A 56,722-nucleotide genomic window follows, 5' to 3' on the forward strand; every position below is an offset into this window, starting at 1 on the left:
CCGCGATGCATATCTCCACCCGACTGCTTTTCCGAGGCGCGCGGTACCCGCCGCGCAACCCGATCATCGTGACAGTGACCTCCCCCGCGCCCGCACGCCGAAACGTGCCGTGAAACACCGAGACGCGGGATGCCGGAAGCCTCTGACACCATGGCTTGTGTGAGCTATTCGTTTGACGCCCCAGTTTCGCAGACGCTTTTCGACCGTGCGGCCCTCGTGACGCCCGGCGGCGTGAACTCTCCCGTGCGCGCGTTCCGCGCCGTGGGCGGTACGCCCCGGTTCATGGTGTCCGGGCGGGGCCCGTACCTGACCGACGCCGACGGCCGCGAATACGTCGACCTCGTGTGCTCCTGGGGGCCCATGATCCTCGGGCACGCCCGCCCCGAGGTCATCGCCGCCGTCCAGGAGGCCGTCGCCCGCGGTACGTCGTTCGGTACGCCGGGTGAGGGCGAGGTCGCGCTCGCCGAGGAGATCGTGGCCCGGGTCGCGCCGGTGGCGCAGGTCCGGCTGGTCTCCAGCGGTACCGAGGCGACCATGTCCGCCATCCGGCTGGCCCGCGGGTTCACCGGCCGCGCCAAGATCGTCAAGTTCGCCGGGTGCTACCACGGCCATGTCGACGCGCTGCTCGCCGCGGCCGGGTCCGGGCTCGCGACCTTCGCGCTGCCCGACACGCCCGGCGTGACCGGCGCGCAGGCCGCCGACACGGTGGTGCTGCCCTACAACGACCTCGAAGCCGTACGGGCCGCGTTCGCCGCGCACCCCGGGGAGATCGCCTGTGTGATCACCGAGGCGTCCCCGGGCAACATGGGTGTCGTCCCGCCGGGCCCGGGGTTCAACGCCGGGCTCAAGGAGCTGTGCCGGGACAACGGCGCGTTGTTCATCTCGGACGAGGTGATGACCGGGTTCCGCACCTCGAAGGCGGGCTGGTTCGGGATCGACGGGGTCGAGCCCGATCTGATGACGTTCGGCAAGGTCATGGGCGGTGGCTTCCCCGCCGCCGCGTTCGGCGGCCGGGCCGATGTGATGGCCGCCCTGGCGCCCGTCGGACCGGTCTACCAGGCGGGCACGCTGTCCGGTAACCCGGTGGCGACGGCCGCCGGGCTCGCCCAGCTGCGGCTCCTCGACGACGCGGCGTACGTCACCGTCGACACCGTCGCCGAGCGGATCAGGACCCTGGTCGCCGACGCGCTCACCAAGGAGGGTGTGGCCCACCGGGTGCAGAGCGCGTCGAACATGTTCTCCGTGTTCTTCACCGAGGACGAGGTCCGTGATTACGCGGACGCCAAGCGCCAGGAGTCGTTCCGCTTCACCGCGTTCTTCCACTCGATGCTCGCGCAGGGCGTGTACCTGCCGCCCTCCGCGTTCGAGTCCTGGTTCGTGTCGACCGCGCACGACGACCGCGCGGTCGAGCGGATCGCCGCCGCGCTGCCGGCCGCCGCCCGTGCCGCGGCCGAGGCCACCGAACCGCACGACGCGGGAGCCCGGGCATGAGCGGGCAGGCCTACGGGACGGCCGCCACCGGCGGCCCGGCGGCGGACGCCGAGCTGACCGTGGTGCATCTGATGCGGCACGGCGAGGTCCACAACCCGGACGGCATCCTGTACGGACGGCTGTCCGGGTACCACCTCTCCGAGCTGGGCCGCCGGATGGCCGACAAGGTCGCCGACTACCTCGCGGACCGGGACATCACCCGGGTGGTGGCCTCGCCGCTGGAGCGCGCGCAGGAGACGGCGATGCCGATCGCCAAGTCCCACGGGCTCGACCTCGGCAGCGACGGGCGTCTCATCGAGGCGGGGAACGTCTTCCAGGGGAAGACGTTCGGTGTCGGTGACGGGGCGCTGCGCAGACCGGAGAACTGGCGGCATCTGCTCAATCCGTTCCGGCCCTCCTGGGGCGAGCCGTACATCGACCAGGTCGTGCGGATGACGGCCGCGCTCGACGCGGCGAAGGACGCCGCGCGCGGGCACGAGGCGGTGCTGGTGAGCCACCAGCTGCCGATCTGGATCGTGCGCAGCTATGTGGAGCGGCGCAAGCTCTGGCACGACCCGCGGCGGCGGGAGTGCACGCTGGCCTCGCTGACGAGTTTCACGTACGCGGGGGACCGGATCGTGTCCGTCGGGTACTCCGAGCCGGCGCGGGATCTCGTACCCCCGCATCTGCTGGCGGGCGCCAAGCCGGTCAAGGGCAAGAGCAAGGCGTTCGGGGCGTAGGGCTGTGCAGCCTCGCCCGTGGTGGTCCCTGGGCTGAGCTGTCCGGTCCCCGTGCTGTCCCGGGCTCCGGGTTTCTTGTCCCTGGGCGTACCTGGTCCCGTGCGGGTCGTCCGTGGGTGCGCAGTTCCTCGCGCCCCTGGGTTTGCTGTGCTGGGCGTACCTGTTCCTGTGCGGGTCGTCCGTGGGTGCGCAGTTCCTCGCGCCCCTGGGTTTGCTGTGCTGGGCGTACCTGTTCCTGTGCCGTCGTTCGTGGGGTGCGCAGTTCCTCGCGCCCCTGGGTTTGCTGTGCTGGGCGTGCTTGTCCCTGTGCCGTCGTTCGTGGGGTGCGCAGTTCCTCGCACCCCTGAGGTCTTCTCCGCTGGGCGTACCTGTTCCCGTGCGGGTCGTCCGTGGGGTGCGCAGTTCCTCGCGCCCCTGGGTACCTGGTGCTGGGCGCGCTTGTTCCTGTGCCGTCGCTCGTGGGTTTGCGCAGTTCCCCGCGCCCCTTGGGGCGCGTCCCCTTTGCTGTGCTGGTTCGGTGCCGGTTGCTCGTGGTTGCTTGTGCGGGCCCCGGGCGTCTTCGGCGCGCCGCCTTGCCTTGTTGGCTGGCTGGGTGGGGGTGATCAAAAAGGGGTAAAAAGTCGTTCTGGTTCGGTCGTTCTCGGAACCTGTTTGTTCGTTGTGTGCTCTCAAAGTGTGTGCGTCCGGAAATCGGGCGGACCTTCGGGGGATGCGGGACGACGAGCAGCAGGGGTATTCATGCGGGACTTCAGCCGACGGGGAATGATCGGGGCCGGTGCGGGGGCGGTGGCCGCGTTCGGGGTCGGGGCGTGCGGATCGGGTGGCGGGGGTACCGGCGACCGGGGGCGTGGGAGCGCTTCCAAGGAGCCTTCGAAGGGCGGCGGGTCCAGTGCGCCGGGGGCCCGGCCCATCGGGGACGGGTCCACGTCGTTCACGGGGAAGCAGCCGCACCAGCCGCCCGCGCCCGTCCCGCTGGAGCCCGGACAGACCCCGCCGCAATTCGTGATCTTCTCCTGGGACGGGGCCGGGGAGATCGGCAACGGACTGTTCCCGCGCTTTCTCGATCTCGGCCGGGAGTACGGCGCGCATATGACCTTCTTCCTCTCGGGGATCTATCTCCTGCCGGAGTCGAAGAAGCGGCTGTACCGTCCGCCGAACAACCCCGTGGGCGCGTCGGACATCGGATATCTGAAGGACGCCAACATCCGGCGGACGATCAAGAACGTGGACCGGGCCTGGCGGGACGGCCATGAGATCGGGACGCATTTCAACGGTCACTTCTGCGGCGGTTCCGGGTCCGTCGGCAACTGGACCGGGGCGCAGTGGCGCAGCGAGATCGAACAGGCGAGGTCGTTCGTCAAGAACTGGCGCACGAACACCGGCTGGACGGATCTGCCGTCGCTGCCGTTCGACTACGACAAGGAACTCGTCGGCGCCCGAACCCCGTGTCTGCTCGGCCAGGAGCGGCTGCTGCCGGTCGCCCGGGAGCTGGGCTGGCGGTACGACTCGTCCTCGCCGGGCGGTACCCAGCGCTGGCCGGAGAAGAAGGGCGGGGTCTGGGATCTGCCGCTCCAGGCGATACCTTTCCCCGGCCGTTCGTTCGAGGTGCTGTCGATGGACTACAACATCCTCGTCAACCAGTCCGGCAACGCCACCAAGGGCCCGGTCCGGCACCACGACCGCTGGCGCGACCAGGCGACCGGGGCGTTCCTCTCGGGGTTCCGCCGCGCGTACGAGACCAATCGCGCGCCGCTGTTCATCGGCAACCACTTCGAGCAGTGGAACGGCGGCATATACATGGACGCCGTCGAGAACACCATCAAGGAGATAGCGGACAAGAAGGACGTACGACTCGTATCGTTCCGGCAGTTCGTGGACTGGCTGGACGTCCAGCGGCCCGAGGTCCTGGCCAAGCTCCGGGCCCTGGACGTGGGGCGGGAGCCCGCCGGTGGCTGGCGGACGTATCTGGGGGGCGGCGAGCGCGGCGGGACGAATGGGGCGGACCGGCAGACCGCCGGGACGGTTTCCGAGGGGTCCCGGTAGGGGGACCGGCTCACCGTGCCAGGGGCCTCGTACGCCGTGTGACATGGGTGTTCGACCCCTCCAGGGGGGTGCGGAAGATCCCTGAATGAGGCATGCGAAACTTTTCACATGAGTGCCGTTCGCCGTGCCCCGCAGAGCCCAGCCGCAGCACCCCGCACTCCCCGCCGGGAGGAAAGAAGCCGACGGCGAAACCGCGGCGCCCTTGCGGTCCCGGCCGTGGCGGGGGCCGCGCTGCTGCTGACGGCCTGCGGTTCCGGAGGCGCGAGCGGTGGCTCCAACAGCACCAACTTCGTGGCCGGTGACGCCGGTGTCTCCACGGTGAAGAAGGCCGACCGCCGGGACGGGCCGAAGCTGGACGGCGAGACCCTCGAAGGCGGACAGCTGGACGTCGCCGACTTCAAGGGCAAGGTCGTCGTGCTGAACGTCTGGGGCTCCTGGTGCCCGCCGTGCCGTGCCGAGGCACCCGGGTTCCAGAAGGTCTCCCAGGACCTGAAGGCGGACGCCGAGTTCGTCGGCATCAACACCCGCGACTCCAGCAAAGGCCCGGCCGTCGAGTTCGAGAAGAACTTCGGCGTCACCTACCCGAGCCTGTACGACCCCATGGGCAAGCTGATGCTGCGCTTCCCCAAGGGCACGCTGAACCCGCAGTCGATCCCCTCCACGCTGGTCCTCGACCGGGAGGGCCGGGTCGCCGCACGCGCCCTGACCCCCCTCAGCGAGGAGAACCTGCGCAAGATGATCGCTCCCGTACTCGCGGAGAAGTGATCGGTGTGACCACCCTCACCGGGGCCGCCTCCGTCGCGGACCCCCACGTACTGGCCGCCGCCCCGCAGTTCCTCGCCGCGATCGAGGGCCCGAACCGGACGATCATGAGCGGCGCCCTGCTGCTCGCGCTGCCGATCGCGCTGCTCGCCGGACTCGTCTCCTTCTTCTCCCCGTGCGTGCTGCCGCTCGTCCCGGGCTATCTCAGCTATGTCACCGGGGTCGGCGGTGTGGACCTCGCGGAGGCGCGGCGCGGCCGGATGGCGACCGGGGCCGCGCTGTTCGTGCTCGGCTTCACCGTGGTGTTCGTCTCCGGCGGCGCGCTGTTCGGATACTTCGGGGGACAGCTCCAGGAGCACCAGGAGGTGATCACCCGTGTCCTCGGCGGGCTGATGGTCGCGATGGGCCTGTTCTTCATGGGCCTGATGCCCTGGCTCACCCAGCGGGAGTTCCGCTTCCACAAGAAGCCCGCCGCCGGACTCGCGGGCGCACCACTGCTCGGCGCCCTCTTCGGCGTCGGCTGGGTGCCGTGCATGGGCCCGACCCTCTCCGCGGTGAACACCCTGGCCATCAGTGAGGGCACCGCGGGCCGCGGGGCCATACTGACGGTCGCGTACTGCCTCGGTCTCGGACTGCCGTTCATCTTCGCGGCGGTTGCCTTCCGTAAGGCGCTCGGCGTCTTCGCCTGGGTCAAGCAGCACTACGTCTGGGTGATGCGGATCGGCGGCGGCATGATGATCGTGACCGGGCTGCTGATGCTGACCGGGGTCTGGACCACGATCGTCCAGGACATGCAGGGCTGGTCCACCGGCTTCACCGTAGGGATCTGAGCAGATGAGCGACACCAAGGCCAAGGCCGACCGGGGCGACACCGGGGGGAACACCTCCGCGCGCCCCGCCGACGACCTCGGCGCCGCGGGGGCGCAGCTCTCCACCGCCCCCCGCGAGGAGGCCCCGAACCTTCCCGCCATGGGGGTGATCGGCTGGGCGCGCTGGTTCTGGCGCCAGCTGACCTCGATGCGGGTCGCGCTGCTGCTGCTCCTGCTGCTGTCGCTGGCGGCGATCCCCGGATCGCTGATCCCGCAGCGCGGCACCGACGACTTCCGGATCGAGGACCTCCGCGAGAACAGTCCGACGCTGGCGTCCTTCTACGACGCGGCCGGACTCTTCAACGTCTACAGCTCGGTGTGGTTCTCCGCGATCTACATCCTGCTGTTCGTCTCGCTGATCGGCTGCATCGTCCCGCGCACCTGGCAGTTCGTCGGCCAGCTCCGCAGCCGTCCGCCGGCCGCTCCCAAGCGGCTCACCCGGCTCCCCGCGTACACGACGTGGCGCACCGACGCGAAGCCGGAGGAGGTGCGCGCGGCGGCGCTCGCCCTGCTGAAGAAGGGGCGGTTCCGGGCGCACACCGTCGGGGACGCCGTCGCCGCCGAGAAGGGCTATCTCCGGGAGGCCGGCAACCTCGCCTTCCATATCGCGCTGATCGTGATGCTGGTCGCGTTCGGCGCCGGACAGCTGCTGCGCTACGAGGGCAACAAGCTGATCCTGCCGGGCGGCGGCTTCGCGAACACGCTCACGCAGTACGACGACTTCAAGTCCGGGAACCTCTTCACCGCCGACGACCTGAACGCCTTCAGCTTCCGGTTCGACAAGTTCGTGGGCACCTACGAGCGCACCGGGCCGACCCGGGGCACCCCGCGTACGTTCAAGGCGGACGTCGTCTACAGCGAGGGCGCCGACGGGCCGGAGAAGAAGAAGACCATCAAGGTCAACGAGCCGCTGAACATCGACGGCACCAAGGTCTACCTGGTCAGCCATGGCTACGCGCCCGTGATCACGGTCCGCGACCCCAAGGGCAAGGTGATCTTCAAGGAGCCGGTGCCGCTGCTGCCGCTCGACGCCAACGTCACCTCGTCCGGCGCGGTCAAGGTCATGGACGGCTACCGCAACACGAAGGGCGAGAAGGAACAGCTCGGCTTCAACGCGTTCTTCGTGCCGTCCTTCGCGGGCGAGGGCCAGGGCCAGATGCTGTCCAACTTCCCGGCGCTCGACTACCCGGTCCTCGCGCTGTCCGCGTACCACGGCTCGCTCGGGGTCGACGCGGGTGTGCCGCAGAACGTCTACCAGCTCGACAAGCGCAAGCTGAAGGAGTTCAAGGACAAGGACGGCGAACTCTTCAAGGAGATGCTGCGGCCGGGCGAGACCATGAAGCTGCCCGGCGGCGCCGGTTCGGTCACCTACGAGAAGGAGACCCAGGAGTGGGCCGGGTTCCAGATCACCCGTGAGCCCGGCAGCGGCTGGGCGCTCATCGGCGCGGGCGCCGCGATCGTCGGGCTCGCCGCCTCGCTGTTCATCCAGCGCCGCCGGGTCTGGGTGCGGGCGGTCACCGGCCGCGACGGGGTGACGGTCGTGGAGATGGCCGGCCTCGGCCGCAGCGAGTCCGCGAAGGTCCCCGAGGAACTGTCCGAACTCGCCGGAGCCCTGTACGACCAGGCCCCGACGACCGACGCCGACCGCGCCGACGCCGACGCCGACGCCGAGGCGACCGCCGCCGAACCGGACCCGGCCCCCACCAGCACGCCCCCGAACACGACCACGACCCCAGCCGTTCCTGCCGAAGGGGCAGAGAAGTGACTCTCGCCGCAGCGACCAACGAAAACCTCGCGAACATCAGCAACACGCTGATCTACTCCGCGATGGCCGTCTACACGCTGGCCTTCTTCGCCTACATCGCCGAGTGGACGTTCGGCAGCCGCAGCAAGGTGGGCCGTACCGCCGCCTCGCTCACCGCCGGGACGAAGTCCGCCGCGCCCGCCGTCACCGTGAAGTCCGCGGGCGGCACCACGGTGCTGGACCGGCCCCAGGTCGTCACCCGGGCCGCCACCGGGACCCGTGACGTCCCCGACGGGCCCGGCGCGGCCGGCGGGACCCTGAAGGGCGATCTGTACGGCCGGATCGCCATCTCGCTGAGCGTCCTCGCGTTCGCCGTGCAGGCGGCCGGGGTCCTCGCCCGCGGCCTGTCGGTGCAGCGGGTGCCGTGGGGCAACATGTACGAGTTCAACATCACGTTCTCCACGGTCGCGACGGGTGTGTACCTCGGCCTGCTCGCGCTGCGCAAGAACGTCCGCTGGATCGGTCTGCCGCTGACCACCATGGTCCTGCTCGACCTCGGTGTCGCGGTCACCGTGCTCTACACCGAGAGCGCGCAGCTCGTCCCCGCGCTCCACTCGTACTGGCTGGTCATCCATGTCTCCACCGCGATCTTCTGCGGCGCGGTGTTCTACGTGGGCGCGATGTCGACGACGCTCTACCTCTTCCGGGACTCGTACGAGAGCAAGGTCGCCCGGGGTGACACCCCCGGCCGGTTCGCCGCCTCGGTGATGGAGCGGCTGCCGTCCGCCGCGACCCTGGACAAGTTCACGTACCGGATCAACGCGGCCGTCTTCCCGCTGTGGACGTTCACGATCGTCGCGGGCGCCATCTGGGCCGGTGACGCGTGGGGCCGCTACTGGGGCTGGGACCCCAAGGAGACCTGGTCGTTCATCACCTGGGTCGCCTACGCGTGCTACCTGCACGCCCGTGCCACGGCCGGGTGGAAGGGCCGCAAGGCCGCGTATCTGGCGCTGCTGGCCTTCGCCTGCTGGCTGTTCAACTACTACGGCGTCAACATCTTCGTGACGGGCAAGCACTCGTACGCGGGCGTCTGACCGCCCGGCCCCGCGACGAAGGGGGCCGTCCACGTGATCCGGATCACGTGGACGGCCCCCTTCGTCATGGGAACCCGGACCAGGGCCCCGGACAGATGGGGGACGTGGACACCAATACGCGGCGGATCAGGGCCCGCGTGCGCGAAGGGGACGCCGAGACCTTCGGCGCGCTCTTCGACACGTACGCCCGGTCCGTCTACAACCATGGGTTCAGGCTGACGGGGGACTGGTCGTCGGCCGAGGACATCGTGTCGCTGACCTTTCTGGAGGCCTGGCGGCTGCGGGGCAAGGTCGACGAGGACGGCGGCTCGCTGCGGCCCTGGCTGCTGGGCATCGCCACCAACGTCACCCGCAACACCCGGCGGGCCGCCCGAAGACATACGGCGGCCGTCGCCAGGCTGCCCCGCCCCGAGGCCGTCCCCGACTTCGCCGACGAGCTCGCCGACCGGATCGGGGACGCGCGGCAGCTCGCGCTGGTGCGCACCGCGCTGGCGAAGCTGCGGCGCCCGGAGCGTGAGGTGCTGGCGCTGTGCGTGTGGTCGGGCCTCGACTACGTGTCCGCGGCGGCGGCTCTCGGGGTGCCGGTGGGCACCGTACGGTCCCGGCTGTCCCGGGCCCGCAAGAAGCTGGCGGCGGCGGTCGGACAGGCCCGCGAAGAGATTCCGGAACACCGGGAACCCGCGCACCGGTACGGACAGATGAGAGGTGGCCGCGCGATCGCGGCCGGGCCCACCCAGGAGGGGAAACGATGAGCACACTTCCCGAGAAGGACCTTCCGCCGGGCCGTCACCGACTCCTCAAGGAGCACCTGATGACCGAGTTCCGGCAGGAAACCCAGACGGACGCGCGCCCGGCGCGCCGGGTGTGGCCGCGGCCCGCCCTGGTCGCCGTCGCCGCCGCGGCTGTCGCCGCCGGGGTCCTCGTGGCCCTGCCGTCCGACGGCACCGGCTCCCGTGACACCGCCGCCGCACCCGGCGGCACCGGAGCCCCCGGCAAGGCGGCCGGGTACGGCTCGGACGACGCGGCACGGCTCCTGGAGGACATCGCGCTGGCGGCCTCGAAGCGGGACGCCCCGGCCCGTATCCGGGACGACCAGTTCGTCTACGTCAAGAGCAGGATCGGCTACATGTCGTTCGCCGAGAACACGAAGCCGGAGCTGGAGCGGATCCACGACCGGGAGGTCTGGGCGTCCGTCGACGGCACCCGCGAGGGCCTGCTGGACGAGGACAACCGGAACGGACGGATCAAGCTGGACGCGCCCCAGCCCGGTGACGCGAGCAACACCGACTACCGCAGTCTTCAGAAGCTGCCGACCGACCCCGCCAAGATGCACAAGTGGCTGTACGACAACGGCCAAGGGGACAAGACACCCGAGGACGAGCGGGCGTTCAACCTCTTCGGGGATCTGGTCGGGGAGTCGCTGGTACCCAAGAAGCAGGCCGTCGCGCTGTACCGGGCCGCCGCGAGGATCAAGGCGGTCGAGGTGGTCGACGGCGTGAAGGACGCGGCCGGACGGACCGGGGTCGCCCTGGTGCGGGAGAACGAGGACGGCTACCAGGAGCAGCTGGTCTTCGACCCGAGGACCAAGGAGTACCTCGGTGAGCGGGTGGTCGCCGTGCGCGACACCGGGGACGGGCTGAAGAAGGGCCAGCTGCTGGGCACCTCCGCGATCCTCGACCGCGAGATCGTGGACAAGGCGGGCCGCCGCCCCTGATCCGCCACTGACCGGGGCCCGGCGTCCGTCACCCGTACGTGACGAGCCGCACACCACGTACCGGCGGGCCGCACATCACGTACCGACCAGCCGCGCGCCACGTACCGGCGGGCCGCGCGTGTCACAGCTCACGCCGGGACGCGGGACGCCCGGGGCGGACGGGACCCGTGGGGCTGGTTACGGCTTACGGCTTACGGCTTACGGCCCTGCGGGTCCTCGTCCGGGTCGGTGCGGTCCTCCGGCTCGGGGTCCTGCTCCGACTTGCGCCGGGTCTCCTCGCCGAGGGACTTCAGGAACTCGGGGTTGTCGTCGGGGGCCACCCACTGGGCCCGGCCCCGGCCGCCACCCCGGCCACCGACGGCCGGGGCCTTCCTGACCTTGCCCGCGACGAGCCACGCGACCGGCCCGATCAGCACCTGCCCGAACAGCAGCACGATGATCACCCACACGACCTTGGGGAGGTGCTTGACCTCCTCCTCGGGGGTGTTCAGGCAGTCGATGAAGGCGTAGATCCACAGCGCCAGGATCAGCAGGAACGGCAGATACCTGAGCATGGTGCGTAATCCCCCAGCGGGTGGTGGCGGGCCGTGGCGCGGCCCCGGTGACGGGGCCAGGGTAACCGGTACCGGATACTGGACGGCATGGCTTACGACGATCTTCGCTCCCTGCTCCGGTCGCTCGAACGCGAAGGTGATCTCAAGAGAATCAAGGCCGAGGTCGATCCCTACCTGGAGGTCGGCGAGATCGTCGACCGGGTCCAGAAGGCGAAGGGCCCCGCGCTCCTCTTCGAGAACGTCAAGGGCTCCTCGATGCCCCTGGCCATGAATGTGTTCGGCACGGACCGCAGGCTGCTGAAGGCCCTGGGCCTGAAGTCGTACACGGAGATCACCGAGAAGATCGGCGGGCTGCTCAAGCCCGAGCTGCCGAACGGTTTCGTCGGGGTCCGTGAGGCGTTCGGCAAGCTCGGCGCGATGTCGCACGTCCCGCCGAAGAAGGTCAAGGACGGACCCGTGCACGAGGTCGTGCTGCGCGGCGACGACGTCGACCTCGACACCCTGCCCGCGTTGTTCACCTGGCCGAAGGACGGCGGTTCGTTCTTCAACCTGGGGCTGACCCACACCAAGGACCCCGAGACCGGGGTGCGCAACCTCGGCCTCTACCGGCTCCAGCGCCATGACAAGCGCACCATCGGGATGCACTGGCAGATCCACAAGGACAGCCGCAACCACTACCAGGTCGCCGCCCGGCGCGGCGAGCGGCTGCCGGTGGCGATCGCCTTCGGCTGCCCCCCGGCCGTGACGTACGCGTCCAGCGCGCCGCTGCCCGGTGACATCGACGAATACCTGCTCGCCGGTTTCCTCCAGGGCAAGCGCGTCGAGATGGTCGACTGCAAGACGGTGCCGCTCCAGGTGCCCGCGCAGGCGGAGGTCGTGCTGGAGGGCTGGCTGGAGCCCGGCCGGACGCTCCCGGAGGGCCCGTTCGGCGACCACACGGGCTTCTACACGCCGCAGGAGGACTTCCCGGCGCTCACCATCGACTGTGTGACGACGCGCAAGCGCCCGCTGCTCCAGTCGATCGTCGTGGGCCGCCCGCCGACCGAGGACGGTCCGCTGGGCCGTGCGACGGAACGCTTCTTCCTGCCGCTGCTGAAGATCGTCGTCCCCGACATCGTGGACTACCACCTGCCCGAGGCCGGGGTCTTCCACAACTGCGCGATCGTCGCGATCGACAAGAAGTACCCCAAGCACGCGCAGAAGGTCATGCACGCGATCTGGGGCGCCCACATGATGTCGCTGACCAAGCTGATCGTGATCGTGGACGCCGACTGCGACGTCCACGACCTGGAGCAGGTCGCCTGGCGGGCCCTCGGCAATGTCGACTACTCCCGGGACATCAGCCTGGTGGAGGGTCCCGTCGACCATCTCGACCACGCCTCGTACCAGAAGTTCTGGGGCGGCAAGCTGGGCCTGGACGCCACCCGCAAGCTCCCCGAGGAGGGGTACACGCGGGACGGCGGCTGGCCGGAGATGGTGAGCTCCGACCCGGCGACGGCGGCCACGGTCGACCGCCGCTGGAAGGAGTACGGACTGTGAGCCCCGTACGGGCGCGGCGCGGTACGGCGGGGGAACGCTGATGCCGGCCACCGAGAGCGTCGTCGGCGGGCCGGGTCCGGCCCGCCCGGCGAGCCGGACCCGGTCGTTCCTGCGGCTGGTGATGATCGAGCACTCGGTCTTCGCGCTGCCGTTCGCGTACATCGCCACGCTGACCGCGATGTTCCAGGACGGCGGCGGCGTCCGGTGGGGCACCCTGCTGCTCGTCACCGTCGCGATGGTGGGCCTGCGGACCTTCGCGATGGCGTGCAACCGGATCATCGACCGGGAGATCGACGCCCGTAACCCGCGCACCGCGAACCGCGAGATCGTGACCGGCGCGGTGAGCGTGCGTTCCGCGTGGACCGGCGCGGCCGTGGCCCTCGCCGTCTTCCTGGGCGCGGCGGCCCTGCTCAACCCGCTGTGCCTGATGCTCGCGCCCGCCGCGGTCGTCCCGATGGTGGTCTACCCGTACGGGAAGCGGTTCACGAACTTCCCGCACGCGATCCTGGCGTTCGCGCAGGCGATGGGCCCGGTCGGCGCGTGGCTCGCGGTCACCGGGACCTGGTCCGGGGACGCGGTGATCCTCGGTCTCGCGGTCGGGATCTGGATCGGCGGCTTCGACCTGATCTTCGCCTGCCAGGACGTCCAGGCGGACCGGGCGCACGGCGTGCTGTCCTTCCCGGCCCGCTACGGCATCCCGGCGGCCCTGTACGGGGCGCGGGTGTGCCACGCGGTGACGATGGCCCTGCTCGTCTGGTACGCGGTGGCCACCGACGCGGGGGTCCTCCTGTGGCTGGGCCTGCTGATCGTCGCCGTCGCGTTCGTGTACGAGCACCGGGTGGTCCGCCCGCACGACCTGTCCCGGCTGAACCGGGCGTTCTTCACGGTGAACGGCTTCATCGGCATCGCGTTGTTCGTCTGCGCGCTGGCGGACCTGGCGCTACGGGGCCTGTCGGTCTGACCTGGGACGGGCGTCGTCCGGGCGGCCGGGGGGTGTGTGGTGCCGGGGCGGTCCGGTGTCCGGCGGTCCGACCTCGGGCGCCTGGGGCCCGGCGGTCCGACCTCGGGCTGTCCGTGTCGGCCGGGGCCGGGGTCAGCCAGGGCGGCGCAGGACGAGGACCGTGGTCCCCGCGCACCGGGAGAAGGTGTGCGGCCAGCGGTTCAGAGTGCGGATGCCGCTGAGGCGCCCTTCGGTGAGCCGCCCCCGGAACCGGGGGTCGGCCGTACCGGCGGCCGGGTTCTCCCGGATGTGGACGGCGCCTCCCGGGCGGACGAACCGGGCCGCGTCACCCAGCACCCGGAACACCTGGAGCAGATGCAGGGAGTCCCGGAACGTGACGACGTCCACACTCCCGGGCGCGAGGGAACGCGGCACCGGCCCCGTGTCGATGTCCCAGTGGACGTACCGGTCGGAGCTCCCGTCCCGGCGGGCGGTACGCAACGCGCCCGGCGCGAAGTCGTAGCCCGTCACCCGCGCGCCCCTGGCCGCGAGCGCCCGCGTCCACTCCCCGGTCCCGCACCCGAGATCCGCCACGACGGCGCCCGGCCGCATCCCGGTCAGCTCCAGGAAGCCGTCCGTCTCCTCCTCGGTCACCGGATACGGGGTGTGTTCGCTGTGCCACTCGTCCCACTCCCGCGCGGACGGGGGCATCCGACGGCCGTTCACGGGCGGTACGGCGTGGTGTCCGCCGCCGTCTCCGGCACCAGCAGCACCAGGAACCCGGTCCCCTCGCACACCGCGCGGATCTCGTCCTCGTACACCTGGTCGTCCGGGTCGAGGTGCCCCCGGTCGACGGTCAGCACACCGTGGACGAACCCGGTCGCCACCCCCAGCCGGACGGCCTCCCAGGCGGGCGCTGACCCCGACGGGAAGAACCCGTCCACCTCCTGGTACTCCGCACCCACCTCCCACCCGCGCCGCTCCGCGTACCCCCGCAACCGGGCGAACACCGCGTCGGCCTCCCCTTCCCGCCCCGCCTCGCCGCGCACATACAGGGCCACCCGTCGCTCGGGCAGCTCATGGGAGTCCCCGTTGCAGAGGGTGCGCAGGGTTTGCAGACGCTGGGCGGGGGTGATCGGGAGTTTGGCGGGTCCGCTGGGGCTGAAGGTAGACACAATCATGTTGCCGGTATGACCGGTTACTCGATCCTGGGGCATGACGCCATCAGATCGTCAGGACGAACGTCGGCCCAGGGGAATCGAAAGGGGGAAAGACCTGTCAAGGGGGAAACGGCGGGGGAACGGGTGTACATGATGGGCCCACGCGCGTGGACAGGGGGCTCATTCATGCAAGAGGCCGCGACCTTCGGGGAGTTGCTGCTCCGGCTTCGCACCAGGGCGGGGCGCACTCAGGAGAAACAGGCCGAGGTGATCAACGCGGTTTCTGGTCGGGACACCATGTCCCGGCGGGAGATCAGCCGGTACGAGAACAACGAGAACATCCCGACGAACCACACGGTCGCGCACATCGCGATCACCTTCGGTCTGTCGCCGGAGCAGCTTCAGAAGCATGCCTCCGCCGCACGTGCCCAGCGCAGGAACGGGGGAGACGGAGCGGGGCCGGGCCAGCGCGAGAACGAGGACGCGGGAAGGGCCGCCCTCGGTCACACTGTCCCACTCGCCGGACTTCCGGGTTCTGGTGGTGTCTCACCGTGTGAACTGCATGGAGCGGTGACGGCCGCAGCCAGGGACTCACTCCGGTTCGCTGAGTTCATCACGCCCAGCAACGTCGACACCGACACCCTCTCGTACCTGTCCGACGCCCTCGCCGACATTGCCGCGCAATACGTCCACGCACCTGTTCGGCCTTTGTTCGTCTCTCTTGTGGCCGTACGGGACGAAGTGTTCGGCCTATTGAAAGGGCGGCAGAAGCCGCAGGAGTCGAGGAGTCTCTACTTCCTCGCTGGTACCTGCTGTCTGCTGCTGGCCCACGCTTCTCAGAACCTTGGTGACCAGCGGTCTGCCTTGGCGCAGATCCGTACGGCTGGTGCCTGCGCGCAGCAGGCCGACCACCAAGGGCTCCGCGCTTGGATCGGAGGCACGGCGGCCTTGATCGCGGAGTGGTCTCCCCGCCACCACCGAGCCTTGGAGTACGTGGAAGAGGCTGCCGAACTCGCTTCCGCCGGCCAATCCAGAATCCGGGTCATCGCCATCGAGGCCCGGACGGCCGCTCGCAGCGGTGATCACCAGCGCGCCACGGCTGCACTCGCCCGTCTACAGGACGCCCAGGAGGAAACTCCTGGGGATGATGGATTAGGTGAGTTCGGCGGAATCCTCACCTTCCCCGCTGCGAAGCAGGACTACTACGTCGGAGCGACGTATGCCCTGCTCGGCAACCACGCCGAGGCTGAGCGCTACGCCACCCGTGCCATCGCCACGTACAGCAACGGTCCCCGTGAGGAGCGTTCATACGGTGACGAGGCCCTGGCCGTTGTCGATGTCATCACCGCCCGGCTCGCCTTGGGAGACATCGAGACCGCCGGGACGCTCTTGCATCGTGTGCTCTCACTCCACCCGGAACAGCGCATCCAGCAGCTCGGCAACGCGCTGGGTCGCGTCACGGAGGCGCTCCACCAACCGAGGTTGCGGTCGAATCGCGCGGCGCGGGAACTGACCGAGCTGACCAGAGACTTCCGTCTTCTCGATGGAAGTGCCGCGCTAACGTCGATCCAGTGACCACCACTCCTACTGCCTCCGAGAGCGCGGTCCGTGATGCCTGCTCCCAGCTCGGCCTCTCGGCGCGGGACATCACCGTGATACGCAGCCACGCCACCCCCGTCTTCCTCCTCCCCGGCGCGGACGCCGTGGCCCGGGTCAAGCCCCTTGCCGAGGAGGCCGACTCGGCTCGTGGAATCGCCCTGCTCCGCTGGCTCACCGACCAGGGCTTCCCCGCCGTCGAACCCCTCGATGTACCCCAGCCCGTGCAATGCGGGCCGTACGTCGTCACGCTGTGGGTGCGCTACTCCCAGCACCGGACCGGGGCGCCACCGCCGAGCGCCCTGGGCACGCTCCTGCGTCAGTTGCACGAGCTGCCCGTCCCGCCCGTGGAGCTGTCCCCGTACCAGCCCCTCGCTTCGCTTCACGACGCGGTGACGTCCAGCAGTACGCTCAGCCCGGACGACCGGCGCTGGCTGGAGAGCGCCGTCGAGGAGAGCCGGAGCGACTACCGGGCCCTCCGCTCGCCCCTCGGCCAGGGGTTCGTCCACGGCGACGCCTACCCCGGCAACACCCTCTGGGACGGGGACACCGTACGGCTGGCCGACTGGGACGAAGCCGCCTTCGGCCCCAGGGAGCTGGACCTGGCGAACACCTTCCAGGGCGCCAGATTCGGCCGCACCCGTCAGGAGATCGAGGAGTTCGTCCGTCACTACGGGCACGACCCCTCCCACTGGCCGGGGCTCCGCACCCTGATCACCATGAGGGATCTGCACACGCTGGCGTCGTTCATCCGCCGTGCCGACGGGGGCGACCCCTCAGCGACGGCACAGCTCAGCCACCGGCTGACCACCCTGAGAACGGGCCGCGCACAGGCCCGATGGGACGTGTACTGAGCAAAGGCGCTGGGACACAGAAAGGTGAAGCAGACCATGGACGACGCGACCCGGCCCCGGGCACACCAACTCATCATCCGAAAGCCCTGTTTCGACCTCATCGTGAGCGGCACCAAAACCGTCGAGATCCGGGTCGGCTACCCCAAGATCCGCAGGATGCGGGTCGGTGACACCCTCCGGATGATCTCCGGCGACGACTCCCTCACCACCCGCGTCGCACGCATCCATATCCACGACTCGATCAGCGCGCTGCTGGACGCCGAATCACCCACGGCGATCGGGGGCGGGACCATGAGCCCCGAAGAACTCGGTGACGTGATCCGCGCCATCTACCCACCCGACAAAGAAGCCCTAGGTGTCTTCGCGCTCCATCTGACGACCGGGGCCGACCCGCTGCCAGCTGATCCCCGCGAAGGCTGACGCGGGCTTCCCGAACCCAGGTCCGTGAACTGTCCGCACGCAAGATTCGAAAGCGCGGCTTCAGATCCAGGTCCCCTACCGCCGTGGACGACCCGATGCAGACACTGGGACTGCGACCGATCACCGTCTGATCCGACCGAAAGGAACCCCACATGTCCGCGTCTCCCCTGAGCAGTTCCGAACTCGACCAGGCGCTCGGTGCCCTGCCCGGCTGGACCGCCGGGGACAGCGGCCTCACCGCCGCCTTCACGTCCGACCGGAGCGCCCTGCCCGCCCTGTACGCGGCCGTCGCCGCGGCCGAGGACGAGGCCGACCACCACGCCGACATCCGCATCCTCTACGGCACGGTCACGTTCACGCTCAACACGCATGACGCGGGGGGCGCGATCACCGCGCGGGACACGGCTCTCGCGTCCCGTATCACCGCGCTCGCCGCCGAACACGGCGCACGGTCGGCCGAGCGCTAGGGCGGTCTGAGGCACCCCGGTCCGGAAAAAAACCGATCGTCGGACCTGTTGTAGGGTCCTGCCCGTGGCGAATCATCAGGACGGGACCGGGGCGGCCTACGACGGAGTCGTCGAGCTGTACGCATCACTGTTCGCGAACAGGCTGGAGACACAGCCGTTCACCCGGGCCATGATCGACACCTTCGCCGAACTGGTGCGCGCGACAGGCAACCCGCGGGCCGCGGACGTCGGGTGCGGGCCCGGACATCTGACCGCCATGCTGAACGAACTGGGCCTGGACGCCTTCGGGCTCGACCTCTCCTCCGGCATGGTCGACCACGCCCGGCGGGCCCATCCGGCGCTGCGTTTCCAGGAGGGGCGGATGGAGTCCCTGCCGATCGAGGACGGCGCGCTCGGTGGCGTACTGGCCCACTACTCGATGATCCATACCCCGCCGGTGGAACTCCCGGCGCTGCTCGCCGAGCAGGTACGCGTCCTGGCACCGGGCGGCCTGCTCCTCGTCTCCTTCTTCGGAACCGACGGACCGGAACCGGTCCGCTTCGACCACAAGGTGACGCCCGCCTACAGCTGGCCGGCGGACCGTCTCGCCCAACTGCTGACCGACGCCGGGCTCGTGCCCTTCGCCCAGCTGCTCCACGACCCCGCCTCCGAACGGGGCTTCCTCGACGCCCACCTGCTGGCCCGCCGTTCGTAGGACCCTGTCCCGCGATGCCCGCCGGGTGGTCGGCGCGCCGCCGGGCCGTCGGCCCGGCGGGCACTCGCTCGTACTGCGGTGGGGGGAGTCCGGGGCGCCCGGGTGGCCACGCCCCGACACGGCGGTGGCACTTCGCACCGCGTTCGGGCCGGGTCCTGAACACTCGGGGCTCACATCTCCGCCGGGGCATCCGGTGAGTCTGGACGTAACGGAGGACCCGACGGACCGCCGAGGCCTGCCCAGGACAGCGGGGCTCACAGGGTTTCCGTGACCGCGGCGGCCAGCCGGGCGGCGTCCTTCGCGTCATGGGCGCCGACGGTGAGCGCGCGCGGGGTGGCGCCGCGGTAGGCGGCCCGTCCCGGCTTCGGGTCGTCGACGACGCGGATGACGGGTCGGACCGCGGCTTCCGGGTCCTGGCCCAGCAGCTTGCCGAGAACGGCGGCGGTGATCCTCATGCCCCGGCCGACCTCACCGGCGAAGCTGGTGCGCACCAGACGGGCCGGCCCCCAGGTGAGGTAGGCGAGGTCCGGGTTGTCGTCGGTGGCGAGGATGCCGAGGAGTTCGTTGGCGCGGCGCTGCTGGGCGTTGGAGCGTTTCAAGGTGAACCCATGTGTCATCTCCAGGTCCGCGAAGTCCACGGCATCGGCCCGGGCGCCAGGGACGGCGGTGTTCACGATCACCGGCCGTCCGGACGCGCGCAGCAGCGGCGCGAGCCCGGTGACGAGCAGGTACTTGCTGAGGAAGAACAGCGCCCAGGACGCCTCATGTCCTTCGGCCGTGACCTGCCGGTGCCGCCGGATGAACGACGCGGCCAGCACCAGGGCGTCGACGCGCTGGTGGTGCGCCCGCAGGTGACCGATCACGCGGCGGGCGTCGGCGACCAGGGACAGGTCGGCCGCGATGAACTCGGCCCGCGCCGCCGCGGAGGGGTCCTCGCCGGTCACGGCCGCGACCAGCGCGTCGAACTTGGGGCGGCTCCGGCCGATGACGATGACGCGGTCGCCCGCGGTGAGGTAGTGGCGGGCCAGGGCCGCGCCCATGCCGTCGGTGCCGCCTGTGATCACGATCGTTCGCATCATGGCTGTGCCTCCTCATACCGGAACACCTGTTCCGTTTGAAGATAGCAGCAACCGGAACAGGTGTTCCGAATCGCTATAGTGGAGGGATGCCACAGGACCGCAAGCAGCGGCGGGACGCCGCCGCCAACAAGGAACGCATCCTGGCCGCGGCGGGCGAGGCGTTCCGCCGGTCCGGCATGGCCGTGGACATGCGGGCCGTGGCCGCCGCGGCCGGTGTCGGCGTCGGCACCCTCTACCGGCACTTCCCCACCCGGGAACACCTCGTACGGGCCGTGACCGGAACCGACCTCGCCGCGCTCGCGCACGCGGCCCTGCCCGCCGGCAAGTCCGCGACGGACGGCCTCCGCGCGTTCTTCACGGCCACGCTCGACGCCCTCGCCGCCAACCAGGCGATGATCGACGTACTGGCCGGCGGACCACCGTCGGACGCCGACCTTGAGCGATGCCTCGCCCACCTCACCAAGATCGGTCAGGACGCCGTCGACCGCTCCCGCACCGACCGGACCCTCGCCCCCGATGTGACTCCTGAGGACATCGCCTACCAACTCCTCGGACTCATCCGCATCGTGCAGCTGATGCCCGACGGCGGGCCGAGCTCGATCGACCACCAGGTGGAACTCGCACTCCGGGCACTCGCCGCGAACTGACCGCTCCGCGTCCCACGGCGTGGCCGGTGCGGCCGTCCCTCACACCGTCCGCGCCGGATCGTCCAGCCACGCCGTCCCGCCCTCGGGGGTCACCGTGATGCCGAAGCGTTCGGCGGACGGAGAACCGTGGCCGGTCCACCAGCGGTGGGCGCCGGTGAGTTCCTCCCACAGGTGGCGCGGGCCGCTCTGGTGCACGGTGCTCCGGGCGACGCCGTCGGTGAGCAGGGCCGCGGCCCATGAGCGGTCGGTCAGTCCGTAGAGCCAGACGCTCACCGTGTCGCCCCGGCGGTCGCGGAGCAGCAGGCAGTCGGGGACGAGGAGACCCGCGACCGTCATGAACGGATGCGACCACGGTTCCTCGAACCCGGCTTCCGACGCGGTCAGTCCGGTGGACGACGCGGTGGCGCCGCCCGGGAACCCGTCGGGCAGATACGCGCCCTGGTCGACCTGGACGCGCTGGGAGCGTGCCTTCATGAACTCGACCGGGGTGGTGAGGTGGCCGCACGCGGTGCGGCCGTCCTCGGCGACGACGAGGCGTACCAAGCGGTCGGCGGTGGTGAGGGACGAACCCCAGGGCATCACGATCAGCCCGCCGGGGACGGTCTGCTCCACCAGCGCGTAAGGGACTTGGCGCAGTCCCGCCGTGATCACGGTCCGGTCGTACGGGCCTTGGTCCGGGTGCCCAAGGAGGCCGTCGCCGGTGTGGACTGTGGGATGCCGTCCCGCGCGGTCGAGGGCGGCCCGGGCGCTCGCGGCCACCGTCGCGTCGACCTCCACCGTGACGACACGGTCCCCGCCGAGCCGGTGGGTGAGGAGGGCCGCGTTCCAGCCGGTGCCGGTACCGATCTCCAGGACCCGGTGGCCGTCGCGCACATCGAGGGCGGCCAGCATCTCCATGACGACGCTGGGCATGGACGACGACGAGGTCGGTACCCGTCCGGGGGCGGTCCCGGTGTGCCTGCCGTCGTCCCACTGGGTGGTGATGGGCACGTTGGTGGCCGCGGCGGCGTACCAGCGCGCGGGGTCGGCGTTCCGGTCGCACACGGCGCTCGTCCGGGACGCCATGTCGTACGGCCACATCACCTCGGGCAGGAACCCGGCCCGGGGGACCGCTTCGAAGGACGGCGCCCAGTCGGCGGTCAGGACGCCGCGTTCACGCAGTGCCCGGCCCAGCGCCGTCCAGTCGGAGCGGGCCCGCCGTTCCGTCTCGTCGCCGGTCACTTCTTGTGCTTGCCGTCGCCTTCCGGGGTGCTGCCGTCGGGGGACGGTGGGTCCTGCGGGGGCTGCCACGGCTGCCCGGGGTGCCCGTCGCCGTCGTCTTCGGGGCCGTCGCCGTCGTGTGCGTCGAGAAGCATGGCACTGTCCTCATCCGTGTTGATCCGGGCGGGTCCCGGTGCTTGGTGCCCGGCGCTCAGGGCCCGGGGGATTCACGTTACGGAAGCCGGTGCCGACGGGACAGGGCGCGCGGGAGCACTCCAGCGCGGCGTACCTCACGCCCCACGACACCGTGCCCGAATCGCGGAAGGCGCACCACCCCGGTCCGGGCACCCGCCACCGCCACGCTCACCCCGCCCCGGGCACCGACACCGCCCCAGGCTCACCCCCCACCACCCGGTCACCGGGTGGTGCCGAGGCGGCCGTCCCGCAGCGCCGTGACGAAGCCGGTCGTCGGCAGACGGCTCAGCAGCAGCGCGGGGCCGAAGGGGTTCTTGCTGTCGCGTATCGCCGTGGTGTCGGGGGCGAGGACCGCCAGTTCCACGCAGTTCGAGCCGCTGTCGGAGTACGACGACCTCCGCCAGCTCACAGCGAGCGCGGCGGCGTTCTCAGCATGGCTCATGGCCCTTCCTTATCTCGGCGATGAGCCCCACGGACGCCTCGACCGACTCGGCGGCGGACGTGAGCCGCTGCACGGCGTCCCGGTACATGGCCACCTTGTCCGGCTCCTCGATGTACAGGGCGGCCGTCAGGCTCTCCGCGTGGACCACGTCGAGATCGGCGTGCGTACCGAAGCCGAGGATGCTGAACGAGCCCATCTGGCCCGCGTGCAGGGGCGCGTCGGACCGCAGGATCTGGATGTTGACGTTCGCCCGGCGGCCCATCGCGAGCAGCTTGCCGAGCTGCTCGTACATCACGCCGTTGCCCGGGACGCCGGAGCGCAGGGCCTGTTCCGAGATGATCGCCCACAGGGCCAGCGGCTGATCGCGGGTGAGGACGGCCTGCCGGGCGAGGCGTACCTCGACCAGCGCGTCCACCCGGGCCTCGATCGCCTCGGTCATCGCGGTCGCGCGGATGATCTCGCGGGAGTACTCGGCGGTCTGGAGCAGCCCGGGGATCACCCCCAGATGCCAGGTCGAGACGGACTCCGCCTCCGCCTCCAGACTGATCAGGTCCTCGTAGACGGGGGACAGCACGCCCCGGTAGGAGTGCCACCAGCCGCGCTGGGTGTTGTCCTTCGTGAGGGTGACCATCGCGGCGCGCAACTCGTCGGTCACGTCCCGGCCGAGCGTCGCGTAGAGGTCGAGCAGGGCTTCCACGTCGGTGGCCTTCGCCGAGCTGCGGGCGGTCTCTATCCGCGACAGCTTCGAGGTGATGAACCCGCCTTTCGACCGCTCCGCCACCTCGTCGAGGGTGAGATCACCGCGCAGGGCACGCAACTTCGCTCCGAGCCTGCGCCGACGCACCGTGGGCGCACTCACAGGGCCCCCTTCCGTCCGGTCGATTGCCGGACAGTGTGCCGTGCCCCGTGATCCCCTGTCATCCGGCGTACCCCGGGCCGGGACGACCGCGGCGCGCGCCGTGCGGATGCTTCCGCGCGCTGCTGCGCCGGGGGTTGGCGGACGGTGATGGTTCGGAGCGTGACGGTTCAGACGGTGACGGCGGGGCGCGAGCGGCGGAAGACGAAGGCGGCGAGGACACCGCCGACGAGCCCGAACAGATGACCCTGCCAGCTGACGCCGGAGTCGGTGGGCAGCACGCCCCACAGCAGTGAGCCGTAGAACACGGCCACGACCACGCCGATCACGAGATCCCACGGTCTGCGGTCCACGAAGCCGCGCACCACGAGATAGCCGAAGAGCCCGAAGACGACACCGGAGGCGCCGAGCGTGACGGTGTTCTCCGGGGAGGTCAGCCAGACGCCCAGCCCGCTGGTCACGATGATCGTGAGGACCACGCCCGCGAAGACGCCGAGCCCGGCGAGGGCGGCGAGGAACCCGAGGATCAGCAGCGGCACGGTGTTCGACGCGAGATGGTCCCAGCCGCTGTGCAGGAACGCCGCCGGGACGACGTCCCACAGCTCGCCCGCCGCGCGCGGGGATATGCCGTGATCGTCCAGGGAGTGGCCGAGCGCGGTGTCGACCGCTTCCAGCAGCCACAGGAACGCGACCCATACGGCCATCAGTTTCACGGCGGACACGGTGCCGCGCGCGGAGCTGTTCCGTAGTGCGCCGAGTGCCATGACGGCCTCCCCGTGTTCGTCGTAGTTCGTCGTGGTCCGCACCCCGCCCGCCCACCGCAGGCTCCCCAGCCCCTCCAACGCGCGAGGACCCCCGGGTGTTCCGCCGACCTGCGCCGACCTCCGTCCGCGCCCGCCGACGGGACCCGCGCCGGGACGGCGACCCGGGGCACGCCCCGGGACCGGCCGGGCGGCCGGCGGGGAATCCGGGGGAGAGCGGGGGCGCCGGTGGGTACGGAATGTGCCACGTGCCGCTTCGCGAAGGGAACATCCGTGCCTGCATCGCAAGCAGTTCCACCCACGCAGTCCGTTCTGTCGCCCCTGACCGCGTCCGCCCTGTTCCTCGTCGTCACCGTCGACGACGGGGGCGAGGAAGCCGTACGGGAGTTGCTCGCCGACCTGGCCGGACTGGAGCGTTCGGTCGGCTTCGGGTACCCGGGCGGGGGCCTGAGCTGTGTCGCCGGGATCGGGTCCGCCGCCTGGGACCGGCTCTTCGACGGGCCGCGCCCCGCCGCGCTGCATCCGTTCACCGAGCTGGCGGGCCCCCGCCATCACGCCGTCGCCACCCCGGGCGACCTGCTGTTCCATCTGCGCGCCACCCGCCAGGACCTGTGCTTCGCGCTCACCGCGCTGATCATGGAGCGGCTGCGGGACGCGGTCACCGTCGTCGACGAGACGCCCGGCTTCTCCTACTACGACAACCGGGATCTGCTCGGTTTCGTGGACGGTTCGGAGAACCCGGTGGGCCTGGCCGCGGCCGACGCCGTCGTCGTCGGGGACGAGGACCCGGACTTCGCGGGCGGCGCGTACGTGATCACCCAGAAGTATCTGCACGACCTGGCCGCCTGGAACGCGCTGCCGGTGGAGACGCAGGAGCTGATCGTCGGGCGGCGCAAGTTCGACAACGTGGAGCTGGACCAGCCCGGTTCCCATGTCGACCTCAACACGATCACCGACCCGGACGGCACCGAGCGGGAGATCCTCCGCGACAACATGCCCTTCGGCCGCCCGGGGAGCGGGGAGTTCGGTACGTACTTCATCGGGTACGCGCGGACCCCGGAGGTCACCGAGCGGATGCTGCGGAACATGTTCCTCGGGTCCGGGCCCACCAGCCACGACCGCATCCTCGACTTCTCCACCCCGGTCACCGGGAGCCTGTTCTTCGCCCCGGCCGCGGGCTTCCTGGAGGACCCGCCGGGACCCCCGGCGAAGGGGGCGGGGGCGGATGCCCCGCCGGAGCGTTCCCCGGGCGGCTGAGCGTCCGCGCCCCGGCCGGTGGGAGCGGGTCCGGGGCCGCGCGCCCCGGGCCCGTACCGCGCACACGGCGTCGCCGGGCGCCGGATAGGCTCGAAGGTGTGGAGCAGCTTGAGAAGAACCGGCGCCGCCCGTGGATCGTGGGTGTCTCGGGCGCGTCGGGCACGCCGTACGCCGCGTCGCTGCTGCGGGCCCTGCTCGCGGCGGGCGAGAGCGTCGACCTCGTGGTGTCACGGGCCTCCCGGCTGACCCTGCTCGACGAGACGGGGATCGCGTTCCGGGACGCCCACTGGCGCACGGATCTCACCCAGTGGCTCGTGCGGGGCGCCGACGGCAAGCCGGACACGTACCCCCCGCCCGCGCTGGACGACGTACGGTACTGGGCCGCCGGTGATCTGGCCGCCGGGCCGTCCTCGGGGTCGTACCCGGCACAGGGGATGATCATCGTGCCGGCGTCCACCGCGTGTGTCGCGGGGGTCGCGCTCGGGCTGTCCAAGGATCTGCTCCAGCGGACGGCGAGCGTCACCCTCAAGGAGGGCCGCCCCCTGATCGTGGCGGTCCGGGAGACTCCGCTGAACGGCCAGACCCTGCGTCATCTGGTGACCCTGGACGACGCGGGCGCGGTGGTCCTGCCGGCGTCGCCCGCGTTCTACGCGGGCGCCACCCATATCCAGGACCTGGTGGACTTCGTCGCCGGCCGCGCCCTCGACGCGGCCGGGGTGCCGCACGGGCTGTACCGGCGCTGGGAGGGACAGCTCGGGGGAGGCACGCGCACCTCCTGAACCCCGGGCCCGCCGGACCGGCGCCGGGCGTACGCCGGGCGCGCCCCCCGATCCGCGCGCCCCGCCCCGGTGCCCCGTCCCGCCGCCTCACTTCGCCCAGCCAGTGGGATTCGCAGGGTGTCTGGCCCGCTTACCTTTGATGTTGGACATAAACTCGCGGCACTGCTGAACAATGAAAGGCTCGGATCTATGGACGCCGTGGACAGGCAGCTCATCCAGGCCCTGCGGGAGAACGGCAGGGCCTCGTACGCCGAACTCGGCCGGCTCGTCGGCCTCTCCGGCCCCAGTGTCACCGACCGGATCAACCGGCTGGAGGCCGCCGGGGTCATCACGGGGTACCGGGCGACCGTCGACTCCGCCTCGCTCGGTCTCGGGGTCACCGCCCTGATCGGTATCTCGCTGTCGGACGCCGCCGACCACGAGGACGTGGCCCAGCGGCTGCGGGACCTCGGCGAGATCGAGGACTGCTGGTTCATCGCGGGCGACGACTCGTTCATGCTCAAGGTCCGCGTCGGTGACGTCGACGGCCTGGAGAAGACCATCCGGCGGCTCTCGGGCACCAAGGGGGTGTCCCGGACCCGCACCACGATCGTGCTGTCCACCAAGTGGGAGAACCGGGTCGGGGACCTCCCCGAGGAGCTCTAGGCGTACGGTTGAGCGCGTCCGCGAGGAAGACGACCGAGGCACGGCAGGGAAGAGGCAGAGGCAAATGGACGTGGGCCTGAAGCGCGAGCTGGAGGCGAAGGTCTTCGCCGGGGAGCGGCTGAGCCGCGAGGACGGCATCGCGCTGTACGCCTCCGACGACCTGGCCTGGCTCGGCGGGCTGGCGCACGAGGTGCGCACCCGCAAGAACGGTGACGTGGTCCACTTCAACGTCAACCGGCACCTCAACATGACCAATGTGTGCACCGCGTCCTGCGCGTACTGCTCCTTCCAGCGCAAGCCGGGGGAGAAGGACGCGTACACGATGCGCATCGAGGAGGCCGTGAAGCTGGCCAAGGCGATGGAGGGCGAGAACCTCACCGAGCTGCACATCGTCAACGGCCTCCACCCGTCGCTGCCCTGGCGGTACTACCCGCGTTCGCTGCGCGCCCTCAAGGAGGCGCTGCCGAACGTCGGGCTGAAGGCGTTCACGGCCACCGAGATCCATCACTTCGAGACGATCTCCAAGCTGACCGCGAGCGAGATCCTGGACGAGCTGATCGACGCGGGCCTCGAATCGCTGACCGGCGGCGGCGCGGAGATCTTCGACTGGGAGGTCCGCCAGCACATCGTGGACCACCGCACCCACTGGGAGGACTGGTCCCGAATCCACCGGCTCGCCCATGAGAAGGGGCTGAAGACGCCCGCGACGATGCTCTACGGGCATATCGAGGAGCCGCGTCACCGGGTGGACCATGTGCTGCGGCTGCGGGAGCTCCAGGACGAGACCGGCGGCTTCCAGGTCTTCATCCCGCTGCGCTACCAGCACGACTTCGTGGACATGAAGGACGGCAAGATCCGCAACCGGCTCCAGGCGCGCACCTCCATGGCGACCGGCGCGGAGGCGCTGAAGACCTTCGCGGTGTCCCGGCTGCTGTTCGACAACGTGCCGCACGTGAAGGTCTTCTGGGTCATGCACGGCGTCCAGACCGCGCAGCTCGCCCTCCAGCACGGCGCCGACGACATGGACGGCTCGGTCGTCGAGTACAAGATCACGCACGACGCCGACAACTTCGGTACGCCGAGCAAGCTCACCCGTGACGATCTGCTGGAGCTGATCCGGGACGCCGGGTTCCGGCCGGTGGAGCGCAACACCCGGTACGAGATCATCCGCGAGTTCGACGGCCCCGAGGCGGACCGCCGGGAGTCCCCGCAGCCGATGCGGGTGTGAGTCCCGGGCCGGACAGAGCGGTGTTCCGGCGGCGCGCACCCGGCTGAGGGCGCGCGCGGCCGGAGTGCTTCACTGATATGCGGCCATTGTCGGAACGGAAGAGTGGGATACATGCTCCGCTACACACTGATGCGCCTCGGGATCTTCGCGGGCTGCTTCGCGGCGGTCTGGGGGCTCAGCTACGCGGGTCTGCTGCCGCAGGGGCTCGGCAGCTCCAACGGGCTGTGGCTGCTGCTGCTGGCCATGGTGCTGTCCGCGCCGATCAGCTTCGTGGTGCTGCGCAAGCAGCGGGACTCCGCGTCCGTGCAGATCGCGGCGCGGGTGGACCGGGCGAAGGCGGGGTTCGGACGCAGTGCGAGCCAGGAGGACCTGGCGGACGAGGCGGGGTCCGGCCCGGGCGGTGCCCGAGCCGGAGGGTGAGCCCTCCGGGGGCGGCCGTCCGAGTCCTACCGCCGCCCACCCCTGCGGGTCCCCTTCGCCCGCGCCCGTAGGTTTCCTGTACTGGACGTACCTGTCCCCGCACAGGCGGTTCGTGGGTGCGCAGTTCCCCGCGCCCCTGAGGTGCTGCCCCCTTGCGGTCGCTCTTCGGGTGCGTGCCGGCCCTCGTCTTTTGCGCAGTTCCCCGCGCCCCTTTGGGGCGCCCCTTGCTGTCGTCCGTTGTCTGCGGACCATCCTCCTCGTGCAGTCGCCCTGCTGCGGGAGGGGGTGGGCGGGAATCTCTGCTCGCAGACTCCGATGCTCTTCAGCCGGGTCACTGGACGTGTTACCGAGCGCGTCGGATCGAGGACGGAGAATCCCGACCGGCACCGACCCGAAGGACCGACAGGGTGCGCCCCAAAGGGGCGCGGGGAACTGCGCGAAAACGGCGAGCGACGGCACAGGAACGAAGTGCGTCCAGCCGGACGGACCTGGGAAGCGCAAGCGAAGGCGACCCGCGGGGAACTGCGCAGCCACCGAGCTACCCGCACAGGGAAATGCGCGTCCAGCCGGGCGGAGCTCGGGAGCGCGAGCGAAGGCGATCCGCGTGAGGTGGGTCTCAGTCCCGGCGGGGGATCGGGGCTCCGGGTGGTGAGCGGGGCGGGGGCGGCTTGAATCATGTGGTGTGTGTCCGGGGGGTGTTGGGGACCATCAGGGCATGACAACGAGAGCGGGGACCCCTCCATCGGGGTCAAAGCGGGTCTTTGAGGGCCTCAAAGTACAAGTGTTAACGTGCTCGGCATGAAGTCCGCAGCCGCGCGCCCCTCCGTCATGGGATCCGTGCCCATGACCGCCCTGAGCGTCCCGCTCGTGGCGCGCCTGCATGTCGACCTCTGCCGCTGTCTGTCGGCGGTCTGTCGCCGCCCCCCGCGCGCGGCCTGCCGTCGTTCCTGACCCCCGGACCGGACCACCGTCCCACCCGTCAGGACCCGCACCACGACGCGTCCCGCGCCCTTCCCCCGAAGGCTCCCGGGATCTCTCCGTACCGCCCCAGGGCCACGCCGCACCCTGATCCGTCCCGCACCCCCCGTTCACCCCCCTATGGAGTGTGTCCACGTGTCCGTCCCCGCCACGAACACACAGCCGAAGCCGGCCCGCCCGGCCACACGGCTGCTCAAGGTGCCCTTCTGGGCGCAGATACTTCTCGGTCTCGTCCTCGGTGTCGTCCTCGGCTGGGTCGCCCGCGAGTTCGACGTCTCGTGGCTGCTCACCACCCTGGAGAAGGTGGGCGGCATCTTCATCGGGCTGCTGAAGCTCGCCGTCGGCCCGCTGGTGTTCTTCGCCATCCTGGTGTCGATCACCAACCTCCGGAAGGTCAACAACGCCGCCCGGCTGGCCTCCCGCACACTCCTCTGGTTCATGATCACCTCGCTGATCGCGGTGGCGATCGGCCTGTTCATCGGCCTGGTGACCAACCCCGGCTCCGGCACCGGCCTCACCGCCGACGACGGTGGCAAGCCCAAGGTCACCGGCTCCTGGATCGACTTCCTGACCGGTATCGTCCCGACCGACGTGATCACGCCGTTCACCGACCTGAACGTCCTCCAGATCGTGTTCATGGCCGCCGTCGCCGGTATCGCCGCCCTCAAGCTCGGTGAGCGCGCGCAGCCGATCCTGAGCCTCAGCGAAGCCGTCCTCGAACTCCTTCAGAAGGCCCTGTGGTGGGTCATCCGGCTGGCCCCGGTCGGCACCGTCGGCCTCATCGGTGTCGCCATCGCCACCTACGGCTGGGACCTGATCGGCGACTACGCGGTCTTCACCGCCGACGTCTACATCGGCTGCCTCATCGTGCTGTTCGGTGTGTACCCGGCGCTGCTCGCGCTGGTCGCGAAGGTCAACCCGGTCCACTTCTTCAAGGGTGCCTGGCCCGCGATCCAGCTCGCGTTCGTCTCCCGCTCCTCCGTCGGCACCATGCCGCTCACCCAGCGCGTCACCGAGCGGCTCGGCGTCCCCAAGGAGTACGCGTCCTTCGCGGTGCCGTTCGGCGCCACGACCAAGATGGACGGCTGCGCCGCGATCTACCCGGCCATCGCCGCCATCTTCGTGGCCGAGATCTTCAAGGTCGACCTGACCATCGCGGACTACCTGCTCATCGCGTTCGTCTCGGTGGTCGGTTCCGCCGCGACGGCCGGTCTGACGGGCGCCACGGTCATGCTGACCCTCACCCTGTCCACCCTGGGCCTGCCCATGGAGGGCGTCGGTCTGCTCCTCGCCATCGACCCGATCGTCGACATGATCCGCACCGCCACGAACGTCGCGGGCCAGGCGCTCGTGCCGGTCCTGGTCTCGGCGCGCGAGAAGATCCTGGACCACGACGCGTACACCACGGCGTCCGCGTCCCCCATCGACGAGGACCTCTCCTCCGACGCCCCGGCCGACCGCACCCCGGCCCCGGCCGTCGCCTGACCCGCCCGGCCACCAGCCACTCACCACACGGGGCCCGCCATCCACGGCGGGCCCCGCGCGGTGTTTCCGGGGGCGATTTCCGGCCACCTGTACAGCCCGGGAACGATACGGACCAAGATCGTAGGCTTGGCTGCGCGAAGCCGGTGGGGAGAGGGCGGGCATGGAACGAGAAGGCGGACACAGCACCGGTACCCGTACGGGCCCGAGCCTCGGTACGGGCCCGAGCCTGGCTACGGGGCCGAGCCTCGGTACGGGGCCGAGCCTGGCTACGAGGCCGAGCCTCGGTACGGGGCCGGTGGGCCGGCCGGGCGTGGGCACCGGTGCCGGTGCCGGTGGGACCACAGGTACGGGTACGGGGGCCCGGGCTTCGGCGGCGCGTGCCGGTGAGGCCGGACCCGTCCGGGGCGGAGGCGCGCTGCCGTCGGGCCCGACCGCGCCGAACCGGCGGGGCAGACGGATGCCCCGGGCCGTCCGCGAGCGGCACATGCTCGACGCCGCCGTGCGGGTCTTCGGCCGCCAGGGGTACCGCGCCGCCGCGATGGACGACATAGCGGAGCTCGCCGGGGTCCCCCAGCCGCTCGTCCACCTCTATCTGCGCTCCAAGGAGGACCTTTTCGTCGCCTGCGTCCGCCGGGAGGCGGGTGCGCTGCTGGCCGCCGTGCGAGGCGGCGTACGAGCCGGTGATCCCGCGGAGCGGCAGCTGCGGGACGGGTTGCACGCCTTCTTCCAGCACACCGTCCGCCACCCGGAGGGCTGGGCCGTCCTCCACCTTCACGCCCGTGCCCAAGGGGAATCCTCCGCGGACCAGGTCGTGGCGCTGCGCACGGAGCTCGTCGGGCTCGTCACCCGGCTGATCGTCTCGGCGGCGCGGGACGCGGGGGGCGCCTCGGCGCTCGGACGGCGTGAGGCCGTGGGGCTCGCCCAGGCGCTGGTGGGTGCGGCGGAGTCGCTCGCGGTGTGGGCGGGCGGTGACCCGTCCGTCACGGCCCGCGAAGCGGTGTCCACCCTGATGGACCTCACCTGGCCGGGCCTCGCCCCCCACCTCTCCCCGATACCCCCTTCACCCCCACACCCCCACCCCTGACGGTCCGCCTTCGCTCGCGCTTCCGAGATTGCCTGTGCTGGGCGTACGTGTTCCCGTGCGGGTCGTTCTCGGGTGCACAGTTCCCCGCAGGTCGCCTTCGCTCGCGCTCTCGGGTTGCCTGTGCTGGGCGTACTTGTTCCGGCACAGGTCGTTCGTGGGTGCGCAGTTCCCCGCGCCCCTTAGGCGCTGCCCCATTACGGTCGCCACTTCGGGTGCGGGTCCGTCCTCGTTTTCGCGCAGTTCCCCGCGCCCCTGGGGGTTCCCCACCTGGGCGTACCTGTTGCCGTGCGGGTACGTCCGTGGGTGCGCAGTTCCCCGCGCCCCTGGGTGGTGCCCCCTTGCGGTCGCACTTCGGGTGCGGGGCTGTCCTCGTCTTCGCGCGGTTCCCCGCGCCCCTTTGGGGGCGCCCATCTGGGGGTGTCGTCAGGGTGCGGGCTGTCAGCAATCGGGGCCGGGGTTCAAACCCCCCCTCCTCGTGCAGTCGCCCGGCTGCGGGAGGGGATGGGCGGGAATCTCTGCCCGCAGACTCCGATGCTCTTCAGTCGGGCAAGGGGGACGTCGTACCGAGCGCGTTGGAGCGAGGACGGAGAATCCCGACCGGCACCGACCCGAAGGACCGGCAGAACGCGCCCCAAAGGGGCGCGGGGAACTGCGCGAAAACGACGAGCGACGGCACAGGAACGGAGTGCGCCCAGCCGGACAGACCTCGCAAGCGCAAGCGAAGGCGACCCGCACAGGAACGAAGTACGCCCAGCCGGACAGCCCCCGGGACCGCAACCGGGGACGACCGGAGCGGGACCCACCAGGCGGGGTGCGCCCCCGCGACCTATCGTGGAAACGAGTGCACCTTCTCCAGAAGGGGCGCACCATGCGCGTACGCTCAGCCGCGGCCACCCTCACCGTGACCGCCGCCCTGCTGGCGCCGGCCCCCACCGTCTCCCCCTCCGCCTCGTCCGCCCAACCCGACCTGCGGCCCTTCTACAGCCAGCACCTCAGGTGGACCCCCTGCGCCGACCTCCCGATGAACCCGGAGGACATGCGCTGCGCGCACGTGACCGTCCCCCTCGACTACGCCGCCCCCGGCAAGGGCACGGTCAGCATCGCCCTGGCCCGTATCGCGTCCACCTCCGCCCACCCCCGGGGCTCGGTCCTGCTGAACTTCGGCGGGCCGGGTGACCCCGGCATCGTCACCCTCGCCGGGTTCGGCCGGACGTTCAACGACCTCACCGACGCGTACGACGTGGTCACCTTCGACCCGCGCGGGGTGGGGCGCAGCTCACCCGTGACCTGTGGCAACGTCCCCCGTCCCGTTTTCACCGGCACCGATCCGGCGGCCCTGCTGAAGAAGGCCGACACGTACTACGACGAGTGCCTGCGCGCCTCCGGCCCCGTCCTCCCGTATGTCGGCACGATCAACGCCGCCCGGGATCTCGACGTCATCCGCGACGCGCTGGGCGACGACAAGCTCAACTATCTCGGCTTCTCGTACGGGACCCGGCTCGGCGCCGTGTACACGGGGGAGTTCCCGCACAAGGTGGGGCGGATGGTCCTCGACGGTGTCGACACCCTCACCGAATCCCTCGCCGAACAGGGGCTGGTGATCGCCGAGGGCCGGCAGACCGCGCTCGACGACTTCGCGACCTGGTGCGCCGGCCGGTCGGACTGCGCCCTCGGCACCAACTCCCGTACCGCCAAGGAGAGCGTCGTCCGGCTGCTGCACCGGATCGAGGAACACCCCATCACCCTCTACGACGGCTCCCTGTTCACCGCGGAGGTTCTGGTCTCGGCACTCAGCGCCACCCTCTACAGCCAGGCCAACTGGCCCTCCCTGAACCGTGCCCTCACCACGCTCATCGACGACAACGACCCGATCCCCCTGCTGGCGACCTCGATGCCCGTGCCGGTCGCGTCGCTCCGCCCCCGGGACGTCGTCCCCGCCGACAACTCGCAGGTCGCGCTGACCGCCGTCAACTGCGCCGACGACCCGGACCGCCTCACCGCCGCCCAACTGTCCGATCCGGTCGCGTACGAACGTCTGCGTGCCGCCTACCTCAAGGCATCGCCCGTCTTCGGTCCCGCCCAGCTCGATCAGCTCCTGTTGTGCGCGGGCCATCCGAAGGGCAGCGACTACGTCCGGTCCGTCCATGACGTCGACACCCCGAAGTTCCTGCTCGTGGGCACCCGGGGCGACCCGGCCACCCCTTACCGGTGGACCGAGGAGACCGCCCGGCGTCTCGGTGACTCCGCCGTCGTCCTCGACAACCGCGGCGAGGGGCACGGCGGATACGTCTCCTCGAAATGCGTCAAACGGACCGTCGACACCTTCTTCCTCGAAGGTGACCTCCCGTCCTCCGGCCAGTCCTGCTCCGCCGAGCCCGTGCCCCCGGACGGCCCCACCGGCTGACCCGTCCGCCCCGGCCCGCGGGACGGTCCGGAACCCGATATGTCCAGCTGTCACGCGACACCGAACGCTCGCAGCACGCCGGTGGCGACGGCCGCGGTGAGCACCGTCACCGCGAAGGGCGCACCGCGCCACGCCGTACCGCCGCCGCCCCGGCCCCCGGGCCCAGCCCGCGAAGGCCCCGGCCTCCAAGAGGGTGCCGGGCCCCCCGGGAGTCGGCGCCGCACATGTCCGGCACCGTCGAACATCTCGTCGTGGGCGCGGGCCGGGTCCTCGCGGGCCCGCGGGACGCGCCGGTCGAGCTGGGGCCCGGCGACTACGTCTCGTACCCGGGTGATGTACCGCATCTCTGCGAGGCGCTGGAGCCCGGCACCACTTGTGTGATGGTCATGCAGCACGGCTGACGGCCCGCGAGAAACACGAAAGGGCCGGGGCATCCCATGCCCCGGCCCGTCATGTCCGGCGGTCCGGTCCCCCGGCCCGCCGGTCGGTCAGACCCTCGCGAACCGCCACTCCTGCTGCTCCTTGCCGGAGCAGTGGGACTGGACGGCCTGGGCCCCGTCGCGCGGGTCGTCCCGGAGCACGGCGAGGCAGTGGCCGCTGTGCTCGACCTGGAGGGCGAACGTGTCGCCGGGGCCGGGGACCATGCGCCAGCGCTGGTAGGAGGAGCCCGTGCAGTCCCACTGGATCAGCTGGGCCTCCTCGGCGAGCGCGGCGCCGCGTACGTCCAGGCACTTCCCGCTGTTCACCGAGCGGATCTCGAACATGTCCGGGGCGGCCGGGGACACCGCCACCTCCCACGCCTGGTTGGGGGCGCCCAGACACGTCCACTGGACGACCGGGGCGTCGTTCTCGTGGGCGGACTCGGCGACGTCCAGACACTTGCCGCCGAAGGCCGACCGGATCTCGTAGGGGCCGGGCGGGACCTCGGCCGCCGACACGGGGGCCGACACCGCGGTCACCAGCGCTCCCGCCGCCAGAACTCCGCACAACAGGGAACGCACCCTCATACCGATCCTTCCGCTGAAACACGCCGGTCCGCCCCGCCCTGCCGGCGGAACGGACGTCTACCGGAGTGAATCTGGCACACCGGCGCCCGGCACAAACCGAAGGCGGACCCGGGGCGGAAGCGCGGGCCGGTGATGGCGCGGCGCGGGGCGCCCGCGCGCCGGTGCGGGGGGCCGCCCGCACGCCCCCGGCATGTCCCCGGGCACGCCGGAGCGGTACGGATACGTCCAGAGGCCGCCGGGGACCGCCCGCCCGGGGAGCTCCCGCGGACCCGCCCCCGGAGGGCCCGCCCTGACCGGGCCGACCGGAGCCGGGCCGACCGGAGCCGGGCCGACCCGGCGCCGCCCGGAAACGGGCAGGAGCCCCGCTTCCCGCCGCAGGCTGCGGGGGAGCGGGGCTCCTTGGGTACTGCTATCCGTTCCGAAGATCAGCTCCCGAGTGGCCTCGGGACCCCGATTTACAGCGGGGTGACGTTCTCCGCCTGCGGGCCCTTCGGACCCTGCGTGACGTCGAAGTTCACGGCCTGGTTCTCCTCAAGGGAGCGGAACCCAGCCGCGTTGATCGCGGAGTAGTGGACGAAGACGTCGGGGCCCCCGCCTTCCTGGGCGATGAATCCAAAGCCCTTTTCGGCGTTGAACCACTTCACGGTTCCGGTAGCCATAAGCCCTCCTTGGGCCAAAGGGTTGCCCTGCTCCAGAACCTGCTGTTGTAACAACTGCAAAAGTCTGAAAACGACAAAAGCCTGCGGGTCACATGCTCCGCAGGCTTTGTACTGCAAGGGAAACCAAACTGCAACTTGCGGCGAGCTTAGCACGAGGGCGCCCGAAAGCGATAGAGGCCAAGATCACGGCACCGGGATGTTTGAACCGGGGTGCCGACTCGGCGTACATGGCCGCCAATCGGCGGCAAACCGCCACGGCATAAGCCTGGCGCACACTCCGGGATAACGCCCCGGGTGCCGTCACCGTACCCGCTCGCCCCACTGCGTCCCGTACGGCGCCCCGGGAGCTAGCCTCACGATGTGGACAATTCTCCCGCGGAACCCCAGTCGGACCCGGACGCCGCCGCTCGACGGGACCCTGACCGCACCCGGCCCCGGGTCGGACACATCCAGTTCCTCAACTGCGTACCCCTGTACTGGGGGCTCGCGCGGACCGGCGCGCTCCTCGATCTGGAGCTGACGAAGGACACCCCGGAGAAGCTCAGCCGGCGGCTGATCGAGGGGGATCTGGACATCGGTCCGGTGACCCTCGTCGAGTTCCTGAAGCACGCGGACGAACTGGTCGCGCTGCCCGACATCGCCGTCGGCTGCGACGGGCCGGTGATGTCCTGCGTGATCGTCTCCCAGGTGCCGCTCGACCAGCTCGACCGGGCCCGGGTCGCCCTCGGTTCCACCTCGCGGACCTCGGTGCGCCTGGCCCAGCTCCTGCTCTCCGACCGGTACGGCGTGCGGCCCGACTACTACTCCTGCCCCCCGGACCTCGGGGTGATGATGCAGGAGGCCGACGCGGCCGTGCTGATCGGCGACGCCGCCCTGCGCGCCCATCTGCACTACGCGCCCCGACTCGGACTGGAGGTCCACGACCTGGGCGCGATGTGGAAGGAGTGGACGGGACTGCCGTTCGTGTTCGCGGTGTGGGCGGTGCGCCGGGACTATCTGGAGCGGCGGCCCGACGTCGTCCGCAAGGTGCACCAGGCGTTCCTCGCGTCGCGTGATCTGTCGCTGGAGGAGGTCACGAAGGTGGCCGAGCAGGCGGCCCGCTGGGAGGCGTTCGACGCGGAGGTGCTGGAACGGTACTTCCGTACGCTCGACTTCCGGTTCGCCGGGCCGCAGCTGGCGGCGGTCGGTGAGTTCGCCCGCCGGGTGGGCGCGACCACCGGCTTCGCGCCGGACGTGAAGGTCGAACTCCTGACTCCGTGACGCCGCGTGTACGGACCGTGCGACGTGCGCGGTCCGATGTGCGCGGTCCGATACGCGTCGTGCGCGGTGTGTCGTGAACCGTGTGCCGTGCGTCGCGGCCGTCGGCGGCGGTTATCGGCGGGCGCTGACGGCAATGGCGGAGGGCCTCTATTCCCGGCCTTCCAAAGGTCACGCACAAGGTCACGGACAAGGCCACCGACAAGGTCACCGGCAAGGCCCGGCAGGTCACCGGCATGGTCGTCGGCCGTCGGGCCCGGGACGTTCCCCCGGTACCCGCCCGTGCCCTCCGTCGGGGTCACGGGCGGGCGTGATTCACGGACCCGCCCTGACGGCGGGGAATTCACCGGGACGGCGCCGGGTAATTCCCTTTCCCGTTCCGTACGGGGTGCGGGAGCGGCGTCCGGGCCGGAATGCGTCCGGATTCCGGGGCGACCGGTTCGCGGCATCTGACCGGCTTACCCGGAACCGGCGGTGAGGGCGCGTCAGCGAAGGCTCGTCCCGTCGAGCGGTGGGGACCGGACCGCCCGCCGCGGTCGGCCGCCCGTCGTACCGGGGCGGGGCGCACTACCCTGCTTGGGGCGTAGCCATGTGTTTCTGGGGGAGGCCACCGCCGTGCAGCCGGACACCGTGCGACCACTGGATTCCGACGAGCCGACCACCATCGGCCCCTACCGGCTGCTCGGCCGGCTGGGCGCGGGCGGGATGGGCCGGGTCTATCTCGGCCGCAGCGCGGGCGGGCGGACCGTCGCCGTCAAGGTGGTGCATCCGCACTTCGCGCTGGACGAGGAGTTCCGGGCCCGGTTCCGCCGGGAGGTGGAGGCCGCCCGGCGGGTCGGCGGCGACTGGACGGCTCCGGTCCTGGACGCGGACCCCACCGCCGCGGTGCCCTGGGTGGCGACCGGGTACGTCGCGGGCCCCTCCCTGGCGAGTGCCGTCGACGGACCGGACGGACCCGTCCCGCTGCCCCCGCACACGGTGCGGGTCATGGGCGCGGGGCTCGCCGAGGCGCTGGCCCGGGTGCACGGCCTCGGGCTGGTGCACCGCGATGTGAAACCGTCGAACGTCCTGCTCACCCTCGACGGCCCCCGGCTGATCGACTTCGGTATCGCCCGCGCCACCGACGGCACCGCGTCCCTCACCTCGACCGGTGTCTCCATCGGCTCACCCGGCTACATGGCCCCCGAACAGATCCTCGGCCGGGGTGTCACGGGCGCCGCCGACCTGTTCTCGCTCGGCGCGGTCCTCGCGTTCGGCGCCACCGGCCGCTCACCGTTCCCCGGGGACTCCTCGGCCTCGCTGCTCTACCACGTCGTCCACGGCACCCCGGAGCTGTCCGGGGTGCCCGACGGGCTGCGGGACGTCGTCGCCGCGTGTCTGGCCAAGGACCCGGCCGACCGTCCCGGCGCCGGGGAACTCGTACGGCTGCTCACCCCGGAGGGGCCCGCCCGGCCCGTGGCGGCGGGCTGGCTGCCCGGACCGCTGGTCGCCCAGGTCAGCAGGGCGGCCGTACGGCTGCTGGATCTGGAGGCGGCCGAGGTGGCCCCGCCCGCGGCACCCATGGGCCGCCCGGCCGTCGGCGCTCCGTACGCGGGCCCATCGCCCGTCGGCGGGTCCGGGCCCGTGCCGTTCAGCAGCCCGTCCCTGGGCGCGCCCACCGGGGCCGGACCCGTCGCCCTCGGGGAGTTCGGCCCGCCGGACCCCTCGCTCATCGCCCGCCCGTCCGGTGCCGGAGCGGGCGGGGACGGGACCGCGACCCCCGGCCGGTTCTCGCTGACCCTGGCCGCCGCGCGGACCCGTGGCGCCGACGGCCGCGGCCGTCGGCTGAGCTGCTCGGTCGCGCTCGCCGTCGCGGGGGCCCTCGCCGCGGTGACGTTCGGGGCGCTGCTCATGCCCGGACTGCTGCCCGGCGACGACGGCGACCGCAAGGACGGCGGTATGGCCGATGGCGCGCGGCCGAGCGCCGCGGACCCTGCCGTGCCGGACCGTTTCCTCGGCACCTGGGAGGGCAACGGGACGGGCCTGTCCGGCACCCTGCCGATGGGGACCTTCACCGTGACGGTCCGTCAGGGCGGCGAGGGGGCCGCGTTCGGTACGTTCCGGCAGGTCGACCCGATCGGCGGGATCTGCGAGAACGTCCTGATCCTGCGTGAGGCCGGGCCGGAGCGCGTCGTCGCGACGGGCCGCCCCAAGAAGTCCAACCCGCCCCAGTGCACGACCGGCGACCACGAGGTACGGCTCGAACCGGTCGGCGAGGGCGGCTTGTCCTACGCGTCGGACAACGCCCGCGCGGGCAACCCGACTGCCCGGCTCTCGAAGATGTCGTGACCCCTGCGGCCCGTGACCTCCGCGACTCATGCCCCCTGCGGCCCGTCACCCCCACGACCCGTCACCGTGAGGTCCGTCACCGTCGGGTCCGTCACCGTGGGCGGCCCGTCAGGACGCGCAGGTGTCGACGCCGCGTCGCGTGGCCAGCTCGTACGTCTGCCACACGCCCGTGTCGCTGAGCCGCAGCCGGGTCTCGTAGTGGATCTGCGCGTCGGCGCCCGCCGGGGTGCGGTCGACCGCGCCGGTCGCGCGGTCCTCGCGGAACAGTTCCGACTCGTCGGCGCAGAACGACAGCGCGGCCGTGCCCTTCCCGGGGGCGTCCACGCGCGGGTCGGGCATCGCGAGTTCGGGCCGGTGGTAGCGGACGAAGCCGCTGCGGGACTCCCCGGCCCCGGCGAGGCCCCGTACATGCGCCTTGGCGGCCGACAGGGCCCGGCCGGTGAAGTAGAACGCCAGCGCGTCGGTGTCGGTGCCCCCGCGTGCGATGGCGTCCAGTACGACGGTCTGCGCGTGGCCCGCGTCCGCCATCGCCCGGTCGCGGTCCGGGTCGTGGGCGCGCCAGAGTTCGAACCGCTCCACGAGGCCGGCGGGCAGGGTGAGGTCCGGCCGGGCCGTGGCACCCGTGCCGGCAGCGTCCTCGGCGGGGGTGACCGTGGCGGGTGCGGCTGGTGCCGAGGGGCGGTCCGACGGGGCCGGTGTACCGCTCCGGGCCGGGGCGGCGCGCTCACCCTCGTCCGTGGCGCCGCTCCCGCACCCCGTCAGCGACAGGGCCGCCGCCACACCGAACGCGGCGGTTCCCCGCAACGCGCGGCGCTGTCCGCCCGGACCGGTCCCGGCTAACGTACGCATCTCTTGTGGCCCCGTTCCGAAGGGCTCCGGTACGGACCGGAGCGTGGTGGTCGATCTCGTGCACGGTGACGTCCCGTGGACGGCACCGGTTCCCGCGAGCGCGGTGGAACCGGCGGGCGGCGGGGTACGGGGCGTTCGGGCGTACGGGACGCCCGCGCGGGACGGTACGGACGCGGCACGCGCGCGTGCCGGACGGAGCACGACGAGCGGACCGGGGGTGGGCGGGGTGAGCGGGGGGACCGTGCTGGTGACGGGGGCCGCGGCGGTGTGGGGACTGGCCGTCGGGGCGCTGCTGCCCCGGCCCGCCTACCGGCTGGCGGTGGACCCGGACGACGACTGGCACGACCACTGCCCGCACGGCGGTCCACTACCCCCCGGCGGCCGGGGCTGGCTGGGTCCGGCGCGCTGCGCCGACGGCTGGTTCGGCCCGCGGACCCCGCTGGTCATGGCGGTCACGGCGGCGCTCTGCGCACTGCTCGCGGGCGCCACCGGGGCGCGGCCGGAGCTGGCCGTGTGGCTGCTGGCCGCTCCGGTCGGGGTGCTGCTCGCGCTGGTCGACCTGTCGGTCCGGCGGCTGCCCGATGTGCTGACCCTGCCGCTGGCCGCGGGCGCGGTGCTGCTGCTGGGGGCCGCCGCGCTGCTGCCGGGGCACGGGGGCCACTGGCTCGGCGCGGTCCTCGGCGCGGTGGCCGTGGGCGCCGGGTTCCTCGTCCTGTTCCTGGTGAACCCGGACGGGCTGGGCTTCGGCGATGTGAAGCTCGCGCCCGCCCTCGGGGCCGTCCTCGGCTGGTACGGCTGGGGCGCCGTGTTCGTGGGGACGTTCGCGGGGTTCCTGTTCGCCACGCTGTACGGGGTGGTGCTGGTCGTCCTCGGCCGGGCGACCCGCCGTACCCCCGTCCCGTTCGGCCCGTTCCTCCTCGCGGGCGCGCTGGTCGGCGTCCTGCTCGGCGGGTACGCGGGCTGACCGCCGCGCCGGACCGGGCCGACCGCCGCGCGGGACCGGGGTCGCGTCCCGTCCGGACCAGCCGGTACGAAGGGCTGTCACCGGCCTGACGTACGCTGGATCGGACCACCCACCCCCTGCCGAAAGGGACGACCCCGGTGACCGAGAAGGCCGGCCTTCAGCCCATCCTCGACCGCGCCGCGGCGGGTGGCCGTATCACCCCCGAGGAAGCCCTCGACCTGTACCGGGACGCTCCGTTGCACGCCCTGGGCTCCGCCGCCGACGCCGCCCGCCGGCTGCGCTACGCGGGGACCGAGCACATCGCGACGTACATCATCGAGCGGAACATCAACTACACCAATGTGTGTGTGACCGCCTGCAAGTTCTGCGCCTTCTACGCGGCCCCCAAGGACACGGAGAAGAGCTGGACCCGCGATCTCGACGACATCCTGCGGCGCTGCGCGGAGACCGTCGAACTGGGCGGCACCCAGATCATGTTCCAGGGCGGGCATCACCCGGACTTCGGCGTCGAGTACTACGAGAAGCACTTCGCGGCCATCAAGCAGGCGTACCCGCAGCTCGTCATCCACTCGCTGGGCGCCTCCGAGGTCGAGCACATGGCCCGGATCTCCGAGGTCTCCGTGGAGGAGGCCGTCACCCGTATCCACGCGGCCGGTCTCGATTCGTTCGCCGGGGCCGGGGCGGAGCTGCTGCCCGCGCGTCCGCGCAAGGCGATCGCCCCGCTGAAGGAGAGCGGCGAGCGCTGGCTGGAGATCATGGAGATCGCGCACGGCCTGGGCGTGGAGTCCACCTCCACGATGCTCATGGGCACCGGCGAGACCAACGCCGAGCGCATCGAGCACCTGAGCATGATCCGCGACGTACAGGACCGGACGGGCGGCTTCCGCGCCTTCATCCCGTACACGTACCAGCCGGAGAACAACCGGCTCAAGGGCCGCACCCAGGCCACCCTCTTCGAGTACCTGCGCATCATCGCCGTGGCCCGGCTCTTCTTCGACAACGTCGCCCATATCCAGGGCTCCTGGCTGACCACGGGCAAGGAGGTCGGCCAGCTGTCGCTGCACTACGGCGCCGACGACCTCGGTTCGATCATGCTGGAGGAGAACGTCGTCTCGTCGGCCGGGGCCAAGCACCGCTCCAACCGGCTGGAGATCATCGACCTGATCCGCAAGGCCGGACGCGTCCCCGCGCAGCGCGCCACCACCTACGAGCACCTGCTCGTGCACGACGACCCGGCGAACGACCCCGTCGACGACCGCGTCCAGTCCCACATCTCGTCCACCGCGATCGCCGGGGGCACCGCGCACCCCGAGCTCAAGCTCCTCGCGCCCAACTGACCGCCCGTGCTCACCCTGCACACCGGCCGGGCACTGGTCCTCTCCTGGGACGGCGGTACGCCTCTGCCCGGCGGCGCGGTCGCCGTCCAGGGGGACCGGATCGCCGCCGTCGGCACCCTGGACGAACTGCGCGCCCGGTTCCCGCAGGCCCGGGTGCGCAGCTGGCCCGGCGTGCTCGGGCCCGGCCGCACGCACGGCGGGGCGCTGCCCGCCGCGCCGTCCCCGCGGGAGCGGGTGCACGCCGTGCTGAAGACGGGCGGTGTCGCGGTGACCGCGGGCGCGGTCACCGATCCGGCGCTGCGGGCCGCCGCCGCGCGCGCGGGTGTGCTCGTGCTCCCCGCCGAACAGCCGGTCGCGCTCGCGGAGTCCGGTCGCGCGGACCTCGCGGTGTTCGACGCGGACCCCGGCGCCCCCGGGCGCCCCGCCGCCGACGCGGAAGCCGTGGTCACGGTCTGCGCGGGCCGGATCGTGCACCGCAGACACTGAGCACCCCCGCCGAGCCCTGGGGGCGGCCCGGGCCGGAGCGGTCCCGGGGCGGCTGCCACAATGGGCCCGTGACCCGCGCATCCCTGGACAAGCAGCCGCACGAAGTCGCTTCGATGTTCGACGACGTCGCGGAACGGTACGACCTCACCAATGACGTCCTGTCCCTGGGACAGGACCGGATCTGGCGCCGCGCGGTCGCCAAGGCGGTCGACGCCCGGCCCGCGCAGCGGGTCCTCGACCTCGCCGCCGGTACCGCCACCTCCTCCCTGCCGTTCACCAAGGCCGGGGCGTACGTCGTGCCCTGCGACTTCTCGCTGGGCATGCTCCAGGTCGGCAAGCGGCGCCACCCCTGGCTGCCGCTCACCGCGGGCGACGCGACCCGGCTGCCCTTCAAGGACGACACCTTCGACGCGGTCACGATCTCCTTCGGGCTGCGCAACGTCCAGGGCACCGAGCGGGCGATGCGCGAGATGCTGCGGGTCACCCGGCCCGGCGGCCGGGTCGTGATCTGCGAGTTCTCGCACCCGACCTGGGCCCCCTTCCGCACCCTGTACACCGAGTACCTGATGCGGGCGCTGCCGCCGGTGGCCCGCCGGGTGTCGTCCAACCCCGACGCGTACGTGTACCTCGCCGAGTCCATCCGCGACTGGCCCGACCAGGCGGAGCTGGCGTCGATGCTGGGCGACGCGGGCTGGTCGCGGGTCGCGTGGCGCAATCTCTCGGGCGGTATCGCGACCCTGCACCGCGGCTTCAAGGACAGCTGAGCCCGTCCGGTTCCGCCTGTTCCGCCCGGTCTTCGTCCCCGCACCGCGCCTTCCCACGCCGTTCGTCCGAACTTCCCGCCGCCCAGGGCTGTCTGAGGGGAACCGGTCGGCCGGAAGATGTGTCCGTTGAGTACGTGATGGCGCCCGACCACGGGCGCCGCACCTCTCGGTCCCGGACGACGGAGCGTGCTTTCATGGCGGCGTACTGCCCCTATTGCGGAACACCCGGCCCTGATGACGCCCGCTTCTGCATGAGCTGCGGTCGCGAACGCCCCCCGGTGCCCGGCGCACCGCCCGCCCCGTCCGCGCCACCGGGCCAGGCCCCGCCCACCGGAGCGATACCCGTACCGCCCCCGGCCGCCCCACCTGAGCCCGCCGCCCCACCAGCACCCACGACCCCGCCCGCACCGTCGTCCCCTCCAGCCCCGAAGTCCCTCACCGCCCCCACGACCGCACCACCCCCGGCGACCCAGCCCGCCCCGGCCGCCCCTGCCGTCCCGCCCGCTGCTCCGGCCCCGGCCCCGCAGTCACCGCCCGCACCCTCCGGCCCGCCCGCACCGTCCAGCCCGCCCTCACCCCCAGGCCCGCCCTCACCCCCAGGCCCGCCCTCACCCCCAGGCCCGCCCTCACCCCCCGGCCCGCCCCCGCCCTCCGGTCCGCCTCCGTCGGGCGGACCGGCGACCGGACAGCACACGTACACCGCCTTCCCGCCCGGCCATGTGCTGCCCCCGCCGCCGCCCCCGCCCTCGAACGGCGCCGCGTTCCTGCGGCGGGCCCTCTCCGGGGACTGGAGCGGCGCGCTCCGGGCCGCCGTCTGGCCCCTGGTGTTCGTGACGGCCCTCGCCTTCGCCCTCGCCGTCCCCGGCTACGGACAGGACATGTCCGACGACGACGCGGTGGGCTTCGGCGACCGGTTCCAGATCACCCTCGCCCTCGTCCTCCAGGGGGTGGGCGGGGAGCTTGAGGCCGAGACCTCCCGGACCGACCGCTCCGACGACATCGGTCCCGGCGAGGACTGGGACAGCGCACAGCCCGGCGAGGACTCGTACGGTTACGAGCCCACCCTGTCCGAACAGTTGGGCGTGGCCACGAGCTCCATCGAGCTGATCCCGTTCACGGTCACCGCGGGCTGGCTGCTCACGCTCTACGCCGGACTGCGGCTGCTGCGCAACCGCGACCGGCGGCGGCTCGCGGCCGGCGCGACGGGGGCCGCGGCGCCCGGTACGGGACCGCCAGCCGGTCCCTGGGCCGGTGCCGCGCCCTGGACCAACGGCGCCACCTCCGGACTTGAGGCGGCCCTGCGGGTCGGGCTGCTCGTCACCGCCGGAGTCCTCGTCCTGGCACTGTTCGCGCAGCCGACCATCCAGGGCGTCGAGCTCTCCTCCGGGGTGCCGTTCGCCGTGCTGGGCGCCCTGCTGATGTCGGTCGTCCTGTCCGCCGTCGTGCTCGCCCGCGACGAACACACCGGCTGGCTCGCCGCCCGCCCCGGCCTCCAGGCCCTCACCCGGGCCTGCGGCACCGCCCTGCGGGCCATGACGTTCGCCCTCGCCCTCTGCTCGGTCGTCCTGCTGATCGTCTACACCCAGCTCGACGAGTTCGACGAGGGCGGCTCCCTGTACGGGGAGGACTTCCCCGCCACCCTGACCGTCCTCCTGCTCCTGCTGAACCTCGGCGTCGCCGGACTCGGACTGTCCTGGGGCGCCCCGGTCGAGGCGGAGTTCAGCTCCCGGCTGCGCCCCGAGGAGGAAGCGCTCGGGCTCTCCGAGCTGGGGGACCTGGTCGGTTCCTGGGCCGTCGCCGGGACCCTCGCGGTCGGCGCGGTGTCCGTACTGTTCCTCGGAGTGCTCGCCGCGCGGCGCCATGAGCGCCGCGCGGAACAACTCCTCGCGGGGGGACTGTTCCTGGGGCTGTTCCTGCTGCTCGCCGGGGTCGGCGGCTACGGGATGACGCAGGGCGGGTCCTACCGGGGCGGGGAGACGATGCACGTGGGTACGGCGATTCCGGACGCGCTGCTGTTCGGCACGGTGTGGGTGGCGGGTGGGTTGCTGGCGGGCGCCCTGCTGGTCACCCTGCTGCGCCCCCCTACGGCTCCCCGCTGACGGTCGCGCCGCGCCTTCGCTCGCCCTTCTGAGGTCCGTCCACCTGGACGCACGTGTCCCTGTGCGGGTACGTCCGGGGGTGCGCGGTTCCTCGCGCCCCTGAGGTTCGTCCGGCTGGGCGTTCTTGTTCCTGTGCGGGCCGTCCGGGGGTGCGCAGTTCCTCGCGCCCCTGGGGTGCTGTCCTATTACGGTCGCTTTTCGGGTGCGGGCCGTCCTCGTTTTGCGCGGTTCCTCGCGCGCCTGGGGTTCCCCACCTGGGCGTACCTGTTCCTGTGCGGGTACGGACGGGGGTGCGCAGTTCCCCGCGCCCCTGAGGTTCGTCCGGCTGGGCGTTCTTGTTCCTGCGCGGGCCGTCCGGGGGTGCGCAGTTCCTCGCGCCCCTGGGGTGCTGTCCTATTACGGTCGCTTTTCGGGTGCGGGCCGTCCTCGTTTTGCGCGGTTCCTCGCGCCCCTGGGGTTCCCCACCTGGGCGTACCTGTCCCTGTGCGGGTACACCCGGGGGTGCGCGGTTCCTCGCGCCCCTGAGGTTCGTCCGGCTGGGCGTTCTTGTTCCTGTGCGGGCCGTCCGGGGGTGCGCAGTTCCTCGCGCCCCTGGGTGGTGCCCCCTTGCGGTCGTTCTTCGGGTGCGGGGCTGTCCTCGTTTTGCGCAGTTCCCCGTGCCCCTTTGGGGCGTCCGCCTGGGGCTGTCCGTCAGGTTGCGGGTGGGGTCAGGCTGCGGGGCGGCGTCAACCGGGGGCGGGGTTCAACCACACTCCTCGTGCAGTCGCCGGACTCAGCGAAGGGGGTGGGCGGGAATCTCTGCTCGCAGACTCCGATGCTCTTCAGTCGGGTCACTGGACGTGTTACCGAGCGTGTCGGATCGAGGACGGAGAATCCCGACCGGCACCGACCCGAAGAACAAGCAGAACGCGCCCCAAAGGGGCGCGGGGAACTGCGCACAACCACCGAGCGACGGCACAGGAAACAAGTTGGCCCACCCGGACAGACCTGGGAAGCGCAAGCGAAGGCGACCCGCAGGGGAACCGCGCACCCCACGAGCGACGGCACAGGAACGAAGTCCGTCCCGCCGGACGGACCTGGGACCCACCCGGTCAGGGGATTGCTTCGACCTCGACGCCTCCCGGGGCCGGGTCGGGCCGCCGCGGCTCCCGTACCCCCGCACCGCCGTCGCCCTCGCCGGACGCCAGGTCGAACCAGACAGTGACCGTCGCGCCCCGCGGCACCTCCACCCCGGCCGGCGGATACTGCCGCACCACGTACTCGACCACCGTCGAGACAAGATCGGGCCGGTCCGCCGCGGCGAGCAGCAATCCCTCGCTCTCCGCGACCTCACGCGCGTCCACCGCCATCAGACCGACGAAACGGGGCACACGTACATCCCGTGTTCTGGGTGCAATGCGCACATACTCACCCCCAGTCGTACCGGAAAGGGTAGCTCCAGCACCCGGCGCACCGGAACCGCCGCGACGCCCCGTACGCGGAGCGTGACCCCGCGTACCAAAGGGCGCGCGCCCTGGACGACGCGCGCCCTCGACCCTCCGTACGCCGCCGGTCACCCGCCCCCGGGCACCGCGCCGGAGGGCCGGGTCACAGCTCCAGCCGGAAGCAGTGCCCCCGCCGCCCCGTGGGCGTCGCGAAGGTCTCCACCCGCTCCATCCCGAGCCGCTCGGTCACCGCGAGGGAGCGGGCGTTGCGCGCGTCGACCATCGCCACGACGTGCCGCACCCCCGTGGCCCGTACCTCGTCGAGCCCGGCGAGCGCCGCCTCGGTCGCGTACCCCCGGCCCCAGTGGTCCCGCCCGAGCCGCCAGCCGATCTCCACCTCACCGACGGGCCCCCACGCGTGCGGCCACGGCTGCGCCCCGGTGAACCCGATGACCTCACCGGTGACGGGGCCGTCGGGGGCGTCGGGGGCGACCATCGTCCACAGGCAGAAGCCGAGTTCGGCGTGATGACGCCGTTGCCGGGCCGTCAGCTCCTCGTACACCGAGACCTCCGCCGACGCGCCCCCGTGGAACTCCATCACCTCCGGGTGGTCGAACACCCGGTGCCAGTGGTACGCGTCCTCGTGGGTGGGCACCCGCAGCCGTACGGCGGGCCGCGGGCGGTCCGGCGCGGCGGGCGCGGGAACCGCGGACCGGGAAGGGGCGGAGGTGACGGACGCGGAGGGTGTCGCGGTGGTCGCGACGGGGTGCACGGGTTGGCTCACAGGGCGGCCCTTCAGCTCGCTGATCAGTACCGCCTCCTAGACTGCACTTGTCCAGTGCCGGTCGGCACGCAGAATTCCGAGTCCCGGGAGAACCCGTCGTGACCGAGCCCCTCTCCGAACACCACGCAGATGTGATCGTCGTCGGAGCCGGACCGGCGGGATCGACGACCGCGTACTACCTGGCCAAGGCGGGTCTGGACGTACTGCTGCTGGAGAAGACCGCCTTCCCGCGCGAGAAGGTGTGCGGCGACGGCCTCACGCCCCGCGCCACCAAACAGCTCGTCGCCATGGGCATCGACATCTCCGAGGAGGCGGGCTGGCTGCGCAACAAGGGCCTGCGGATCATCAGCGGGGGCGTACGGCTCCAGCTCGACTGGCCCGAGCTGGCCACCTTCCCGGACTACGGTCTGGTGCGCAAGCGCGACGACTTCGACGACCAACTCGCCCAGCAGGCGCAGAAGGCGGGCGCGCGGCTGTACGAGCGCTGCAACGTCGGCGCCCCGATCACCGACGACCGGACCGGCCGGATCACCGGTGTCGAGGCCAAGCTCGGCGAGGAGAAGACCCCGGTCACCTTCCACGCCCCGCTGGTCGTCGCCGCCGACGGCAACTCCACCCGGCTGTCGCTGGCGATGGGCCTGCACCGCCGGGAGGACCGCCCGATGGGCGTCGCCGTCCGGACGTACTTCACCTCGCCCCGGCACGAGGACGACTATCTGGAGTCCTGGCTGGAACTGTGGGACCGGCGCGGCCCGGTGGACCGGCTGCTCCCCGGCTACGGCTGGATCTTCGGGATGGGCGACGGCACGTCCAACGTCGGCCTCGGGGTCCTCAACACCTCCTCGTCCTTCAAGGAGCTGGACTGGCGCGAGGTGCTCAAGGCGTGGTGCGCGTCGATGCCCGAGGAGTGGGGCTACACCGACGAGAACATGACCGGTCCGGTCCGGGGCGCGGCGCTGCCCATGGCGTTCAACCGCCAGCCGCACTACACCCGCGGGCTGCTGCTCGTCGGTGACGCGGGCGGTCTGGTGAACCCGTTCAACGGCGAGGGCATCGCGTACGCGATGGAGTCCGGGCAGATCGCCGCCGATGTCATCGTGCAGGCGCACGCCCGCTCGACGGACGCCCAGCGTGAACTCGCGCTCCAGCGCTACCCGAAGGTCCTCAAGGACACCTACGGCGGTTACTACAACCTGGGCCGTGCCTTCGTGAAGCTCATCGGCAACCCGAAGATCATGCGGCTCGCGACCGAACGCGGCCTCACGCACCCCGTGCTGATGCGCTTCACCCTCAAGATGCTCGCCAACCTGACCGACCCCACCGGCGGCGACGCGATGGACCGCATCATCAACGGTCTCAGCAAGGTCGCCCCGCGCGCCTGACCCGCCCGCCCGGAGACCCGGCACACGGAAGGGCCGCCACCCCGAGGGGTGGCGGCCCTTTTCGCTGTACGAATCGTGCGGTGGTGCCGGTGCTCAGAGCACCCGGACCGCGCCGTCGGCGGGGTAGCCCGACAGGTCCTGGATGACGACGCCCTTCGACGGGTTCGCCGCGTCCAGGTACTGGCCGTTACCGATGTAGACACCGGTGTGGTACGCGGAGCCCGCGCCACCCCAGTACAGGATGTCGCCGACCTGGAGGTTGGACGTGCCGACCTGGGTACCGGCCGTCGACTGCGTCTGCGAGGTGCGCGGGAGGTCGATCCCGGCCTCCTTAAACGCGGCCTGGACGAGGCCCGAGCAGTCCCACGAGTTCGGGCCCGTGCCGCCCATGACGTACGCGTCGCCGACCTGCGCCTTGAGGAAGGCGATGACGGAGCCGAGGTTGCCGCTCGCCGGCGCGGTGGTGCTCTCCGAGGAGGAACCCGTGGACGGGGCGCTGGTGCCCGTGGAGTCCGACGTGCCGGTGGACGGCGTGTCCGACTGCGGCGTGGACGTCGACGCGGGCGCGGCGGCCGTGGTGGTGGTGAGCGGGGCACGCTCGGCGGTACGGGAGGCCCGCTCCGTCTCGGCGCGGCGCTCGGCCTCGGCCTTCGCCGCGCGCTCCGCGGCCTTCTTCTCGGCCTCGGCCTTGCGGACGGCCTCGGCCCGGTCCTTCTTGGCCTGCCCGGACGCCTTCTTGGCGGCCTGGTCCTGCTCGGCGCGGAGCTGCTCCTGCTGGGCCTGGAGCTCGTAGGCCGCGGCGGTGAGCTGGGTGGCACTCGCCGAGCGGGCGACCTGGGCCGAGAGGTCGGAGGTGAGCGTGGGCATTTCGATGGTCTCGGTCACGGGTGCGGCGGCGCTGGCCGATCCCGAAGCACCGGCCACGGCCAGGGTGCTGAGGACGCCACCGGCGACACCGGCACGCAGCTTGTTGCTGCCGCTGCGGCGGGGCTTCCGGTGGCTGGGTATGTGAGCGGTGTGGGACATGGGACAACCGCTATCAGGGTGCCACCGTTACCTTCAAGAAACGTGGTCTGCGCCACAGTTGCGGGTCACCCTGCGTGAATCCCGGGCGTGTCGGCTCTTATTGACGCCGTAACGGACAATACGGGCGTTGGTGATCATGCGTGTGATCACGGCTTTTCGTGGTTACGTCCGTATTGCCCCGCACCTACCACCCATCGATACGGTTGGCCAAGCCCGGCAATTCCCCCGGCCCCGCCGGTGTGGCGGAGGTCACGGAGCGATATCGCTACGGGCGGTTAGCGCCCAATGGGACCTTTTGCAGAAGTCTGCGCCAAAAAATGCGATACGAAACCTGACACAGCGTCACGCCTTCGCTCGCGCTTTCGAGGTCCCACCACTGGACGTACTTGTCCCCCCACAGGTCGCCAGGTCCGTCCGGCGGGACGTACTCCGTTCCTGTGCCGTCGCTCGGTGGTTTCGCGCAGTTCCCCGCGCCCCTTAAGTGCTGCCCTCTTGCAGTCGCTCTTCGGGTGCGGGTCTGCCCTCGCCTTGCGCAGTTCCCCGCGCCCCTGACGGGGCACCCCTCTCCTCGCGCAGTCGCGGTGCTGCGGGAGGGGGTGGGCGGGAATCTCTGCCCGCAGACTCCGATGCTCTTCAGCAGGGCAAGGGGAGCGTCCGACCGAGCGCGTTGGAGCGAGGACGGAGAATCCCGACCGGCCCCGCCCCGAAGAACAAACAGAACGCGCCCCAAAGGGGCGCGGGGAACTGCGCAGAACCACCGAGCGACGGCACAGCAGCGAAGTGCGCCCAGCCGGACGGACCTGGGAAGCGCAAGCGAAGGCGACCCGCGGGGAACTGCGCAGAACCACCGAGCGACGGCACAGCAGCGAAGTACGCCCAGCCGGACGGACCTAGGAAGCGCAAGCGAAGGCGACCTGCGGGGAACTGCGCACCCACCGAGCGACGGCACAGCACCGAAGTACGCCCGCCCGGGCAGACCTCGAAAGCCCAAGCGAAGGCGGATCGTGAAAACGGGCACGCACTCCCACCCCCGTCCACACGCACCTCACCCCCGTCCACACCCCACAGCCCCGCCGGCGAGGTGTGAACGCTCCACTATCAGCGCCCCGCGTCCAACGCGAATTTGCTGCACGCGCCCGCTCCTTGATATTGCAAACGCCCTCCCACCTGCATCGACGAGGCAACTTGTCACGTCTCGTAACCACCCCACCGCTTCGCGTACGAAGATCACCCCTCATCCGGCTTGGTGATCCTTCGCCGGGTGGTGGAGATCACAAAGGCGATCATGGACCCCGTGTCGCAGATCACAGACCCGCAGGCATAGGATGCACGGCAGTTGGGCTTGTGACCTGCTTCACATGAACACGATCTTGGGAACCGATCCGCGAGGGCTGCGGAGCGCCCCCCAAGGCCGGTGAGGCTCATGAGGCGCACGGAACCGAGGAGTTCCGTGGGGCTCGTGGGACGGGTGGGGCGGGTGACGGGTTCGACGCCTCCCCGGCCCCGAGGCCGCGGGGGGACCGCCGAAGCAGTCAGTGCCGACTGAAGGGAGCGAGGAGCGGTGAACGCTTATGCGCCCATCCTCGTACTGGGAGCCCTCGGGGCAGGCTTTGCGATCTTCTCCGTGGTCATGGCCACGCTTATCGGTCCAAAGCGTTACAACCGAGCGAAGCTCGAAGCGTATGAATGCGGGATCGAGCCGACACCAACGCCTGCGGGCGGCGGACGGTTCCCGATCAAGTACTACCTCACGGCGATGCTCTTCATCATCTTCGATATCGAGATCGTCTTCCTCTACCCCTGGGCCGTCAGTTTCGACGCCCTCGGGTTGTTCGGGCTCGTGGAGATGCTGCTCTTCGTGCTCACCGTCTTCGTCGCGTACGCGTACGTATGGCGGCGCGGCGGCCTGGAATGGGACTGAAACCCGCGAGGGACAGAAGGGTCTAGGGGCCACCAATGGGACTCGAAGAGAAGCTGCCGAGCGGTTTTCTGCTGACCACCGTCGAACAGGCCGCGGGCTGGGTGCGCAAGGCGTCCGTCTTTCCCGCCACCTTCGGCCTCGCGTGCTGCGCGATCGAGATGATGACGACGGGCGCGGGTCGCTACGACCTCGCCCGCTTCGGCATGGAGGTCTTCCGCGGTTCACCGCGCCAGGCCGACCTCATGATCGTCGCCGGACGGGTCAGTCAGAAGATGGCGCCGGTACTGCGGCAGGTCTACGACCAGATGCCGAACCCCAAGTGGGTCATCTCGATGGGCGTCTGCGCGTCCTCGGGCGGCATGTTCAACAACTACGCGATCGTCCAGGGCGTCGACCACGTCGTCCCCGTCGACATCTATCTCCCCGGCTGCCCGCCGCGGCCCGAGATGCTGTTGGACGCGATCCTCAAGCTCCACCAGAAGATCCAGAGCTCCAAGCTCGGCGTGAACGCCGAGGAAGCGGCCCGCGAGGCGGAGGAGGCGGCGCTCAAGGCGCTCCCCACCATCGAGATGAAGGGGCTGCTGCGATGAGCGAGGGCAATGGCGTGAACCCCGACCGGGACCTCAACGAACAGAACCTGCCGGGGCAGCGCGGCGACCACGGCGAGGAGATCCGCGTCCAGCGCGGCATGTTCGGCGCCTCGGGCGGCGGTGACACCTCCGGCTTCGGCGGGCTGGTGCGCTCCGTGCGGCTGCCGGGCGCGGCGGTCCGCCCGTACGGCGGCTGGTTCGACGAGGTCGCCGACGAGCTGGAAGGGGCCCTGGAGGAACAGGGTCTCGTCCCGGAGAACGCGATCGAGAAGACCGTGGTCGACCGGGACGAACTGACCTTCCACGTCGAACGCGGCTACCTGGTGCGCGTCGCGCAGACCCTGCGCGACGACCCGGCGCTCCGCTTCGAACTGTGCACCGGGGTCAGCGGGGTGCACTACCCCAGCGACAAGGGCCGTGAGCTGCACGCCGTCTACCACCTGCGGTCGATCACCCACAACCGGCTGATCCGGGTGGAGGTCTGTGCCCCTGACAGCGACCCGCACATCCCCTCGCTGGTGCGGGTCTACCCGACCAACGACTGGCACGAGCGTGAGACGTACGACTTCTTCGGGATCGTCTTCGACGGCCATCCCGCGCTCACCCGGATCATGATGCCGGACGACTGGCAGGGCTTCCCGCAGCGCAAGGACTACCCCCTGGGCGGTATCCCCGTCGAGTACAAGGGCGCCCAGATCCCGGCTCCCGACCAGCGGAGGTCGTACTCCTGATGACCACTTCATCTGCGTTTCCCAGGGAAACCACCGAGGGCACCGTCTACACGGTCACCGGCGGCGACTGGGACGAAGTCGTCCAGACAGCGGCCAAGGCGGACGACGAGCGCATCATCGTCAACATGGGCCCCCAGCACCCCTCCACCCACGGGGTGCTCCGGCTGATCCTGGAGATCGACGGCGAGACGGTCACCGAGGCCCGCTGCGGGATCGGCTACCTCCACACCGGGATCGAGAAGAACCTCGAATACCGGACCTGGACCCAGGGCACGACCTTCGTGACCCGGATGGACTATCTGACGCCGTTCTTCAACGAGGCCGCCTACTGCCTCGCCGTGGAGCGGCTGCTCGGTATCGAGGACGAGATCCCCGACCGGGCGACGATCGTCCGGGTGCTCCTGATGGAGCTCAACCGGCTGTCGTCGCACCTGGTGTGCATCGCCACCGGCGGGATGGAACTCGGCGCCACCACGATCATGATCTACGGCTTCCGGGACCGGGAACTCATCCTGGACCTGTTCGAGTTGATCACCGGTCTGCGGATGAACCACGCGTACATCCGGCCCGGCGGACTCTCCCAGGACCTGCCGCCCGGCGCGGTCCAGCAGATGCGGGACTTCGTCAAGACGATGAAGAAGAACCTCCCCGAGTACGACAAGCTCGCCACGGGGAACCCCATCTTCAAGGCCCGTATGCAGGACGTGGGACATCTCGACCTCACCGGCTGCATGGCCCTCGGCGCCACCGGGCCCGTGCTGCGCTCCGCCGGACTCCCGCACGACCTGCGCAAGACGCAGCCCTACTGCGGGTACGAGACCTACGACTTCGAGGTCCCGACCACCGACACCTGCGACTCCTACGGACGCTTCCTGATCCGGCTGGAGGAGATGCGCCAGTCGCTGCGCATCGTCGAGCAGTGTCTGGACCGGCTGGAGCCCGGTCCGGTGATGGTCGCCGACAAGAAGATCGCCTGGCCCGCGCAGCTCGCGCAGGGGCCCGACGGACTCGGCAACTCGCTCGACCACATCAAGAAGATCATGGGCACCTCCATGGAGGCCCTGATCCACCACTTCAAGCTGGTGACCGAGGGCTTCCGGGTCCCCGCCGGCCAGGTGTACGCCGCCGTCGAGTCCCCCAAGGGCGAACTCGGGGTGCACGCCGTGTCCGACGGCGGTACCCGCCCGTTCCGGGTGCACTTCCGCGACCCGTCGTTCACCAACCTCCAGGCCATGGCGGCGATGTGCGAAGGCGGCCAGGTCGCCGACGTCATCGTCGCTGTCGCGTCCATCGACCCCGTGATGGGAGGCGTCGACCGGTGAGCGCCACACCTTCCGAGGTGAGCCTCGGGATGCCCCAGCTCCCCGCCCCCGACTACCCGGCCGACGTCCGTGCCCGGCTGGAGGCGGACGCCGGGGAGCTGATCTCCCGCTACCCGGACTCCCGCTCGGCACTGCTGCCGCTGCTGCATCTCGTCCAGGGCGAGGAGGGCCATGTCACCCGGACCGGGGTGCGGTTCTGCGCGGAGGTCCTGGAACTGACGACGGCCGAGGTCACCGCCGTCGCCACCTTCTACTCGATGTACCGGCGCAAGCCGGGCGGGGAGTACCAGGTCGGCGTGTGCACCAACACGCTGTGCGCCGTCATGGGCGGTGACGCCATCTTCGACACCCTCAAGGAACATCTGGGTGTCGGCAACGGCGAGACCACCGAGGACGGCAAGGTCACCCTCGAACACATCGAGTGCAACGCGGCCTGCGACTTCGCGCCCGTGGTGATGGTGAACTGGGAGTTCTTCGACAACCAGACCCCCGGCTCCGCGATCCGCCTCGTCGACGACCTGCGCGCGGGCGCCACCGTGGAACCCACGCGCGGGGCGCCGCTGTGCAGCTTCAAGGAGACCTCCCGCATCCTCGCGGGCTTCCCCGACGAGCGCCCCGGAGCCGTCGAGGCGACCGGCGGCGCCGGACCCGCGTCCCTCATCGGGCTGCGGCTGGCCAAGGGCGAGCCCACCGCGAAGGTCGTCTCACCGCGCACCGGCGGACCGGGCGCCCGGACCGCCGAGGACCGGGCCCCTGATGGCCGTACCCGCGCCGCCGAGCACCTCAGCTCGCACGACGCACCGCAGGACACCTCGGCGTCCGACCCGTCCCATCCGTCGGGTCCGGTCACCGGGAATGCCGGGGACCCCGGCATCACCGAGGAGGGGGAGTGATGACGTTGGCGCCGGAGATCAGCCACCACAATCCGGAGAAACTGCTCTCACCGGTCCTGTCGGCCTTCTGGGACGAGGAGAACTCCTGGTCCCTGGACGTCTACCGGCGGCACGACGGGTACGAGGGACTGCGCAAGGCCCTCGCCATGTCACCGGACGAACTCATCGCCTACGTCAAGGAATCCGGCCTGCGCGGCCGGGGCGGCGCAGGCTTCCCCACGGGCATGAAGTGGCAGTTCATCCCCCAGGGCGACGGCAAACCCCACTACCTCGTGGTCAACGCCGATGAATCGGAGCCCGGGACCTGCAAGGACATCCCGCTCCTCTTCGCCAACCCGCATTCCCTCATCGAGGGCATCGTCATCGCCTGCTACGCCATCCGCTCGCAGCACGCGTTCATCTATCTGCGCGGTGAGGTCGTCCCCGTGCTGCGCAGACTGCACGAGGCCGTGCGCGAGGCGTACGACGCGGGATATCTCGGCAAGGACATCCTCGGCAGCGGACTGGACCTCGACCTCGTCGTCCACGCCGGCGCCGGCGCGTACATCTGCGGCGAGGAGACCGCGCTGCTCGACTCGCTCGAAGGCCGCCGCGGTCAGCCGCGACTGCGTCCTCCCTTCCCGGCCGTCGCGGGCCTCTACGCGTGCCCCACTGTGGTGAACAACGTCGAGTCCATCGCTTCGGTTCCCGCGATCCTGCACCGGGGCAAGGACTGGTTCCGCTCGCTCGGCAGCGAGAAGTCCCCGGGCTTCACGCTGTACTCGCTCAGCGGCCATGTC

The 56,722-nt window shown here is 71.2% G+C and carries 56 protein-coding genes and 1 pseudogene (2 of these 57 only partly in view); 41 read left to right on the forward strand and 16 right to left on the reverse strand.

The window, feature by feature from the left end; genetic code table 11:
* A protein-coding gene (locus OG711_RS22880; protein ID WP_079184973.1) for a hypothetical protein crosses the window boundary here: on the reverse strand, window positions 1-11 show its beginning. The gene continues 610 nt to the left of window position 1, outside the view; 11 of the gene's 621 nt are visible here — the first part of the coding sequence; its start codon is at window positions 9-11; its stop codon lies off the left edge, out of view.
* Between the two features lie 139 nt (window positions 12-150).
* On the opposite strand from OG711_RS22880, the gene hemL reads away from it, so the two are divergent.
* The 9 genes from hemL (at window position 151) to OG711_RS22925 (ending at window position 10,436) form a co-directional block, all read left to right on the forward strand.
* Complete coding sequence (gene hemL, locus OG711_RS22885) at window positions 151-1,491, forward strand: glutamate-1-semialdehyde 2,1-aminomutase (protein WP_266518327.1); 1,341 nt, start codon at window positions 151-153, stop codon at window positions 1,489-1,491.
* The gene (locus tag OG711_RS22890; RefSeq protein WP_073793008.1) at window positions 1,488-2,210 is read left to right on the forward strand and encodes a histidine phosphatase family protein; all 723 of its coding nucleotides are present in this window, start codon (window positions 1,488-1,490) and stop codon (window positions 2,208-2,210) included. Before hemL ends, OG711_RS22890 begins: the two co-directional genes overlap by 4 nt.
* A 738-nt stretch (window positions 2,211-2,948) precedes the next feature.
* A complete protein-coding gene (locus OG711_RS22895) occupies window positions 2,949-4,253 on the forward strand; it encodes a polysaccharide deacetylase family protein (RefSeq protein ID WP_329560230.1) in 1,305 nt (434 codons plus the stop codon).
* 108 nt (window positions 4,254-4,361) lie between these two features.
* The gene (locus OG711_RS22900) at window positions 4,362-5,018 is read left to right on the forward strand and encodes a TlpA family protein disulfide reductase (RefSeq protein WP_266516751.1); all 657 of its coding nucleotides are present in this window, start codon (window positions 4,362-4,364) and stop codon (window positions 5,016-5,018) included.
* 104 nt (window positions 5,019-5,122) lie between these two features.
* Window positions 5,123-5,845 (forward strand): cytochrome c biogenesis CcdA family protein, encoded by a 723-nt coding sequence (locus OG711_RS22905; protein ID WP_073793098.1) that lies wholly within the window; start codon window positions 5,123-5,125, stop codon window positions 5,843-5,845.
* 4 nt (window positions 5,846-5,849) lie between these two features.
* Window positions 5,850-7,649, forward strand: coding sequence for a cytochrome c biogenesis protein ResB (gene resB, locus OG711_RS22910; protein WP_329560231.1), 1,800 nt, complete (start codon window positions 5,850-5,852; stop codon window positions 7,647-7,649).
* Window positions 7,646-8,722: a c-type cytochrome biogenesis protein CcsB gene (gene ccsB, locus OG711_RS22915; RefSeq protein ID WP_073793004.1), complete on the forward strand. Its 1,077-nt coding sequence runs from the start codon at window positions 7,646-7,648 to the stop codon at window positions 8,720-8,722. The genes resB and ccsB overlap by 4 nt, the downstream gene beginning before the upstream one ends.
* Window positions 8,723-8,817: 95 nt before the next feature.
* Window positions 8,818-9,474 (forward strand): RNA polymerase sigma factor, encoded by a 657-nt coding sequence (locus tag OG711_RS22920; RefSeq protein ID WP_329563972.1) that lies wholly within the window; start codon window positions 8,818-8,820, stop codon window positions 9,472-9,474.
* Entirely contained in the window at window positions 9,471-10,436 is a 966-nt protein-coding gene (locus tag OG711_RS22925; protein WP_329560232.1) for a CU044_5270 family protein, read from the forward strand. Before OG711_RS22920 ends, OG711_RS22925 begins: the two co-directional genes overlap by 4 nt.
* A 191-nt stretch (window positions 10,437-10,627) precedes the next feature.
* Here the strand turns inward: OG711_RS22925 and OG711_RS22930 are convergent, their stop codons facing one another.
* Complete coding sequence (locus OG711_RS22930) at window positions 10,628-10,990, reverse strand: PLD nuclease N-terminal domain-containing protein (protein WP_099279742.1); 363 nt, start codon at window positions 10,988-10,990, stop codon at window positions 10,628-10,630.
* A gap of 87 nt (window positions 10,991-11,077) precedes the next feature.
* Here OG711_RS22930 and OG711_RS22935 point away from each other — a divergent pair, with 87 nt between their 5' ends.
* Together OG711_RS22935 and mqnP are read left to right on the forward strand one after the other, a co-directional pair.
* A complete protein-coding gene (locus OG711_RS22935; RefSeq protein ID WP_073793000.1) occupies window positions 11,078-12,529 on the forward strand; it encodes a menaquinone biosynthesis decarboxylase in 1,452 nt (483 codons plus the stop codon).
* Between the two features lie 40 nt (window positions 12,530-12,569).
* Window positions 12,570-13,490 (forward strand): menaquinone biosynthesis prenyltransferase MqnP, encoded by a 921-nt coding sequence (gene mqnP, locus OG711_RS22940; RefSeq protein ID WP_329560233.1) that lies wholly within the window; start codon window positions 12,570-12,572, stop codon window positions 13,488-13,490.
* A gap of 132 nt (window positions 13,491-13,622) precedes the next feature.
* On the opposite strand, the gene OG711_RS22945 is transcribed toward mqnP, so the two are convergent.
* Window positions 13,623-14,180: a class I SAM-dependent methyltransferase gene (locus OG711_RS22945; protein ID WP_329560234.1), complete on the reverse strand. Its 558-nt coding sequence runs from the start codon at window positions 14,178-14,180 to the stop codon at window positions 13,623-13,625.
* 11 nt (window positions 14,181-14,191) lie between these two features.
* The gene (locus OG711_RS22950) at window positions 14,192-14,650 is read right to left on the reverse strand and encodes a hypothetical protein (protein ID WP_266516741.1); all 459 of its coding nucleotides are present in this window, start codon (window positions 14,648-14,650) and stop codon (window positions 14,192-14,194) included.
* A gap of 165 nt (window positions 14,651-14,815) precedes the next feature.
* On the opposite strand from OG711_RS22950, the gene OG711_RS22955 reads away from it, so the two are divergent.
* The 5 genes from OG711_RS22955 (at window position 14,816) to OG711_RS22975 (ending at window position 18,660) form a co-directional block, all read left to right on the forward strand.
* Window positions 14,816-16,204: a helix-turn-helix domain-containing protein gene (locus tag OG711_RS22955; protein WP_266516740.1), complete on the forward strand. Its 1,389-nt coding sequence runs from the start codon at window positions 14,816-14,818 to the stop codon at window positions 16,202-16,204.
* The gene (locus tag OG711_RS22960) at window positions 16,201-17,079 is read left to right on the forward strand and encodes a phosphotransferase enzyme family protein (protein ID WP_266516738.1); all 879 of its coding nucleotides are present in this window, start codon (window positions 16,201-16,203) and stop codon (window positions 17,077-17,079) included. Before OG711_RS22955 ends, OG711_RS22960 begins: the two co-directional genes overlap by 4 nt.
* 36 nt (window positions 17,080-17,115) lie before the next feature.
* Complete coding sequence (locus tag OG711_RS22965; RefSeq protein ID WP_329560235.1) at window positions 17,116-17,499, forward strand: ASCH domain-containing protein; 384 nt, start codon at window positions 17,116-17,118, stop codon at window positions 17,497-17,499.
* Window positions 17,500-17,651: 152 nt separating this feature from the next.
* On the forward strand, window positions 17,652-17,966 hold the full coding sequence (locus OG711_RS22970; RefSeq protein ID WP_329560236.1) for a 4a-hydroxytetrahydrobiopterin dehydratase: 315 nt from the start codon (window positions 17,652-17,654) through the stop codon (window positions 17,964-17,966).
* 64 nt (window positions 17,967-18,030) lie between these two features.
* On the forward strand, window positions 18,031-18,660 hold the full coding sequence (locus OG711_RS22975; protein ID WP_329560237.1) for a class I SAM-dependent methyltransferase: 630 nt from the start codon (window positions 18,031-18,033) through the stop codon (window positions 18,658-18,660).
* 254 nt (window positions 18,661-18,914) lie between these two features.
* Here OG711_RS22975 and OG711_RS22980 read toward each other — a convergent pair whose 3' ends face one another.
* Complete coding sequence (locus tag OG711_RS22980; protein ID WP_329560238.1) at window positions 18,915-19,739, reverse strand: SDR family NAD(P)-dependent oxidoreductase; 825 nt, start codon at window positions 19,737-19,739, stop codon at window positions 18,915-18,917.
* An 86-nt stretch (window positions 19,740-19,825) separates the two neighbouring features.
* Here OG711_RS22980 and OG711_RS22985 point away from each other — a divergent pair, with 86 nt between their 5' ends.
* Window positions 19,826-20,386, forward strand: a complete 561-nt coding sequence (locus OG711_RS22985; protein WP_329560239.1) for a TetR/AcrR family transcriptional regulator — start codon at window positions 19,826-19,828, stop codon at window positions 20,384-20,386.
* Window positions 20,387-20,425: 39 nt separating this feature from the next.
* Here the strand turns inward: OG711_RS22985 and OG711_RS22990 are convergent, their stop codons facing one another.
* From OG711_RS22990 to OG711_RS23010, 5 genes are all read right to left on the reverse strand, one after another.
* Window positions 20,426-21,607, reverse strand: coding sequence for a methyltransferase domain-containing protein (locus OG711_RS22990; protein WP_329560240.1), 1,182 nt, complete (start codon window positions 21,605-21,607; stop codon window positions 20,426-20,428).
* Window positions 21,604-21,741 (reverse strand): hypothetical protein, encoded by a 138-nt coding sequence (locus OG711_RS22995; RefSeq protein WP_266516722.1) that lies wholly within the window; start codon window positions 21,739-21,741, stop codon window positions 21,604-21,606. The genes OG711_RS22990 and OG711_RS22995 overlap by 4 nt, the downstream gene beginning before the upstream one ends.
* A 260-nt stretch (window positions 21,742-22,001) precedes the next feature.
* Window positions 22,002-22,223, reverse strand: coding sequence for a DUF397 domain-containing protein (locus OG711_RS23000; RefSeq protein WP_073792988.1), 222 nt, complete (start codon window positions 22,221-22,223; stop codon window positions 22,002-22,004).
* Complete coding sequence (locus OG711_RS23005) at window positions 22,210-23,082, reverse strand: helix-turn-helix domain-containing protein (protein ID WP_073792987.1); 873 nt, start codon at window positions 23,080-23,082, stop codon at window positions 22,210-22,212. Before OG711_RS23005 ends, OG711_RS23000 begins: the two co-directional genes overlap by 14 nt.
* 167 nt (window positions 23,083-23,249) lie before the next feature.
* Entirely contained in the window at window positions 23,250-23,843 is a 594-nt protein-coding gene (locus tag OG711_RS23010; RefSeq protein ID WP_073793097.1) for a rhomboid family intramembrane serine protease, read from the reverse strand.
* Between the two features lie 270 nt (window positions 23,844-24,113).
* Here OG711_RS23010 and OG711_RS23015 point away from each other — a divergent pair, with 270 nt between their 5' ends.
* The 9 genes from OG711_RS23015 to OG711_RS23055 all read left to right on the forward strand — a co-directional run bounded on the left by OG711_RS23015 (window position 24,114) and on the right by OG711_RS23055 (window position 34,521).
* Window positions 24,114-25,097, forward strand: coding sequence for a Dyp-type peroxidase (locus OG711_RS23015; protein ID WP_329560241.1), 984 nt, complete (start codon window positions 24,114-24,116; stop codon window positions 25,095-25,097).
* Between the two features lie 98 nt (window positions 25,098-25,195).
* On the forward strand, window positions 25,196-25,876 hold the full coding sequence (locus tag OG711_RS23020) for a UbiX family flavin prenyltransferase (RefSeq protein WP_073792985.1): 681 nt from the start codon (window positions 25,196-25,198) through the stop codon (window positions 25,874-25,876).
* A gap of 189 nt (window positions 25,877-26,065) precedes the next feature.
* Window positions 26,066-26,521, forward strand: coding sequence for an Lrp/AsnC family transcriptional regulator (locus OG711_RS23025; RefSeq protein WP_073792984.1), 456 nt, complete (start codon window positions 26,066-26,068; stop codon window positions 26,519-26,521).
* 64 nt (window positions 26,522-26,585) lie between these two features.
* A complete protein-coding gene (gene mqnE / locus OG711_RS23030) occupies window positions 26,586-27,749 on the forward strand; it encodes an aminofutalosine synthase MqnE (RefSeq protein WP_073792983.1) in 1,164 nt (387 codons plus the stop codon).
* 111 nt (window positions 27,750-27,860) lie between these two features.
* Window positions 27,861-28,169: a DUF4229 domain-containing protein gene (locus tag OG711_RS23035; RefSeq protein WP_073792982.1), complete on the forward strand. Its 309-nt coding sequence runs from the start codon at window positions 27,861-27,863 to the stop codon at window positions 28,167-28,169.
* A gap of 1,098 nt (window positions 28,170-29,267) precedes the next feature.
* Window positions 29,268-30,632, forward strand: coding sequence for a dicarboxylate/amino acid:cation symporter (locus tag OG711_RS23040; protein WP_073792980.1), 1,365 nt, complete (start codon window positions 29,268-29,270; stop codon window positions 30,630-30,632).
* Window positions 30,633-31,089: 457 nt separating this feature from the next.
* Window positions 31,090-31,716 (forward strand): TetR/AcrR family transcriptional regulator, encoded by a 627-nt coding sequence (locus OG711_RS23045; protein WP_073792979.1) that lies wholly within the window; start codon window positions 31,090-31,092, stop codon window positions 31,714-31,716.
* Between the two features lie 868 nt (window positions 31,717-32,584).
* Window positions 32,585-34,120, forward strand: coding sequence for an alpha/beta hydrolase (locus OG711_RS23050; protein ID WP_329560242.1), 1,536 nt, complete (start codon window positions 32,585-32,587; stop codon window positions 34,118-34,120).
* 224 nt (window positions 34,121-34,344) lie between these two features.
* Window positions 34,345-34,521, forward strand: coding sequence for a hypothetical protein (locus OG711_RS23055; RefSeq protein ID WP_323181507.1), 177 nt, complete (start codon window positions 34,345-34,347; stop codon window positions 34,519-34,521).
* Window positions 34,522-34,608: 87 nt separating this feature from the next.
* Here the strand turns inward: OG711_RS23055 and OG711_RS23060 are convergent, their stop codons facing one another.
* Window positions 34,609-35,127 (reverse strand): RICIN domain-containing protein, encoded by a 519-nt coding sequence (locus OG711_RS23060; protein ID WP_329560243.1) that lies wholly within the window; start codon window positions 35,125-35,127, stop codon window positions 34,609-34,611.
* A gap of 455 nt (window positions 35,128-35,582) precedes the next feature.
* Window positions 35,583-35,786: a cold-shock protein gene (locus tag OG711_RS23065; protein ID WP_073792976.1), complete on the reverse strand. Its 204-nt coding sequence runs from the start codon at window positions 35,784-35,786 to the stop codon at window positions 35,583-35,585.
* 360 nt (window positions 35,787-36,146) lie between these two features.
* Between OG711_RS23065 and OG711_RS23070 the strand changes: the two genes are divergently transcribed.
* Entirely contained in the window at window positions 36,147-37,046 is a 900-nt protein-coding gene (locus OG711_RS23070) for a menaquinone biosynthetic enzyme MqnA/MqnD family protein (protein ID WP_405673999.1), read from the forward strand.
* 627 nt (window positions 37,047-37,673) lie between these two features.
* Window positions 37,674-39,371: a serine/threonine-protein kinase gene (locus OG711_RS23075; protein WP_266518311.1), complete on the forward strand. Its 1,698-nt coding sequence runs from the start codon at window positions 37,674-37,676 to the stop codon at window positions 39,369-39,371.
* 108 nt (window positions 39,372-39,479) lie between these two features.
* Here OG711_RS23075 and OG711_RS23080 read toward each other — a convergent pair whose 3' ends face one another.
* Window positions 39,480-40,220: a hypothetical protein gene (locus OG711_RS23080; RefSeq protein WP_329560244.1), complete on the reverse strand. Its 741-nt coding sequence runs from the start codon at window positions 40,218-40,220 to the stop codon at window positions 39,480-39,482.
* Between the two features lie 226 nt (window positions 40,221-40,446).
* On the opposite strand from OG711_RS23080, the gene OG711_RS23085 reads away from it, so the two are divergent.
* The 6 genes and pseudogenes from OG711_RS23085 (at window position 40,447) to OG711_RS23105 (ending at window position 45,870) form a co-directional block, all read left to right on the forward strand.
* Window positions 40,447-41,184, forward strand: a complete 738-nt coding sequence (locus OG711_RS23085) for a prepilin peptidase (protein ID WP_329563977.1) — start codon at window positions 40,447-40,449, stop codon at window positions 41,182-41,184.
* Window positions 41,185-41,321: 137 nt separating this feature from the next.
* Window positions 41,322-42,521, forward strand: coding sequence for a cyclic dehypoxanthinyl futalosine synthase (mqnC, locus tag OG711_RS23090; RefSeq protein WP_329560245.1), 1,200 nt, complete (start codon window positions 41,322-41,324; stop codon window positions 42,519-42,521).
* A 6-nt stretch (window positions 42,522-42,527) separates the two neighbouring features.
* A complete protein-coding gene (locus tag OG711_RS23095) occupies window positions 42,528-43,007 on the forward strand; it encodes an imidazolonepropionase-like domain-containing protein (protein WP_073792972.1) in 480 nt (159 codons plus the stop codon).
* Between the two features lie 68 nt (window positions 43,008-43,075).
* Window positions 43,076-43,771 (forward strand): demethylmenaquinone methyltransferase, encoded by a 696-nt coding sequence (locus tag OG711_RS23100; RefSeq protein ID WP_073792971.1) that lies wholly within the window; start codon window positions 43,076-43,078, stop codon window positions 43,769-43,771.
* Between the two features lie 194 nt (window positions 43,772-43,965).
* Window positions 43,966-44,034: pseudogene (locus tag OG711_RS39185) on the forward strand (zinc-ribbon domain-containing protein); the annotation flags it as partial.
* Window positions 44,035-44,490: 456 nt separating this feature from the next.
* Window positions 44,491-45,870, forward strand: a complete 1,380-nt coding sequence (locus OG711_RS23105) for a zinc ribbon domain-containing protein (protein WP_329560246.1) — start codon at window positions 44,491-44,493, stop codon at window positions 45,868-45,870.
* 1,091 nt (window positions 45,871-46,961) lie between these two features.
* On the opposite strand, the gene OG711_RS23110 is transcribed toward OG711_RS23105, so the two are convergent.
* Both OG711_RS23110 and OG711_RS23115 read right to left on the reverse strand, forming a co-directional pair.
* Window positions 46,962-47,273 (reverse strand): PASTA domain-containing protein, encoded by a 312-nt coding sequence (locus OG711_RS23110; RefSeq protein WP_073792969.1) that lies wholly within the window; start codon window positions 47,271-47,273, stop codon window positions 46,962-46,964.
* 184 nt (window positions 47,274-47,457) lie between these two features.
* Window positions 47,458-47,955, reverse strand: a complete 498-nt coding sequence (locus OG711_RS23115) for a GNAT family N-acetyltransferase (RefSeq protein ID WP_245876957.1) — start codon at window positions 47,953-47,955, stop codon at window positions 47,458-47,460.
* A gap of 221 nt (window positions 47,956-48,176) precedes the next feature.
* Between OG711_RS23115 and OG711_RS23120 the strand changes: the two genes are divergently transcribed.
* Entirely contained in the window at window positions 48,177-49,460 is a 1,284-nt protein-coding gene (locus OG711_RS23120) for a geranylgeranyl reductase family protein (protein ID WP_099280562.1), read from the forward strand.
* Between the two features lie 93 nt (window positions 49,461-49,553).
* On the opposite strand, the gene OG711_RS23125 is transcribed toward OG711_RS23120, so the two are convergent.
* Complete coding sequence (locus tag OG711_RS23125; protein WP_073792967.1) at window positions 49,554-50,486, reverse strand: C40 family peptidase; 933 nt, start codon at window positions 50,484-50,486, stop codon at window positions 49,554-49,556.
* Between the two features lie 1,561 nt (window positions 50,487-52,047).
* Here OG711_RS23125 and OG711_RS23130 point away from each other — a divergent pair.
* The 6 genes in view from OG711_RS23130 to nuoF are tightly spaced (at most 35 nt apart) and all read left to right on the forward strand, a layout consistent with a single transcriptional unit that may run on beyond the window.
* Window positions 52,048-52,407: an NADH-quinone oxidoreductase subunit A gene (locus OG711_RS23130; RefSeq protein ID WP_073792966.1), complete on the forward strand. Its 360-nt coding sequence runs from the start codon at window positions 52,048-52,050 to the stop codon at window positions 52,405-52,407.
* A gap of 35 nt (window positions 52,408-52,442) precedes the next feature.
* A complete protein-coding gene (locus OG711_RS23135) occupies window positions 52,443-52,997 on the forward strand; it encodes a NuoB/complex I 20 kDa subunit family protein (protein ID WP_073792965.1) in 555 nt (184 codons plus the stop codon).
* On the forward strand, window positions 52,994-53,728 hold the full coding sequence (locus OG711_RS23140; RefSeq protein WP_073792964.1) for an NADH-quinone oxidoreductase subunit C: 735 nt from the start codon (window positions 52,994-52,996) through the stop codon (window positions 53,726-53,728). Before OG711_RS23135 ends, OG711_RS23140 begins: the two co-directional genes overlap by 4 nt.
* Window positions 53,728-55,050 (forward strand): NADH-quinone oxidoreductase subunit D, encoded by a 1,323-nt coding sequence (locus OG711_RS23145; protein WP_073792963.1) that lies wholly within the window; start codon window positions 53,728-53,730, stop codon window positions 55,048-55,050. The genes OG711_RS23140 and OG711_RS23145 overlap by 1 nt, the downstream gene beginning before the upstream one ends.
* Window positions 55,047-55,943, forward strand: coding sequence for an NADH-quinone oxidoreductase subunit NuoE (nuoE, locus tag OG711_RS23150; protein WP_329560247.1), 897 nt, complete (start codon window positions 55,047-55,049; stop codon window positions 55,941-55,943). Before OG711_RS23145 ends, nuoE begins: the two co-directional genes overlap by 4 nt.
* Window positions 55,940-56,722, forward strand: the 5' portion of a protein-coding gene (nuoF, locus tag OG711_RS23155) for an NADH-quinone oxidoreductase subunit NuoF (protein WP_329560248.1). It continues 579 nt past the right edge of the window; 783 of the gene's 1,362 nt are visible here — the first part of the coding sequence; its start codon is at window positions 55,940-55,942; the stop codon falls past the right edge of the window. The genes nuoE and nuoF overlap by 4 nt, the downstream gene beginning before the upstream one ends.

It is taken from the genome of Streptomyces uncialis, from assembly GCF_036250755.1.
In the GTDB taxonomy this organism is placed as follows: Bacteria; Actinomycetota; Actinomycetes; order Streptomycetales; family Streptomycetaceae; genus Streptomyces; species Streptomyces uncialis.

Coding starts and splice junctions, on each gene's coding strand:
- hemL (WP_266518327.1), top strand. CDS start 151: ATGGCTTGTGTGAGCTATTCGTTTGACGCCCCAGTTTCGCAGACGCTT.
- OG711_RS22890 (WP_073793008.1), top strand. CDS start 1,488: ATGAGCGGGCAGGCCTACGGGACGGCCGCCACCGGCGGCCCGGCGGCG.
- OG711_RS22895 (WP_329560230.1), top strand. CDS start 2,949: ATGCGGGACTTCAGCCGACGGGGAATGATCGGGGCCGGTGCGGGGGCG.
- OG711_RS22900 (WP_266516751.1), top strand. CDS start 4,362: ATGAGTGCCGTTCGCCGTGCCCCGCAGAGCCCAGCCGCAGCACCCCGC.
- OG711_RS22905 (WP_073793098.1), top strand. CDS start 5,123: ATGAGCGGCGCCCTGCTGCTCGCGCTGCCGATCGCGCTGCTCGCCGGA.
- resB (WP_329560231.1), top strand. CDS start 5,850: ATGAGCGACACCAAGGCCAAGGCCGACCGGGGCGACACCGGGGGGAAC.
- OG711_RS22920 (WP_329563972.1), top strand. CDS start 8,818: ATGGGGGACGTGGACACCAATACGCGGCGGATCAGGGCCCGCGTGCGC.
- OG711_RS22925 (WP_329560232.1), top strand. CDS start 9,471: ATGAGCACACTTCCCGAGAAGGACCTTCCGCCGGGCCGTCACCGACTC.
- OG711_RS22930 (WP_099279742.1), bottom strand. CDS start 10,990: ATGCTCAGGTATCTGCCGTTCCTGCTGATCCTGGCGCTGTGGATCTAC.
- OG711_RS22935 (WP_073793000.1), top strand. CDS start 11,078: ATGGCTTACGACGATCTTCGCTCCCTGCTCCGGTCGCTCGAACGCGAA.
- mqnP (WP_329560233.1), top strand. CDS start 12,570: ATGCCGGCCACCGAGAGCGTCGTCGGCGGGCCGGGTCCGGCCCGCCCG.
- OG711_RS22945 (WP_329560234.1), bottom strand. CDS start 14,180: ATGCCCCCGTCCGCGCGGGAGTGGGACGAGTGGCACAGCGAACACACC.
- OG711_RS22950 (WP_266516741.1), bottom strand. CDS start 14,650: ATGATTGTGTCTACCTTCAGCCCCAGCGGACCCGCCAAACTCCCGATC.
- OG711_RS22955 (WP_266516740.1), top strand. CDS start 14,816: ATGCAAGAGGCCGCGACCTTCGGGGAGTTGCTGCTCCGGCTTCGCACC.
- OG711_RS22965 (WP_329560235.1), top strand. CDS start 17,116: ATGGACGACGCGACCCGGCCCCGGGCACACCAACTCATCATCCGAAAG.
- OG711_RS22970 (WP_329560236.1), top strand. CDS start 17,652: ATGTCCGCGTCTCCCCTGAGCAGTTCCGAACTCGACCAGGCGCTCGGT.
- OG711_RS22980 (WP_329560238.1), bottom strand. CDS start 19,739: ATGATGCGAACGATCGTGATCACAGGCGGCACCGACGGCATGGGCGCG.
- OG711_RS22985 (WP_329560239.1), top strand. CDS start 19,826: ATGCCACAGGACCGCAAGCAGCGGCGGGACGCCGCCGCCAACAAGGAA.
- OG711_RS22995 (WP_266516722.1), bottom strand. CDS start 21,741: ATGCTTCTCGACGCACACGACGGCGACGGCCCCGAAGACGACGGCGAC.
- OG711_RS23000 (WP_073792988.1), bottom strand. CDS start 22,223: ATGAGCCATGCTGAGAACGCCGCCGCGCTCGCTGTGAGCTGGCGGAGG.
- OG711_RS23010 (WP_073793097.1), bottom strand. CDS start 23,843: ATGGCACTCGGCGCACTACGGAACAGCTCCGCGCGCGGCACCGTGTCC.
- OG711_RS23025 (WP_073792984.1), top strand. CDS start 26,066: ATGGACGCCGTGGACAGGCAGCTCATCCAGGCCCTGCGGGAGAACGGC.
- mqnE (WP_073792983.1), top strand. CDS start 26,586: ATGGACGTGGGCCTGAAGCGCGAGCTGGAGGCGAAGGTCTTCGCCGGG.
- OG711_RS23035 (WP_073792982.1), top strand. CDS start 27,861: ATGCTCCGCTACACACTGATGCGCCTCGGGATCTTCGCGGGCTGCTTC.
- OG711_RS23040 (WP_073792980.1), top strand. CDS start 29,268: ATGGAGTGTGTCCACGTGTCCGTCCCCGCCACGAACACACAGCCGAAG.
- OG711_RS23045 (WP_073792979.1), top strand. CDS start 31,090: ATGCCCCGGGCCGTCCGCGAGCGGCACATGCTCGACGCCGCCGTGCGG.
- OG711_RS23050 (WP_329560242.1), top strand. CDS start 32,585: ATGCGCGTACGCTCAGCCGCGGCCACCCTCACCGTGACCGCCGCCCTG.
- OG711_RS23055 (WP_323181507.1), top strand. CDS start 34,345: ATGTCCGGCACCGTCGAACATCTCGTCGTGGGCGCGGGCCGGGTCCTC.
- OG711_RS23060 (WP_329560243.1), bottom strand. CDS start 35,127: ATGAGGGTGCGTTCCCTGTTGTGCGGAGTTCTGGCGGCGGGAGCGCTG.
- OG711_RS23065 (WP_073792976.1), bottom strand. CDS start 35,786: ATGGCTACCGGAACCGTGAAGTGGTTCAACGCCGAAAAGGGCTTTGGA.
- OG711_RS23080 (WP_329560244.1), bottom strand. CDS start 40,220: ATGCGTACGTTAGCCGGGACCGGTCCGGGCGGACAGCGCCGCGCGTTG.
- OG711_RS23125 (WP_073792967.1), bottom strand. CDS start 50,486: ATGTCCCACACCGCTCACATACCCAGCCACCGGAAGCCCCGCCGCAGC.
- OG711_RS23135 (WP_073792965.1), top strand. CDS start 52,443: ATGGGACTCGAAGAGAAGCTGCCGAGCGGTTTTCTGCTGACCACCGTC.
- OG711_RS23140 (WP_073792964.1), top strand. CDS start 52,994: ATGAGCGAGGGCAATGGCGTGAACCCCGACCGGGACCTCAACGAACAG.
- OG711_RS23145 (WP_073792963.1), top strand. CDS start 53,728: ATGACCACTTCATCTGCGTTTCCCAGGGAAACCACCGAGGGCACCGTC.